We start from the raw sequence: 57,671 nt of genomic DNA on the forward strand, positions 1-57,671 counted from the left end.
TGATCTGTGAAAAAGCCAAGTTACAAAAAGGGGAATCGGTATTAGAAATTGGTTGTGGTTGGGGAAGTTTTGCTGAGCTTGCCGCAAAAGAGTATGGCGTTAATGTCACCGGCATCACCATTTCAAAAGAGCAAAAGAAACTCGCCGATGAGCGCTGCAAAGGACTGCCGGTCAAGATTGCTCTGCAAGATTACCGAAGCCTAGATGGGCAATACGACAAACTCGTGTCGATTGGCATGTTCGAACATGTTGGCCCTAAAAACTATGATACCTATATGCGAACGGCTCACAGGTTAATGAAAAACGATGGCATCTTCGTGTTACATACCATTGGCAACGCGAAAACCTCAGTGGGAACAGACCCATGGATAGATAAATACATTTTCCGTAATGGCGTCATTCCATCTCTTACCCAGATTAGCGAGGCGGTAGAACCTTATTTTGTGATTGAAGACGTGCATAACTTTGGCCCTGACTATGCAACCACGCTCATGGCATGGCACGATAATTTCGTTGCCGCATGGCCGAGCCTAAAGGAGCAATATAGTGAGCGTTTTTATCGCATGTGGGTGTATTACTTGATGGTCTGTGCCGGGGCATTTCGCAGCCGCTCACTACAACTTTATCAAGTGGTGCTAAGAAAGCGTGTCGACAGATTAGCTCGTTACCAAAGCGTGCGTTAACACGCTGTACAAGGCATCAAGAAAGGCCGTTCGGTGATGGCATTTCTTGATGCGATCTTCCCCCATGAGTCTGAGCGCTTACTCGCCCCTAACGACCCGCTGTTGCAGTGCTTCGTATAGATCGCTGTGTTTATCTGAGGCAATACAAAGGCTCAGCATGTCGTCGATAAAAAACGTCATAGCCCGCCGCTCTATTTGCTGGATGCCTTGCTGTTGCTCAGCGGATAAATTGGCGTATTTAGACGCAGCGCCAAAATCGCCAAATAAAATGTGTCCATCTGGGTTGATCAGCACATTGTGTGCGTATAAGTCACCGTGGGAAATCTCTTTGTCGATAAAGTGCTGCAGCACGGCGTCCATTTGCGCCACAATATAATGAATTTGTTGAATGGAAAAAGCCTGCCCTTGCGTGAAGGTATCTCGTGTACAGCTTGCTAAACTCGGCGGCTGACCAAGGTTTTGATAGTGTTCAGGAATCAACTCCATCAACAAAGCGGAACAATCAGCTTGGTCAATTTGCGCTAATGGCTTCACAATATTGTCATGGACCCCTATAGATAGACAGGCATCCAATTCATCCTCAGGATACCCATCGCTGGTTACCTCACCTTTAAATACCTTCACAGCAATGCTATCAGGAAATCCATAAGGGTTACGCTGCCAAGTCGCTTTAGAAATCACCCCAGATGCCCCCTGACCTAATACCTGATGCAAGATCAAATCTTCGGCAGCGACCGTTTTAAACTCTGGATGATAATGGCGATCCGCACAAAAAGGGTTGCCCGAAAACGCCAACCACGCCAATTTCGGCAAGCTTAATAAAGCGTCTGGAAAGGAGGACAGCTTATTCGCCGACAAGCGGATCAACTCTAGGTTCTGGCAATGTCTAATGGACTCTGGAATATCACGCAATTGGTTGCCCGCTAACGCCAACTTTTGCAAGCGTGGTAACAAGCCTATTTCCTCTGGCAAGGTTTCAATTTGGTTATCCGTCAAAATCAACCAGCGGGTAATGCGCGGCAAAGCCGCCCCGGAAACCTTACGAATCTGATTGCTCTTAAAGCCAATCATTTCGAGCTTAGGGCAAGAACCAAGCACTTCTGGCAACTCAGTAAATTGATTATTTGAGCAAAACAAGATCTTTAAATTACTCAATCTTGCCAGGTCATCAGGTAAGCTAGTGAGTGCATTATTCGATAAATCAAGAATCTCTAAGCTATCCGCCAATGAATAAATAGCCTCAGGAAATTCGCTGAGATTTTCCGCTAGCTGTAAGCGTTTAACGCCCTTTAATGCACCGCTATTAAGTTGTTGAAGTGTCTGCAAAACCATCTACCCAAAATAAAATTGCCACCATTATAGCGACAAAAAAGCCGAGCGACAGGCTCGGCTTTGATAACACAGAAGACGCCTTAATTATTCGGCTTTTTTGGCAATGCGATAGGCGTGCAACAAGGGCTCGGTGTAACCCGATGGTTGAGACTTCCCTTTAAAAACAAGATCACACGCAGCCTTAAAGGCAATGCCATCAAAACCTGGCGCCATGCGTTGATAAGCAGGGTCATCGGCATTTTGTTGGTCTACGATCGCGGCCATGCGCTTTAAAGCCTCCATCACTTGCTCTGGGCTACACACCCCATGTTCTAACCAGTTGGCCAGATGCTGCGACGAAATACGCAAGGTGGCGCGGTCTTCCATTAAGCCCACATTATTAATGTCGGGGACTTTAGAGCAGCCCACGCCTTGGTCTATCCAGCGAACCACATACCCTAATATCCCTTGAGCGTTGTTATCTAGCTCAAATTTGATCTGCTCTGCAGTGAGTGCGCTTGGGTCGTCCATTAAAGGAATCTGCAAAATATCATCAAGCTTGGCTCGTGCCCGCGAGGCCAATGTGTGTTGCTGAGCGCGCACATTTACTGTGTGATAGTGGGTACTATGAAGCGTCGCACCATTTGGCGATGGAACCCAAGCCGTGTTGGCGCCAGACAGTGGATGGGCGATTTTTTGCTCTAGCATCGCCGCCATTTCGTCTGGCATGGCCCACATGCCTTTGCCGATCTGCGCCTTGCCTGGCAAACCGCACTCAATGCCAATATCCACATTCCAATCCTCGTACGCTTGAATCCAAGCCTGCTGTTTCATGATGGATTTTGGTACGAACGCCCCCGCCAACATGGATGTGTGGATTTCATCGCCAGTGCGATCAAGGAAACCGGTATTAATAAACACCACTCGCTCACTGGCCGCGCGAATGCATTCTTTCAAATTCACCGTGGTGCGGCGCTCTTCGTCCATGATGCCGATTTTTAATGTGTTGCGTTTGAGCTGTAAGACTTCCTCTATACGAGCAAATAATTCAACCGCAAAAGCGACCTCTTCCGGGCCGTGCATTTTAGGCTTCACTATATTAACGCTGCCGGCACGACTGTTTTTGCGAGCGGTGGTGCCATTCAGGTCATGCATTGCAGCGTAAGCGCAGATAAAGCCATCCATAATGCCTTCAGGCACTTCATTGCCTTCTCTATCGACAATCGCTGAATTTGTCATTAAATGACCGACATTACGAATAAACAACAAACTACGACCAGGCAAGGTCAATGACTCACCAGAGGGGGTTAAATAACTGCGATCAGGGTTCATTATGCGAGTGACCGTTTGGCCACCTTTTTCAAATTGATCCTGTAAGGTGCCCTTCATTAAGCCCAACCAATTACGGTACACCTCAATTTTGTCTTCTGCGTCCACCGCCGCAATCGAGTCTTCGCAATCCATAATGGTGGTGATCGCCGCTTCAACCAATAAATCCTTCACACAGGCTTTATCGGTTTTGCCGACAGGCGAGCTTGCGTCGATCTGGATCTCTATATACAGACCATTGTTTTTTAATAAAATGGCCGTTGGCGCGGACTCGGTTCCGTTAAACCCTACGAACTTATCTGCTTCTACTAAGCCTACTCGTTCACCAGACGATAAAGTCACAACCAGCTCGGCGTTGTCTACTTGGTAGGCGGTTGCATCACGATGAGAGGCATCGATCAGCGGTGCTGCTTGGTCTAATAAATGACGCCCAAAAGCAATGACCTTGTCGCCACGAATGGGATTGTAAGCATTCGTTCTCTCGGCGCCATCACTCTCAGGAATGGCGTCCGTGCCATAAAGTGCATCGTATAAGCTTCCCCAACGAGCATTAGCGGCGTTTAATGCAAAGCGCGCATTTTTAAGCGGTACAACCAGTTGGGGACCTGCTTGTTCAGCCACCTCTTCGTCTACATTTTGTGTGCTGACCTTAAAGGCGGCCCCTTCTGGCAACAGATAGCCAATCTCTTTTAAAAAGGTTTTATACGCCGTGGCATTCTCAGCCGACCAGTTATGCGTTAAGTGCCATTCGTCTATCTGAGTTTGTAAGGTATCGCGCTTGGCCAATAAGGCTTTATTTTTAGGAGCAAGGTCATTTAACGTGGCTTCAAACCCTTCCCAAAAGGCGGTCGGACTGATGCCTGTGCCTGGGGCTATTTCTTCCTTCACCAAATGCCATAGACCTTGCGCTATGCTCAAACCACCTTGCTGGATTCGTGTCGACATACCTTTTTCCTTATTATTAAACCGCAGATGAATTATTTATATCACTTTAGCAAAGACTGAAACACTTGTAACAACCTCAAAAGTAAAAAAACTTTCCCCTCTTTGTTCATGCAGCGCTGTCATAAAGTATGAATAAACAGTCATATAACGCGCTCAATAACTCGATATTTTCCTATTTAAGCACCACAAAAACACCGTGAAACACATTAGAAAGCATTCAGTCGTCATTTTTTTTGCAAGGTTACAAGTGAACTAAAAACACTGGAAAACGTTATTTTTATTTAATTAAATCAACACTTTAAGTTTAACCCAATAATGAAACAAGCCCATTCTAGGTATTCCTAGCGTAAAAAAACATGACAAAAAAAACCGTTAATCGTCTTTGGTAACCAAACTGTCATAAACCTTGTGCAATATGTCTCTCCAGACAAGGGTGATCAGAAAAACATTCATTGTCTAGCACATAAAGATGAGAAGAGGTGAAGGACAATACTGTCTTACATCTCAGTTTAAAGAATGATAATTCACACTGAACACAAAGAGGATACACTCTCATGAAACGCATTTTTGCAAGCTTGGTTGTCTGCGCTGCAGCAAACGCTCTGACAGCAACATCAGCTTTCGCTGCCGATCACATCACTGGTGCTGGTGCAACTTTCCCATACCCTGTCTATTCTAAGTGGGCACAATCATACAACAAAGAAACTGGCGCTCAGCTTAACTACCAAGCAATTGGTTCTGGCGGCGGTATCAAGCAAATCACAGCAAAAACAGTCGACTTCGGTGCTTCTGACAAGCCATTGAAAGCAAGCGTGCTAAAAGAAAAAGGCATGATGCAGTTCCCTACTGTTATGGGCGGCATCGTTCCAATCATCAACGTTGTGGGCATTAAGCCGGGCGAAATGGTGCTTGATGGCACAACAATCGCCAACATCTTCTTAGGTAAAATCACTAAGTGGAACGACCCAGAAATCAAAGCGTTGAACCCAGGTGTTAACTTACCAAACAAAAAAATCTCTGTTGTTCACCGCGCTGACGGTTCTGGTACAACATTCAACTTCACTTACTATCTAGCGGACATTTCTGCAGATTGGAAAAACAAAGTAGGTGTGGATGCTTCTGTACAATGGCCTGTTGGTACTGGCGGTAAGGGTAACCAAGGTGTGGCAAACTACGTCTCTCAATTGAAAAACTCAATTGGCTACGTTGAGTACGCTTACGCGCTGCAAAACAACCTAACTTACTCAAAAATGAAGAACAAAGAAGGCAACATAGTATCGCCTACAATGGAATCTTTCCAAGCAGCGGCCGCTGGTGCTGACTGGAAACACGCTGAAGGCTTCTACCTGATTCTTGCTAACCAACCTGGTGCGAATAGCTGGCCGATGACGGCTGCTACCTTCATCCTTCTTCATAAAGAAGTAGAAGACGCAAAAGCGACTCAATCAGTACTTAAGTTCTTTGACTGGGCATACACAAACGGTGATGCTGCAGCAGAAGAGCTACACTACGTACCTTTCCCTGCCAATGTAAAAGCTCTTATCCATGACGCTTGGAAAACAGAGTTGAAAACAACTGGCGGAAAATCCGTATACATGGGCTCTTAAGCGAATGACTAAACCCAACATGACTCTCGTCGAAAACATCAACGCGAAAGCTCATGAAGAGGCCGCTGGATCATTCCAGCGGTCTCCTCGCTTCATGAATGGCGAAGGCTTTAACAGCACATTCAAATGGCTTTCTATCTGTTCAGCTATGTTCATCCTCGTTATTTTGGGTGGCTTCTTTGTCTCCTTAACCATAGGGGCATGGCCAGCCATCAGCAAATTTGGGCTTTCCTTTATTTGGACCTCTACTTGGAACCCAGTAACAGAACAGTTTGGCGCATTACCGGCCATCGCAGGCACACTTATTACGTCTGCTATTGCAATTGTGTTAGCGGTACCTCTTGCGTTTGCTATTGCCATTTACATTACTCAATTGGCACCACGCTGGTTACGCCATCCATTAGGCATTGCCATTGAACTACTGGCCGCAATTCCAAGTATTATTTACGGTATGTGGGGACTTTTCTTCTTCGCACCATTTTTCGCAGAATACATTCAAACGCCGATCATAGATGCGTTTGAAAATGTGCCTTTCCTGTCTACGGTTTTTGCAGGACCGGCAATTGGTATCGGCATGGCAACCGCCGGCATTGTGTTGGCTATTATGATTCTTCCTTTTATTGCCTCCGTGATGCGCGATGTGATTGATACAGTACCAAAACGCTTAAAAGAAAGTGGTTACGCCATTGGGGCAACAGAGTGGGAAGTAACCCGCGCGATCATTATTCCCCATTGTAAAACCGCCATGGCGGGTGCCGTTTTTCTAGGTCTAGGACGTGCCCTTGGTGAAACCATGGCAGTGACCTTTATTATTGGTAACGCGAACCGCATTACAGGCGCTATTTTTGCTCCTGGTAATACCATCGCCTCTACCATTGCCAATGAGTTCCAAGAAGCCTATACAGAAATACATTCTTCTGCATTGATTGCTCTTGGCTTATTGCTGTTCATTATTACCTTCATCGTGCTCGCCATTGCTCGCATGATGCTTAACCGAATCTCATCTTAGGAGTTGTTTGTGAACGCTGTCGTCCAACGTCGTCAACTTGCCAACGTTTTTGCTCGCATACTCATCGTTGCTGCAACCCTATTGGTTTTGGCTTTTTTAGTCTGGATTTGTGCGGTACTGCTCTACCAAGGGTTTTCCGCTTTCAAACCAACCTTGTTTACTGAAATGACACCGCCTCCGGGTGAGTCTGGTGGTTTAGCCAATGCAATCGCTGGTAGTTTCTTATTAGTCGCTGTGGCCATGCTGTTCGCCACCCCAGTCGGATTGCTCGCGGGCACCTACCTTAATGAGTACGGCAAAGGAACCTGGCTGGCGTCTACTGTGCGCTTTGTAAATGATGTATTACTGGCCAAGCCTTCTATTCTTGCGGGTCTTTTTATCTACGAGATTCTCGTCGTCCCTATGGGCGGATTTTCGGGTTGGGCAGGCTCAGCTGCGCTCGCTCTGATTGCGATCCCAGTGGTGGTACGTACCACAGAAGACATGCTAAATCTGGTACCAAACAGCATGCGCGAAGCCGCTTATGCATTGGGCGCAAGCCGCTCGAAAGTGATTATCACCGTTAGCTACCGTGCGGCTCGAGTGGGCATGACCACCGGCATTTTATTGTCCGTCGCTCGTATCGCGGGTGAAACGGCACCGTTACTCTTTACCTCATTGAACAACCAATTCTGGTCGACTGACATGTCTTCGTCGATGGCGAACCTACCTGTCATGATCTTCCAGTTTGCAATGAACCCTTATCCGGATTGGCAAGCCCTTGCGTGGGCCGGTGCATTATTAATCACCTTGACCATCCTTATACTTTCTATTATTTCGCGAGTGGTGCTACGCTCAGCGAATGCACAACATTAATTTTGGAAAAGCCAATGGAAATGACCATGACGCCAGCAGAACTTTTAAACATTGAGTCTAGCCAACCAGAGCTTACCAATGAAGTGGATATTTCGATCCGTGATTTGAACTTTTACTACGGTAATAATCACGCGCTGAAAAACATCAACCTTGAAATTGGCCGTAATGAAACCACTGCGATCATTGGGCCATCTGGTTGTGGTAAATCAACCCTACTGCGTATTCTGAACCGTATTTATACGCTTTACCCAGGCCAAGAAGCCAAAGGGGAAGTCGTGATTGATAACCAGAATATACTCGACCCAAAAGTGAATGTGTCTGCATTACGGGCTCGCGTGGGCATGGTGTTTCAATCACCAACCCCTTTCCCTATGTCGATCTATGACAACATTGCTTATGGTATTCGTCTTTATGAGAAACCATCGCGCCGTGAAATGGACGCTCGAGTCGAAAAGGCCTTGCGCAGTGCCGCACTGTGGGACGAAGTAAAAGACAAGCTACACCAAAGTGGACAAAGCCTGTCTGGCGGTCAGCAACAACGTCTTTGTATTGCCAGAACCATAGCCTTGGAACCTCAAGTACTGTTGCTTGATGAACCAACGTCTGCTCTTGACCCTGTTTCGACGTCTAAGATTGAAGATTTGTTGGACACACTGCGCGACGAGTACACTATCGTTATCGTGACGCACAACATGCAACAAGCGGCTCGCGTCTCTCAGAAGACTGTCTTTATGTACTTGGGTGAAGTGGTCGAAGTGGCCGAAACAGATGAAATGTTTTTGCGTCCTAAAGAAGAACGCACTAAGAATTACATTACCGGTCGTTTCGGTTAATAGAAAAGCACAAGGCGAACCAAAAGGTTCGCCTCTTTCGGCTTGGTCTAGCAGGTCGGACACAGCCTCAGTGATGACACTCAATGTCCTAGCGCAATCTCACACCAGCTCTGCAACAAACTCATGCCTTGAGCAATGCCCATTTCAGCAAAAAAACTCCCCATGACCAAAAGCAAAAGATTGGCACCAATGGTTAGCCAAAACACCACGCGAAAGCGCGTTTTTATGGTCTTATGACGAAAGTATTTTTGCCCGAATAAAGCGCCAGGCCAACCGCCTAAGAACGCCAACCAATGCAGCCTCGATTCCGGTATGCGGCGCTGTTGTTTCTTCGCCGCTCGCTTATCCCAGCCATAAAACGCAAACGCCAATAGGCTCATGATCAAGTACAGAAAGATCCCCACGATAGGCCAAGACAAAGCGCTTCACTCCTAATACTGCATGCTTAAAAAAAGTCGCGTTAGCTCGATGCGAAAGTTCGATGCGCAAGTTCAATGCGAAACTACAACGCCACGCCACGGCGCTTTCTCATCAGAACAACAAAACCAACACCGCCCACAAGGCCGGTCAAAATACCAATCGGCATGTCTTGAGGTGGCATAATGATACGAGCCACTATGTCGGCCACCACCAAGAAAATGGCACCCAGTAAAGCAGACAGAGGCAAGACTTTTCGATAGTCCCCGCCCATCAACAAGCGCACAATGTGAGGCACCATTAACCCGACAAAACCAATCACCCCAGAAAACGCCACCGCTGCACCCGTAAGCAGAGCACAGACGACAATCACGACTATACGAAAACGCTCGACCGGCACACCTAAGGTGCTGGCGGTTTCATCACCTAAGATCATGGCATTCAGATAACGCGCGTTATAAATCAAATAAGCACTGCCCAATACCAAGGCGCTAATCGGAAACCATAATTGTCCCCATTGAGCCAAACCTAAGCCACCCAGCATCCAGAAAATCACTGTGTGAGAGGCCCTATGATCGCCCATAAAGATGAACAGACTCCCAAGTGAGGTGAGAACAAATGCCACCGCCACACCGGCTAAAATCAAGCGTCCAGCACTGTGCGCCACAGCAAAATTGGCCACCAGCAACACCAAAAACATCGCCAGCAAAGCCCCAAGAAAAGCAAACACTGGAACCGTCACAGCCCCTAATACCATGCCAGTGTGCAGCAGCGCTATGATAGCGCCTAACGCCGCACCAGAAGAAATCCCCAGCAAGTGAGGGTCAGCAAGGGGATTACGGGTTACGGATTGCAAAGACGCGCCCACCAGCGCCAAAGACGCCCCAACGGTCGCGGCTAGAATAGTCCGTGGTAAACGAACGGCCCAAACGATGTTCTCACGGCCCATCGACCAATCCGGCAGAAACCAAGTAGGATGTAACCAGGCCAATGACAGCTTATTGGCGATCACTCCCCATACTGTCGATTGCTGAATAGACACTGACCCTACACCGATGGCGAGTCCCATCAAGCCCAGCAATAATATGACCAAGATCACGACCAACATAGGTAAGGGAACATACCCTGACAGCACAGTCGCGCTTCGCGACGCCCGATTCCCCCTTACTTTTGATGACACACCTTTACTCATGAAGCATCACGACGAAATGCCGTCGCCAATCGTTTGATGGCGTCAATATTACGTGGCCCCGGTGTCGCTTCAACGTATTGCAGAACGACAAAGTGTTTGTTCTTAATCGCCGGAATCGATTGCAGCGCTGGATTATGGGTCAGAAAATCAATCTTTTGCTGCGCCGTCACATCGCCGTAATTCACAATAACAATGATATCTGGCGATCTGTCTATCACAGATTCCCAACCCACTTGCGCCCAGCTTTTCTTCACATCGTCGGCGACGTTCACGCCTCCCGCGGCTTCAATGAGCGCCGTTGGCATACCATAACGACCTGCGGTAAAAGGCTGCTCTTCACCTGAGTCATAAACAAACACTTTAGGCGCGTGTTTTAGTGGCTTTAAACTCGCTTGAAACGCGGCTAACTCTTTTTGGTAACCCGACACCAAGGCTTTGGCTCGTGTTTCAACATTGAAAATGTTGCCTAAATTTAATAGGTCTGTATACAGATCGTCCATCGAGACTTTCGGCTTGTGCATGATATGAATACAGCTTTCAGTTAGCTCATACACGTTAATACCCAATGGCGCTAAGGTGGCTGGTGTCACGCCGCCACCGACTCGCATACCATAGTTCCAACCGGCAAAATAAAAGTCGGCATCGGCGCCTAACAGCACCTCTTTACTCGGGTACTTGGGCGACAATTCTGGCAGTTTACCAACCCCTTTTCTTAAGGTTGGATCAAGTGTTTTCCAGCCAGAAACCCCTGTGTATCCCACCATATGGTCACGTAATTTCAGCGCTAGCATCATCTCTGTGAGATTAACATCATTGGCTACCGCCGCTTGCGGTGCTCGCTCAAAGGTGACGCTTCTATTGCAGCTTTGCACCTGTACTGGGTAATGCGCCGCTTGGGCAATATTGACAAAAAATGCGCTGGCTAACGCCCCTGCCGTCAATATAAAAGGGCGTGCCTTAAATCGGGAAAATACAGTCATCATAAAATTAATCATTCAGGTAAAAAGAAAATCGTGGGCGCTGTGTAATGGGGTGTTTATCTATCACGGTTTCCACATCAAACACTTGTCTGATGCGACAAGAAGAAAAAACGTTATCCGGCGTATCAAACGCCTCTAAACGCCCTTCTTTCATCACCATCACTCGGTCTGCATACGCAGACGCCAGCGCCAAATCATGCAGCGATACGATCACAGTACAAGGCAAGGTCGCAATCAATGCCAGCACATCAAGCTGATGACGAATGTCTAAATGGTTCGTCGGCTCATCCAGCACCAATACATCGGGCTGTTGCACTAATGCCCGCGCAATGCGAACTCGCTGGCGCTCACCGCCAGATAAAGAACTAAAATCACGCTGGGCAAGGGGCAAAACATCCAGCCAATCTAAGGCACTTTCTATAAGCTGAATATCTTGATCCGAACGTCCCCATGAACGGCTATTGGGTGTCAGCCCGACTTCCACCATTTCAAATACGCTCAAACCAAAGTCTGCGCCTGAGTCTTGTAATACGGTGGCAATGCGTTTCGCGCTTTGTTTGGCGGGTAAACGCCAAATGTCTTCGCCATCTAATAAGACTCGACCCGTGGTGGGTTTATTCACCCGATACAAACAGCGCAATAAACTGGTTTTTCCCGAGCCGTTAGGACCAACGACCGCCACAAATTCTCCCGCATTGATCGTGGCATCGATGGGTTTGAGGACCGATTGCCCTGCAACAGGCGACCAAGAGACTTGCTCTAATTGAACCGTCGCAGGGCGGCTTGCTAAAAAATACGACGCTTCGGCCGGTTTCATTTCATCAGACACAACATAATCCAATCTGGTGGCAGCCTCGATCAACACGCCATACTAACAAGACGCGTTTCTGATCGACCGAGCACTTCATAAAAAACAGAGACTATACGGGGTGTAGAATAGAGGGACAAGTCATTCTGGTTGCGCGCTTTTCATCTTAACATGCCGTATTTCACAGCACGTTTTGGAATCGCCAGATCGTGTGCTTATTTTTTGGCGAAAAAGACCTCATGGCGAGCATTAGGTGCCAAAGATATATCCGCATGGGTAGGCTGTAAGCCAGAACAATGCCTTAACTCCGCCACCATTTTCCTATTAAAAGCATGAATATTCACATCCGCTAAATAGTCATTGACTGGCATCCAGCAGGCGTCCGCCACTTCTTCGGTGTCGGTAATGACAATGCGTTCATCGAGGGCGGTTAAGCGGCAAACAATATACAAATTAGACTTATCAAACTGCACTGGGTGGCGAGTTCTCAAACCTAACACCGCATCAAATGCGGTACTCACACCGGTTTCTTCTAATACCTCTCGAACCACAGCTTCTTCAATGTTTTCACCTTGCTCAATGTAGCCACCTGGCAACTTATAACCGCGATAATTAGACCAGTTATCACGCATCACCAGCAACTCATCTTTGGCGTTAATAACAATCGCCCCTGTGCCCAATGTGTGGGTTGGTGAGAAAGGCGCATAACTTGTCTCATCGATTCGGCAAATCATGGTTAATGATTCTTCGTTGCAGTTATGAAAGACAAAATCATGCTGAGCAAGAAACGGCACAAAAGCGCTTTGGACTCGGTCAAGCGTCACCCAAATAAGGCGAAAACTCCCTTCTTTTGCTTTTTCCAACAATGAAACTAAACCTTGCTCAAACGCATTTTGATCATTAGGCAAAGCCTTCGCGTCGATAATGATGCCACCAAAAGTATCCATTTGATGGGACAGAATGAACGACATAATGGGTCCTTAGAAAGGGAATAAAATAACACTCGTCATGGGCTATCAGTGATAACCTGTATTAACAAGAATGTGTGGGAAATCAGAAACAATGGAAAAGCTGCGTGTCCTTAAAAAAGAGGCAAGCGTGGTAAAATTCTCACGCCTACTACAGCCCCAAAGCTCTCTTCAAACACATCTACGGAGGAATCTTAAGCATAGATGAAAAGAAGGCTTTTTCCAGTTTTAGGCGCGCGCACTTCATCAGCACGCCTAAATAACTCAACCATAAGCCACGCGTATTGAGCTAAAACTCACTCAACACCATTAACTCAACGCAGCCAAGGCCAGCGCTCACCAGACTATGCTGGGCGCTCATCGTATTGTGGAACATCGTCGGCAATCGTATCCCATTCGGCTTTCGATGCCGCAAAAATATGCATCGCAGGACGCCTTTCTATCTGAGTATCTAATGTGCCAATGCGCAATCGTAATAACTCAGGCTGACTAGGGCGACGACTATAAAGTGGTGACGCACATCGAGTACAAAAAGTCCGAAACACGCCTGGCGTAGATTCGTATTCCCCTACCAAGGACTCGCCTTCTAGAAACACAAAGGCCTCAGTTGGAATCGCCGCATTGGTGGCAAACGCAGTGCCATTCGCTTTACGACATTTTTGACAATGGCATTGCATAATAGCCCCCAGTTCACTACGAACTTCGTACTGAATACCATGACACAAACAACTACCTTTCAATACCGTGCTCATCGCGTCTCCTCCTAGTCTTAATCGATTATTTTATTTGTTAAGTGCATAAATAAGCTGACAACCATGACGAACTTCTAGCCCTTCACGATCCGCTTTCCGAAGGCCTTTGACAACCAAACTGTATGAGTTATCAATCATACGTTCAATTTCTCCCATCGGTAAAGAGCCATCTAACAGCACGGTATTCCAATGACGTTTATTCATATGGTAGCCCGCACTGACAGCACTAAAAATATCCCTTAGTTGGCGCGCTTCTTCAGGGTCGCATTTTAAATTAATCGCGCTTTGTCCTTGGCGCACCATGCACAGAGCAAACATCTTCTGCTGCACTTTAACCACCATGGCGTCTGGCCCAAAGGGATACTCTTCCACCGCTTCAGGCTTAGACAATAAATAGCGTTTTATCGCCGCATCAAGCATCAGAGCCTCTATTTGAAAATGACCATAAGCGGTGATGCTACCTTGTTTTTAGCGGGAGTTAAAAACAAAAATGCCTTTGCACTGAGTAAGTGCAAAGGCATGCTAGACAAGACAACTAGGCGTAAAACGCGCCGATAAAAAGCCGTTTAGCCATTTACAACACGTTTAAGCTCTTGCTGACTAGCCAGGTATTCGTCGTACGTGCCTTGGAAATCAATGACTTCTTGGCCTTTAATTTCAATAACGCGATTCGCTAATGAAGACACAAACGCACGGTCATGGCTGACGAAAATCAGGGTGCCGTCAAAATCCATCAAAGCGTTGTTCAACGCTTCAATTGCTTCCATGTCCATGTGGTTCGTAGGCTCGTCCATGACCAATACGTTCAGGTCCATCATCATCAACTTACCAAACAAGAGACGGTTTTTCTCACCACCAGAACAGACTTTTACTTTTTTATTAAAGTCATCAGCGGTGAACAACAAACGGCCTAACATGGCACGGACTTTCAAGTCATCGTGTTTTGCTGTACGCCATTTAGACATCCAATCAAACAAGGTCAAATCGCAATTAAAGTCTTCCGTGCTGTCTTGTGGGCAATAGCCGATGACCGCATTTTCAGCCCATTTAATTTCGCCTTTTTTCGCTTCTAATTCACGCATCAAACAACGTAAGAAGGTGGTTTTTCCGGCGCCGTTTTCACCAATAATCGCCAACTTAGAGCCCGCGTCTAGGATGATATTACCGCCAGTAAACAACATATCGTCTTCGAAACCGTGACCTAGATCTTCCAATATTAGCGCTTGGCGATGCAATTTTTTATCTTGCTTAAGCGTAATAGACGGTGTCATACGACTAGACTGTTTTACTTCAGACAATTCAATTTTATCGAGTTTCTTAGCCCGTGAACTTGCCTGTTTTGCTTTTGAAGCATTCGCAGAAAAGCGGTTAACGAAGGCCTGAAGGTCATCCATTTCGGCACTTTTCTTGGCGTTCTCTGTCAGTAATTGCTCACGAATCAAAGACGAAGCTTCCATGAAGTACTCATAGTTACCTGGGTAAATACGCAATTCACCAAAGTCGATGTCTGCCATGTGCGTACACACAGAGTTCAAAAAGTGACGGTCATGGGAAATAATAATCATGGTGCATTTGCGCTGATTCAAGACACCAGCCAACCAGTTGATGGTATGAATGTCCAAGTTGTTGGTTGGTTCGTCTAATAACAAAATATCAGGGTTAGCGAACAAGGCTTGCGCCAATAACACTCGCAATTTCCAACCTGGGGCAACCTGACTCATCAAACCAAAGTGGTAAGATTCTTCAATACCGGCTTCCAAAAGAATGTCGCCTGCACGGCTTTCGGCACTGTAGCCATCCATTTCAGCAAACTCTGCTTCAAGCTCACCGGCACGCATGCCATCTTCTTCGCTCATTTCTAATTTTGCGTAGATAGCATCACGTTCTTGTTTTACTTTCCACAGCGCGGTATCTCCCATGATCACGGCATCAACGACTGAATATTCTTCAAACGCAAATTGATCCTGACTCAAGGTACCGACTTTTTCACCCGGTGTAATAGAAACGTTGCCTGACGTTGGGGTCAGCGCACCACTTAAAATTTTCATAAAAGTGGATTTACCGCAACCATTCGCGCCGATCAAACCATAGCGGTTGCCGTTGCCGAATTTTGCAGAAATGTTTTCAAACAATGGCGTTGCGCCAAATTGCATGGTGATATTAGCCGTGGAAATCAAAAAGAATACCCTGAGAAAGAAGGAGAAGAATTCACTTATTGGTGCCAGCCCAAAAGCCGTACAAAAGATAAGCACAAAGGCGGCGAATATAGAGATTTATAGCGCTAAAGTCGAGGTTTAGATGGATTATTTGCAGATAAAGTCAGTGGTTCCCCAAACAATGACGATTCCCCCTGGACTCAAAAATAAAAATAGAGCGCCAGCAAAAACAAAAATAGAGCACAAGATAAATAAACAGGACTCGCTTAGTTACCTATGGCTCTATTTTATTGTGTTTATCAGATTAGGATGCGTGGCGACAACCACTGTCATTTTTGTACATCAACCCATGCATCCCAGCCTTTCCATTCATACTCATCGCTTTCTGCCGCGCTAACAACAAGGCGCTTAACCAAAGGACTGTTGCTGAATTTATTCATCAAGTAACTCATCGTGCTTTTCCTATGTGTGTTTTCAATAGCTAAATTTTATCAACATTCGTATTTTTGATAAAATTACCTTTTACTAACGTCATCATAGACCCATACTATTTCCATCTGATGACAGATCAGCATGGGCTTGAGTAGAACGCCCTTGAGTGGCCTTTTCTTGCTCAGGATCAGGTTTGGGTTCTACAAAGGCAAAGAAACCTGATTTGCATAACCCAATAAAATCAGCGCTGGCCATATTTAATAGGGTTTTCCGTTGTCCATCGGCGACGGAACACTGGGTCGTTAAGCCTAAAATAAAACTCGCCGCCAAGCCTTCAGGGCGAGTGGCCATAGCAAGTACAGATTGACGAAAACGGGTTCTTGATTGCGCCGCCCTCGTTTCTAGTGTCTGTGTTTTTAAAAACAACTGCTCACGCTGTCGACGCATTCTGCCTAGACCAAACATAGTGCCTCCTCGTGGTTAAGACTTCTCGCTTTCGGATGCCGGCTGATTCGTTGGAATAAGTGCATCCAGAGTGCGCGTGAAATCCATGTTTTTTAATGTGATTCGCGCCACATACAATAATCCAGCGGCACTCAACAAGGTCATGCCAGTGGCCGCCAGCAAGATCCCAACCAATGAAAAGCCATAACTCCACGCCAATGCCGCGGCGCTGGCGATCAGCAACAGCCAAGCGGTAATCAATAAGAAAACAATGCCACCAATGAGCGCCAATAATTGAGCACTGGATGTCACCCAAATTTTGGCCTCAAGCGCCCCTAACCCAAGCACGCTTTTTAACCATTGCTTATGGGTTAAAGCCACATCGGCAAAATCGGGCTCTTGTGATGTTTTCATCAGACACTCACCTCTGCTCGCTGATCAAGGGAAAACAACCGCTCGCCTTACTTACGTTTGCACAACAGACCTGCTGCCACTGCGCCAGCAAGAAAGGCAATACCAACCGTTTTTACCGGATGCTCTTTGGCGTAATTGCCAACGACGTTAGTGACTTTTTCCGATTGTTGTTTGGCGGTGTCGGCCATTTTATGCGCTTGCTCGCTGATTTGATGCGCCACTTCTTCGATTCGTTCTTCACTTTTGGCCGCCGCTGCGGACGCACCATCCACACCGTTATGAGCGGCTTCGGCGGCTTGATCTACTTTGTCATGCGCTTTGGATTGAGTCGTACTTTTTGCTGTAGCCATGATTCTTCTCCATTACTTTTGAATGTAGTTATTACATAGCTAACATCGTGCCAACTTATAAGTTATTGATATTTAAGGATTTATAAAAAATTCATCTCAAGTAAAAAACAACAAGAGAAACTTACTACACACTGGCTTGTAAAAACTTCACGACCAATACCGCAGCAAATATGCACATCGACAAACATCACCTATTCGACCAACGTGCTAAGTCGAAGCGGCTCGCACGAGAAAAGGTCTAGCCAGCGAAAAACACAACAGCGCCCAAAAGAAGCCAGCACAGAGACCGGCTACAACATCGCTAGGCCAATGCACCCCCAAGTAGACTCGACTCAAGGACACGCCGAGCGGGATCACCAACGCCATAACCAATAACCAACGAGCCGCCAAGCGCTGAGCACACTGCCAGCCAAGTACCAAGGCACTCGATAGAAAAAACAGCGCCGACGACATCGCATGCCCAGAAGGAAAACTGCTGGTATAAACCTTGGTGGCATGGGGCACCAGCTCTGGACGCGGACGAGAAAATCCCCATTTCAGCAAGAATGAAAACGCCATACCAAGAAAAATCACGCTAAGGAAATACACCGCCAAATAGCCTTTTCCAGTTAAGCGTAAGTAACCTGCTAACATCAGACTAAAGCAGCCCAGCAACCAATTACTGCCCAGCGCCGTCATGTCTCTCATCCATTCCCCGACCCATAAAGGCCCCCAGCCTTGACGAACGTCTGCGTTGTCTCGCAAAGCAAGCAACAAGCTTTTATCAATTTGCGCGACCACGGGCGTATGAATCAACGCGGCCAAGAGCACAAAACAGAAAAAAAGTACGATCAATAAAACGCCGCTCGACCGAGTTGCTTTGTTTCCTAAAAAGAGATCCTTATTCATAAACACCTTCGCGTTAAAAAAACGGGCTATCATTTTCATTCGTTATCGAGGAAACCAAAAGGATAAAATAAGTATTTACAGGTTTTTGCGCGATTTCGAGCCTCATTGAAAGCTGTTTACATAACCTAACAAAAGCAGGCTGTAGTACAATCTTGATCGATTTTTATCCCTCCTATTTCTTATTGCAGCCGCTCTGCCATAAGAAATACACCTTAATAGCGGTACTGCCAAAACTCATTTGGAGCATTAATGAGAGTTGATATTGAAACGCAAGACATTGATTTAGAGGCGATACCTCGTTTCCAATTAGCGTCCACTTATAAGCGGCAACTGCAATACGGCATCATTGGCTTCACACTACTCACGGTCTTACTGCTCTTTATCTGGCTCGTTATTGCTATTTTTGCGCCTCTCTCTATTTGGCTCCCCTTGCAGCTCAATATTGCTGCCATCCTGCTTGTGTTAGTGGCGGCTTTTCAGTCCGCATGGCGAATTTCTTTGTGGCGAGAACAGGCACTGGCTCAACAGGGTGCGCCTCACTCCTCCGACCCCCAGTCAGAAGCGATTGAAAAAGACATAGAGCAGGATACTAGCAATGTCGTGCAGACTTTTTTTCACTCGTTTGCCCAGCAATGGATTAAGCCAATCCAGTCAGCAATAAGCGTTAATGCGATCTGGATTATTGGCTTAACGCTGTTTGCTTTTCTATTAATCGCCACCGGCTGGAACCTGTCTTTGCCTGCGCAGGCATTAGGAAAATCGGCTTATTTGTTTGCTGGGATAACGCTATTATTGGCGTTTGCCCTGCTGGTGCTCGAACGTTATTTATCCAGCCACCAAGACAAATGGCCAGAGGCCAGTCACCTAGCCATGTTAGTCAGGGTGGCCATCGTCACCTTAATCCTGTCTGCTGTGTGTCTAAGTTACGCTTCAGCGGATCGTGTTTGGCCATTACGTATGGCGGTGTTATCCGGCTTATTACCCACGGTAGTCGCACTAGAGCTGATCGTCAGAGCGTTACTTTCTGCTTTTACACCACAAAGACAGAGCCTTGAGCCTACTTTTTTTGCCAACAGTTTTATGGCGGAACTCTTTCGCTGGCCGCCAAAACCGATTCAACTGATGCAAGAAGGCTTATTCCAACGTTTTGGTATCGACCTTCGACAAGTGTGGGCCTTTTCATTCATCAAACGCGCTTCCTTGCCGGTGCTTGCCTTGATCGTATTTTGTGCTTGGCTATTAACCGGCGTGCATGAGATTCCAATGAATGGCCGAGGCATCTATGAAAAATTCGGCAAACCCGTAAGCATATTAAAATCAGGGTTGCACACCACATTACCATGGCCATTTGGGCGTTTAGTGCCCGTTGAAAACGGCGTGATTCATGAACTTACCGCTAGCAGTAACAACAACCAGCTAGCGCCATTAACACCGGCAGAAGGGCCAGCGCCTGAAACCGCCAACCGACTTTGGGACGCCACCCACCGCAGCGAGAAGTCTCAAATTATTGCCAGTAGTAACGACGGTAAACAAAACTTTCAAATCGTCGATATGGATGTGCGCTTTATCTATCGCATTGGATTAACAGACCAGGACGCCCTCAATGCCATCTACAAGAGTGCGGACCTCCCCACCTTGATCCGTCGCACAGCAAACCGCATCTTGGTACACGACTTTGCAGGTAGAACCTTGGACGATTTATTAAGCGAGCAACGCAACACACTCTCAAACGATGTGGGCCAAGCGGTACAACACGATTTAGACCAACTGCATAGCGGCGTAGAGCTGCTGGCCACCGCCATCGAGGCAATCCATCCGCCAGCCAAAGCCGCAAACGCCTATCACAAGGTGCAATCGTCGCAAATTGAAGTACAAGCCTTGATCGCACGAGAAAAAGGCAAAGCCGCTGCCGCCCTCAATAAGGCTCACCAGCAAGCCAGTTTGATAGACGATCAAGCCCAAGCCAATGCTCATCAAACGATGAGTAAAGCGCAAGCCGACAAGATTCTGTTTGATGCGGATCATTCTGCCTCCAAGGTTGCCGGTCAAACCTTCCTTCGCGAACAGTATTATCAGCAATTAACCCAAGGTATGAGCCAAGCCAATAGCTTGATCATTGACCATCGTATTCATGGGAATAAATCCCCAACGCTGGACTTTAGACGCTTCACCGCGCCTATCGCCCCAGTTTCAAACACCAACACCACTCACTAGGAGAGCGCCCATGAGCACGTCACACAACCCTACTCATCATGCCCATGACGAAACCGATCACGCGCCTCATTCAGATGATGATCACCATCACAGCCCCACTCCGCCAAGCGCCTCAAAAGGGGCATGGCGTCGCATAAGTTTCGCCTTGCTGCTTGTCGCGTTCGCCATCGCGGCGGCTTGCTTGGTTCAAGTGCGCTCTGGTGAAGCGGAAGTTATTACACGCTTTGGCAACCCTGTCAGAGTCTTACTAGAACCTGGACTCGCTTGGCATTTGCCTGCGCCTTTCGAGCTGTCTACTCCGGTTGATTTACGCTTACGAACCACTTCCAGCGGCTTGCAAGACGTAGGCACAAAAGACGGTCTACGTATTATTGTGCAAGCTTATGTGGTGTGGCAGGTTAAATCTGATAAAGACGATGTGCAGCGCTTTATGCGCGCCGTTCAAAACCAACCAGACGAAGCCGCTCGCCAACTACGAACCTTTGTGGGCTCCGCTTTAGAAGCCACCGCCAGCGGCTATAACTTGTCCAGCTTGGTCAACACAGACGCCAGTAAAGTACAAATCCCTCTTTTTGAAGCCAAACTTCGAGAACAAATTAGCCAATCCCTTTTGGACACTTACGGTGTTCGCGTGGTGCAAGTTGGCATTGAGCGATTAACCCTACCCGTGGTCACGCTGTCGGCCACCGTAGATCGAATGCGTGCTGAACGGGAAACCATAGCGACACAACGCACTGCAGAAGGCAAACGACAAGCCGCTCAAATCACCTCAGAAGCACAAAAAGAAGCGCGTATTATTACCGCCGATGCGACAGTCAAAGCCGCTAACATTGAAGCAAAATCCTTAGTCGAAGCCGCCAGCATTTATGGTAAAGCCCACGCCGAAGCACCACAGCTCTACGATATGTTGCGCTCCCTCGATACCCTAAGTGGCATTATCAATAAGAATACGCATTTGGTTCTTAGAACCGACGCGGCACCATTTAGCGCACTGATCGATGGGCCCAACACCTTTCTTTCGCCTAATACGCCCAACAGCCAAGAGGCGAAAAAACCATGATCTCTGGCAAAAGCGTCACTCAGGAAAGACCGCTAAATCAACCAAAAGGTCACTGGTTTCAGGCTGGTCGATTGGCTTTTTTGGCACTCTATCTGCTGACCTTTATAACCGCATTTACTTGGCTCGTTAGCAATGTTCGGGAAATCGGTCCTGACAGTCGCGCCGTGGTATTGAGTTTTGGTGCCATTGATAGAGTACAAGACTCAGGCCTGCTATTGGCGTGGCCGCAACCGTTTGAAAAAGTAGTGATTCTGCCAGCCGCCGATCGCGTTATTGATCGTACGGTCCAAGCTTTAATTCGACCTGAAGTCGCTAACTACACTGGGCTTAATTCTGGCATGGCCAGCGACGCAAACGCAGGCGTGGGCTACCTATTAACCGGCGACGCCGGTGTCGTGCAATTAGGCGTTCATCTATATTATAAGGTCACCGACCCTTACGCTTATGTACTGCAAGGAAAGCATGTGTCTTTTGCCTTGGATCGCTTGGTTGAACGCAGCGCGGTATTGGTGTCAGCGTCGCGTGACTTAGACACTATTTTGGTGGCCCGCCCTGAACTGGTCGGCGCCAGTACCGAAGCCGCGATTAAGCGGGAAAAACTGCGCGCAGACCTAGTACAAAGCATCAACCAAGGGTTGGCCGCACTAGCAAAAGAACACGCGAGTCTCGGCATTCGAATCGCTCGTGTCGACCTTCAACCAAGCTTGCCGGTGGAAACTGTGGACGCCTTTAATGCCGTCCTAACCGCTAGCCAATTGGCCAAACAAACCGTGGCTGAAGCGAACAATAAAGCCGCCACAACACGACAAAAAGCCAATCAAGAAGCCGACCGCTTGATACAACAAGCCAATGCAAATGCCAGCGAACGCGTCGCAAAGGCTCACACCGACACCGCCACCATCAGTCGCCTTGCTCAGCTCCAGCAAAATAATACAGACCCAGGCCTGCTGTGGCGCTTGTATCGCCAACGTATTCACACCTTGCTGTCACAAGCCGGTTCTGTCACCACGGTAGACCCTAGTGACGATGGCAAAATTATTCTACAAGGCAAACAACCATGACTCAGTCGTCTCATTCACATCACGGCCATGATCACGCTCATGACCATGGGCACATCCATTTTGCCAGTGGCTCCTTGAGTCGTCGCGAAAAAAAAGCCGCCGCTAAACAACTGACTCTGGCGATGGTTGCTCTGGGGTTATTGGCCTTGGGGTTGGTTTGGCATTGGCTATTTCCTTCTCAGCAAAGCGTCAGTCAGCTGCTGCTTGGCTTAGCCTCTGTGTTGGTCGCTTTTCCCGTCTTACGTTCTGGCTGGCATAGCCTAAAACACCCGAGTTTGCATGGCATTACCGATCAATTAATTGCCCTTGCCATGTTAGGTGCATGGGCCACGGCAGATTTAACAACCGCGGCTTTGTTGCCTATTATCATGATTTTTGGCCATATTCTAGAAGAGCGCAGCGTGATCGGCTCCCAAGAAGCAATCGACGCATTGAGCCAACTCACACACAGCAACGCTCGTAAAATCAACCCAGATGGCAGCATCAGTGATGTTGGTAATCAACAGCTACAAACCGGGGATCTGGTTGAAGTTCGTGCAGGCGATCGCATTCCTGCCGATGGCAAGATCATAGCGGGCATGGCCAGTTTGGACACGGCCCCTATTACCGGAGAGTCGGTACCACAAGAAGCCAAAACCGGCGATGATGTGTTTGGTGGTGCCATTAATCTAGACGGTCTACTGCGCATTCGTGTCACCCGTACCGGCGACGAATCCACCTTGGGCAAGGTGATCGCCCTGATGCAAAAAGCCGAGCAAGCAAAGCCGCCGATTACTCGTTTGCTTGAGCGTTACGCAGGGCAATACATGCTGTTGGTGCTCATGGTGGCGGCCATTACTTGGTTTGTGACTTACGACGCTCAAGCTATGTTGGCGGTGTTGGTGGCGGCGTGCCCTTGTGCCCTTGTTTTGTCTGCGCCAGCGGCTTCCATCGCCGGTATCGCGGTGGCAGCTCGTCACGGCATATTGATTCGAAGCTCGGCTTTTTTAGAAGAATTTACCGAGCTGAGTTCCTTAGTCATCGACAAAACAGGGACATTGACCTTTGGCGCCTTAAGTTTAGAGTCCCTACAACCGGTGGCGAACTCTCCGCTTTCAGAGACTCAGTTAGTCACTTTAGGGGCCAGTTTAGGGGCGTCCAGTAGTCACCCGGTTAGTCGGGCCTTGAGCAGCCTGATTGAGCATCAAGACTATCAATCCTTGCAAAACGTGCGTGAACACCAGGGATTAGGCGTGGTAGCAGAGACGGAACAAGGCGAAGCGGCATTAGGTCGACCTGAACTCTTTACTCAGCTGGGTATAGTGTTCCCCCCTGTTCCTGACCATGACGGTCCAATGGCGGGCTTGTCTCTCAAGGGGCAGTTTATTTGCTGGTTTTTGCTCGCCGATAAAGTGCGCCCAGAAGCCTCGCAAGCGCTGGCGGATTTAAAAGCTTTGGGGGTAGGACGACAACTTTTGCTCACCGGCGACCGTCAATCGGTAGCCAACAAGCTGGCGGCCGAAGTGGGCATTAGTGACATTGTTGCGCAAGCATTGCCTGAAGATAAATTACACAGGGTAAGAGATGAAATTCAGTCTGGCTTTAAACCCTTAGTCGTAGGCGATGGCATTAACGATTCTTTAGCGCTAAAGGCCGGTGTCGTGGGGGTTGCTATGGGCGCTGGTGGGGCAGATATCGCACTGGCTTCAGCCGATATCGTATTGATTGGCAGTGATTTAAGACGCTTAGGAACCTGTGTGCGATTAAGCCGACGCTGCCGTCGCACGCTGCACATGAATGTCATCATTGGTCTTAGTTGGACAGTGGCGATTATGGCCGCGGCGGCCTTTGGCGCATTAGGCGCAGCCGGTGCATTAATCGCTGCGCTACTGCATAACCTCAGTACCTTACTGGTATTGGTTAACACCGGACGGCTGTTGCGCTTTGAAGAAGTACTAAAAGACCCAACCAAGCCCGATGCGCCATAACGCTCGATGACCTCTTATCAAACCTTGCGGCGACTGACATACAGCGCCGCATGTTCTAACAAGTAATCTCCCTGCAACGTCATACGAACATCAGCCCCCTTCACACTGTGAGCCGGTTTAGCGTATACCCAAACTCGCTGAGTGAGGCCATTGTCTAGATTCACCACATCTATCTCAACGCGTCGATAACCGTCTGGTTCAGTTATCCGCTCCAGCGCATCCATTTCGGCCAGTGCGTCATCATCCACACTAAAAACCTGACCGAGCACTGGGTGTCCTTCGCCGGCGTCTAACAGCAACCAAGGGGAATAGCGCTCGCCAACCAACAAGAGCGGATAAGACACTGTGGTGCTAAAGACGCCCGGAATACGCTCGCCTTGGTTGCGTTCAAAATTAGGAAAACCTTCTTTTAAGGTGCCAAAAACAAACACACACGGCATCACACATTCCTTATACAATGACTCTCTCTAGGGGGCATCACGATCCGCTGGAGTGCCTGTAAAAGCAGAAATCAACGCATGTGGATCGCTTTTTTCAGTTTGTTCTACGCAGGCTTGCGCCCACCAAACAAGCTGGCTAAAAGTACGGTTAATATAGCTTCCCCAGCGGTTATGATCTTGATTCACTTGGGTTGTGCCATCCTCTTCAAATACCTCTTGGGCATGGGGAATATGCACCATGGAGGACACAGGTAAACAGCCTAATTCACTTAAAAAGACACGCATACCAACAGCCGCACGCATGCCGCCCCATTGCCCAGAAGAATAAGTCACGATCGCACTCGGTTTATAAGAGAACAAAGAGCTGCCAAAATGATTCAATAAATTCGCCAGCGCAGGACTGATACTGTGGTTGTACTCAGGGCTCAGCATAATGTAGCCATCGGCGGCACGAATTTTATCCGCTAACAAATCTAAGTCTTGTGGCACGGTGCGCTTGGAATAGGAAAAGTGCGGCTTAAACACAGCACCTAATTCGTATTCCAGCGGATCAATCAATTCAATCTCATGCTCTGGGTAACAAGTCGAAAAGAAAGACAAACACGCCTTACTGACTCTTTCTCCTAGTCGCGCTGGGCGTGGCGGTGTACTGGTTCTTACTGATCCAAGGAAGATCAAAAACTTCATTACTCTCTCCTTCCAACAAATATGACGACTGAACCGAACAAAGCGGCTTAGGTGTAATGCTTTTCTTGATCGATACGCCCTGCTTTCATGGTGACCCCATGGTCACACATGTAATCAATCACGTCAGGATCATGACTCACCATGATCATAGTCAAATCACGACGGGCCTTTAAGTCATTTAATAAATTCAATATTTCAGCCTGAACCGACATGTCTAACGCCGACGTCGGTTCATCCAGTAATAACAACTTGGGTTCAAGCAACAAGGCGCGAACAATGGCCACCCGTTGACGCTGACCACCGGACAATTGATGTGGGTAACGGTCAATCATATTTTCCGTTAACCCCACCTGCTTAAAGCCCTCGCTAATGCGCTCATCAATGTCTGGCAAACCGAGCAACTTCAGCGGCTCCGCAAGCGTTCGACGCAAGCGGTGCTTGGGGTGTAACGAGGCGTAAGGATCTTGAAACACCATTTGCACTCGACGACGTAAATCGCCAGTGAAAACCTTACCAGATTCCAGTGTCTGACCAAACAGGCTAATGTCGCCTTCCCAGTGCGGATTTAACCCTGCAAGCACCCATAAAAGCGACGATTTGCCACACCCCGACGGACCAACCAAACCGAAGCATTCTCCAGCTTCGACGGTTAAATCTATGTCGTGTACCACAGTATTGCGCTGCAAGCCTTGGGCATGACTCACACTGACGTTTTTAAGCTCTAGCACGTTCAATTCAATGTCTCCAAGTGCTCGCGATCTAAGGTGGGCAGAGGCTGGCCACGCTTAGTAATGTTGGGCCGGCACGACCATAAGGTTTGCGTGTAAGGGTGGGTCGCATTTGGCAAGTCTTCTGCGGGTAAATGATCGATCAAGCGCCCCTGATACATCACCATTACGCGCTCACAATAATCGGCGACTTGCTGAAGATCATGACTGATCAACAAAAGCCCCATATTGCGCTCTTCTACTAGAGAATGGATCAAATCCAAGACCTGATCTCGAACCGCATGATCTAGGGCTGATGTGGGCTCATCAGCAATCAATAATTGCGGATCATTGATCAGCGCCATTGCCAACATGACCCTTTGCCCCATGCCACCAGACAATTGATGTGGGTACATTTTTCTTAGCTCAGCAGGGTTAGGAAGCCCCACCGCATCGAGCATGTGTTCGACTTTTTCTGTCCTGGCTTTACGGGACATGGATTGATGCAATAGTAAGGGCTCGGCCACTTGACGACCGATGTTTTGAGTCGGATTCAGCGCGTACTTAGGGTCTTGCAATACCATGGAGACTTGATGACCACGCAGCCGGTTCCATTGTCGTTGGTCGTAGTTTAATACCGGATGCTCAAGCAGCTGAAAGCGCTCTGCGTCTACCACTAACGAATCCGCTAGCAAGCCCATTAATGAGCGAGCAGTAAGCGACTTACCAGAACCAGATTCGCCGACCAAGGCAACGCGTTCGCGCCCCATGGAAAAATCAATTCCTTTGACCAGCTGAGTGCCGTCGTTAAGGCCAATATGCAAGCCGCGCACGTCCACTAATGTCGTTTTATTTGTCATGACGAGGGTCCATTTTATCTCTCAGCCCATCTCCGAGCAGATTAAAAGCAAGACTGGCTAATAAAATAGCCACACCCGGTACCGCCGCGACCCACCATTGATCGAAGATCACTCGGCTACCACTGGCCACCATAGAGCCCCATTCCGCCGCAGGTGGCTGAATGCCCATGCCTAAGAAACCAAGCCCTGCAGCGGACAGAATGATGCCCCCTAGATTTAGCGCCGCGCGAACAATTGCGCTGGGTAAAATCAATGGCAAGATGTGCCCAAAGATCAAACGCCAGCCACTGATGCCCTGCATTTTTGCCGCTGACAGATAATCACTACGACGAATCGATAAGGTTTCCGTTCGCGCTTGACGCGCAAAAGACGGCCAGCTGGTAAAGGCCAACGCCAATGCGCCATTCATCAAACCAGGGCCTAAAATTGACACCAATGCCAAGGCAATAACCAAGCTTGGCAAGGACATTACAATGTCCGTTAAGCGCATTAAAATACGCTCTACCCAGCCGCCAAAATAGCCCGCACAAATCCCTACCGTTAAACCAATTGGCACGGTTAATACAATAACCAAGCTGACTAATAGCAAAGTAGGACGAGCACCATGCAGCACTCGTGAGAAAAGGTCGCGACCAAAGCGATCGGTACCAAACCAATGCTGCGCATTGGGTGCCAATAACCGATCTTGGATATTTTGCACATTGGGATCAAAGGTCGATAATTGCGGAGCAAGCAAAGCCAATACCACCAGCAAAATCACCAACGCCAAACCAATATTTAAGGTACTAAACAGACTTAGCCATCGAAAAGCACCATGTTTTTTTAAAGTCATCATCGTGTTCTTGGGTCCACCCATTTAGTCAGTATGTCGGCAAGCGCATTAAGCAACACAAAACAGGTGCCGATTAATAAGGTCGCTCCTAATACAGCCGCCGTATCCGATGCGAACAATGCGCTGGTCAAATAGCGCCCTAAACCAGGCCAAGCAAACACGGTTTCCGTTAACACCGCCCCTTCTAATAATCCGGTGTAAGACAAGGCCAATATGGTAATCAAGGTGCCTAATACATTAGGGAACACATGCACTAATAAGATACGCAAACGACTGGCGCCTTTAGCTTGTGCCAGAATCACGTATTCTTTATTACTTTCTTCCAACATCACCGCTCGTAACAGGCGAGTAATAGACGCCATCGACAGTAACGCCAAGACCGCAACGGGTAACCAGAGGTGAGCGATGGCATTTTTTATAATATTAATGTCACCGCTACGAAAAGCATCCAACAGCACAAAACCACTGTCTTGCGTCATGGTATAGGTGTAAATATCATCCAGTCGGCCAGGCCCTGCGGACCAATGTAGCGTCGCATAAAAGAGCAATAGCCCAAGCAAACCAAGCCAGAAAACCGGTACAGAATAACCTAACAGAGAAATAAACCTTGCCAGCTGATCTAACCAACTGCCCGGCTTATAGACCGCTAAGATGGCAAATAAAATGCCAAAAAAGGCACCAAAAAACATCGCACAAGTGGCCAGTTCAATGGTCGCAGGAAAAGTACGCATAAGGTCATTAAGCACAGGTTGCTGGCTTAACTGAGACATGCCTAGATCACCATGAGTCAAACGGCCTAAATAATGCAGAAACTGCATCGGCAAAGGCTCATCTAACCCCAATTCGTGTCGTGCTTGCTGATAAGTTTCCTCACTCGCATGATCACCCACTAACTGCAATGCGGGGTCGATTGGCGCAGCGCGAGACAGCAAAAAGGTAAACACCAATAAGCCGAATAAGGTCAGCGCTAACGAAATAAGGCCGCTCGCCAAATGTTGGCTGCGGCCTATCCAAAGCCGACGCATTGCGCCGGCTGATTTATCAATATTACTCATTATTTAGAAACGTTTTGATAGTAAACCATGTCTGGCGTAATGCCTTGGACATAACCTTTTAGATTATCTCGAATAGCAACCAACTTTTTATTTTGCAAACCAATCACGAACGGTGCACTTTCACGCACCTGACGCTGCAACTCTTGGTACATTTTTGTACGCTTAACAGGGTCAGTTTCGGCGCGGGCTGCAATGGTCATTTTGCTTAGCTCTGGAATCTGCCAATTGGCACGCCATGCTATGGTTTTTGAGCCATTTTCCGGGTTGTAAGCAAACGAGGAGGCATTGGTATTAGGGTCAAAATAGTCCGGTCCCCAAGACGATACATTGGCTTCGTAGTTATGTTCTTTTACGTCATTAGACACTTGGCTACTGATACCAGGAATCAGTTCCACTCGGATACCCGCTTTCGCAAAGCTGGCTTGTAATGCTTGAGCAACATCCAAATATGGCGGTTGGTTAGAGACCACCAATTTGAAGTGTGGGTCTTTGATTCCAGCGTCTTTTAAGATCTGTTTCGCTTTTTCTGGATCGTAATGGTATGGCTGATCCGTCAAAGCGCCGTTGAAGCCTTGCGGAAGGAAAGACTGCTGAACTTGAAATTGACCACGCATCAAGTCTACGGCAATGCCTTTGTAATCAAATGCCCAATGCGCCGCTTCCCAAAACTTCGGATTGCCCAAATCTGGGTTATTCTTCGCTTTGGTATTAAACATGATGTAATAAAGTGATGCATAAGGTAACGCTAAGGCTTTCACCCCAGGCTTTCCTTGTAGCGACTCAAATTGATCAGAACCTAGGTTACGTGCAATGTCCGCATCACCTTGCTCTATCAATAGTTGACGGGTTGCCGCATCAGGGACGTTTTTCATCAAAATCATCTGCATTTTTGGTGCGCCGGCAGGCGATGTTTTGTTTGCCGTCAGAACCAATGCTTCATGAGGCGTGTATTTCATAATTTGAAATGGACCACTGCCAGCCGAATGATTGTTTAGCCAAGCGTGACCAAAATCGCCATTCTTGACATGCATCTCAACGGCTTTTTCATCCACGATAGAAGACGCTGGAGCCGACAATAAACTTAAAACAAACGAAGGACCCACATTAACGTCCCAAGTGATTTTTACCTTATTAGCGTCCACTTTTTGTAGGTGGCTATCCACATTGTCTTTATCCCAACCTAATTGGGTCAAAATAAAAGACGGCGCTAAATTCAATTTTACCACTCGGCTTAATGAGAAAAGCACGTCTTCTGGTCGAATAGGATTACCACTCGCAAACTGAGCATTATCCCGCAGTGTCAGTGTTAAACTACGCGGCGTCGATACCCAACTGGTTGCCAATGTTGGTTTTAATTCTGTTGGGTTTTCAGGGTCTGACTGAACCAGTCGCTGATAGATATTGGTAAAGGTTTGTACTGAGGTTAATTCAAATCCTTGTGCTGGGTCCAAACTGGTCACATCGTCGAGCGATTGAGCAACAACCAACGCGTTTGGTGGCGTTGCAGCCATGGCCGCGATGCTCCCTGTAAGCAGTATGCCTGTGGCAATCCATTTTTTAATCATCTGGTATTTTCCTAACTAAATAGTCAATTTTATGTAAGTGTAAGTGACCTAGCTTATTTGGGAAAGAGCCCACCTCGCTTTGGCTTTTATATGCACATTCTATCTATTTTTCTTAATTTATTTAACTTAATCGAATAAGAGAAAGGTTATATTTGCCCTTTTTAACCATTAGCTAACAGCTTGGTTAAGGTGTGGGCAGAAATGGCTTGGCAACCTGTCGCATTTTGCCCACACCAAAGAGACGCAAAATTTGTGCCGCCTTGCAGGGAGTCTAATGCTTTTAGCTGTGTCATTTCGATTGACGCATGAGGAAACGCTGGGGCAGAGGGTGACATATACGCCAGCTCTTCCATCACACGATTCACCACAGAACGAGCAGGTCGACCGGTAAACACATTCGTCAAGGCTGTGTGCTGCGCCGCATCACTTTGCAGCGCCTCTCGGTGAGAAGATGAAATCCGAGACTCATCACACAACAAATATGTCGTGCCTATTTGCACCGCTGCCGCACCCAGCGCCAGCAAAGCCTGTATCTCTTTATGATGGGCTATCCCTCCTGCACCAATTACAGGCACTTTTAGCACTTGAATAAGTTGTGAAACCAGAGAAAACAGCCCTACCTGAGTGGTAATGTCATCAGATAAAAACATACCGCGATGGCCACCTGCTTCTACCCCTTGTGCAATGATGGCATCCACACCTTGCGACTCTAACCAGAGCGCTTCTTCTAAGGTCGTCGCGGATGACAGAACCTTACTGCCCCAAGACTTCACCCGCTGCACTAATTCTGGATCAGGCAGGCCAAAATGAAAGCTGACCACAGGAGGCGAAAACGGCTCAATGGCATCGGCGATGGCGTGATTAAAAGGCGTTCGGTTGGCGCTATTAGGCAGACTTTTTGGTGTCGCTCCAAACGCCGCAAAATAGGGCATTAATTTGCTCTGCCAAACCTGATGTTCTGCTTCGTTATACTCGATCGGTTGATGGCAAAAGAAATTCAAATTGTAGGGTTTGTCTGTGCCCGCTTTGATCAACTTAATTTCACTGACCATGTCCGCCACACTAAGCATGGCACAAGGCAAAGACCCTAAGCCACCCGCGTTAGACACGGCTATTGCCATATCGCTTCCTTGGGCTCCAGCCATAGGCGCCTGAATAATTGGGTGCTCACAGCCGAGTAAGCGCTTACCTTCCAGGTTGATCATACTTTCTATTCCTTATTCTTCAGGCGTTCATTGGTAAATTTATTTCACGTTCGGCAAATGACGTTGGATAGCGCTTGGCAACGCACACAACAATTGAGCTCTCATAAAATGCCATTTCGCCGACAACAATAATAATCCGCCACCGATCAGCACCCCAGTCAAAGCAAAGCTGTAGCCAATGCCACCATAACTCTCAATGATGGCCGACACCGCATACAGCACATAAATCAACGAAGACACCATAAAGGCCCGACGATCTACCGCAATCGAAATAGACGTCATCAGCAGATACAAAAAGACCACAACAAGCATGCTGAGCAGGCTCTCATTGCCATTCAAAATGCCTAAATTTGAGAAAATAGGATGAATGATCAAGGGCGCCGACAGCAAATGAAGCCAGAAGGCGACGTCTGAACGACGAGTGATACGCTGTGTATCACTCGCATCCCAATACATCGCTAACAGAAACGCGGCAACGCCACACAAAAACAGCACCATCATCAAACCCGATTTGGCCGCAGGAAACATCACCAAAACAAGCGAGAGAACAGAGACAAAAAGCGCACCGGTTCCAACCGCAACCGTAATAGGAACCCTAAAACGTCGCCAATGAAGGTAAGCCGACATTGTGGTCACCGCCGCGGCAAAAAGCGATGCCGCCTGCACAGAGAAAGAAGGGATCGAAGAGGAAATTGAAAACACACACCAAAAGACACCTCCCATAAAAGAGAGGAGCAAAACAATCGCTGGCAGGGCCATTTTACGCTTACGAACAAAAAACTCAGCCAGCCCCCAAGATAAGGCCGCGAAGACCAGCATAGCAAGCGTGTTGCTGCTAGGCCTAACCACCCAAACAGATGAAAACAATAACAAGCTACACGCAATCACCACGAAGATATCATTGAAACCACCCACTAATCGGAAGTTTTCTTCATCGACGGCGGCGGTTTGCTTTTCTTCTGCTAATAACGAGCGAAATTCAGTGACTGCGGTGTCAGTAAACACACCTTTCTCTACGGCATAATTTAAATCTTCATCCGTGTACATACTGCAGTTAACCTTTTCTCATTAAGTAGGCCGCCATTATTGCGCTTTTCAGGCACCGGAAGAAGCACTTTTACTTGACCGAGATAAAGAGACAGTTAGAAGGAAAGAACGTAAAGGAAGAGGAAAAGCAGGAAGAGTGAAAAAGAGCAGACGGTGATCACCAATCTGCTCGGTATAACGCGGTTTATAATCTGTCTGAAATATTACGCACTAGGTCCGCACCAGGTAACTGGCTCGCGATGCCACATAACCATAGATACGTTCTATGTAATGGATAACCGCGGAAGATCCAACGTTTTCGAAGTTGATTAAAGTTCTTAAAAAACGCTTTTTTATGGCCTGTAACAGGTTGTTCACAAACAGAGTTCCAACCTTTGTAGACCCCAGACAGGTCTGCTCCACGCATATAACGTTGCAGCCATTTAGGGAACCGAGCGAACGTCATCGCGGACTGAAAATCAATAAAATAGGGTTTACCGTCTTCCCCTAAAATTACATTTCCTAGATTGCGTAAATCTAGGTGAACAAGACCACGGCGGTGCATTTCCGACACCATGTGTTCAAGTTGATTAAAGAAGGATTTAGGCACTGTTTCACCTTGCTTACTTAGCGTACGCAGTGGCACCCCTTCGATAAAAGCATACGCGATGCCAATAGAAGACAAGCGGTGGAACTCATCGCTCACACCATTCATGCCTTGCAGACGCGCTAGCGCCTTATATTCTTGATTAATAAACAAACGAGCAAATGTCTTACGAACTATCCAGGGACTGTGTTGAAAGTCTTTGATGACTAAATCAGTCTGATCGTCTTTATAACGATACACGATAGCATTAGCAAAGCGGCCTTTATGGAGGACGATTAAATTGTCAGTATGAAAGTCTCGCTCTGGAAAACATTCACTTAATTGTGAAATCAGTACTTGCTCGTTCATAATCAAAATCTACGTAAGTAATTGCCTAGACAACAATGTTAACAAACGTAATGATCATCCAGTAGAGAGCAGAGAAAAAGTCACTCTTTGTTACGAATTTATTTCAAATTGTTCAAAAATCTTAGCAGAAGCGTGCTTAATTGGTCTCTCTCTTGGTGAGAAAAACCACTTAAGGCCTTCTCAAACACACGGTTTACCTTGGGCTGAATATTCGGGATAAAGGCATCACCTTTGGCGCTTAAGCTCAAATACATTGAGCGCTTGTCTGTCTCAGACGGGCGTTTATCCAATAACCCCTTGCCTTCAAGCCGACACAATAAGCGGCTCATCGCCCCTCGATCGTAATCCATTTCAGTGCACAAACTCGCTAGCGTACTTTGGCCATTGTAAGCCAGAATCATCACAACCCGATATTGAGCTGCGGTTAACTCCAATGCTGACAGCTCAGCGTCGATCGACGACACAATGTGCGTTTTAATCGCTGAAATTAACAAGCCAAAGTCCGCGATTGACTGCAGCTTTTCCAGCTTATTCACCTGCAAAGCAAATGGCTTTAACATAATCCCCCATCCTATTTAATAACGCGCTACGGCCTTCTGTTAATAAGCCCCAATGAGCACATAATAAAAGACAGAAAGCGAAAAAAATATTAACTAGCAAAGATGAATTACATCAACAAGATAGCTTGCCTCTTGAGTTGAAAACAGTGAGTAAATACAAAGGACACACTACATAAGGTTACTGACAGCCCTAACAAACTTGGTTAAGATTAGAACAATCCCATTCATTGTTGTTTTACGAAAGGCGACTCTCAACCCAAGGCTGTCTCTATGCAAATTACCAATTCGCCATTCAACTATGCTCAAGCAGGCCTTAAAAACAGCCAAACAGGGTTGAACGAAGCAAGTCAAAAAGTCGCAGAAGCCGCCACTCAAACAGCCGATAGCAATCAATCCAATCGCTCAGGCAGTCAAATACAAGATGGGGTAATACAGGCAAAAGAAAGCGAGCTGAACGCAAAAGCGAACGCTCGTGTTATCAATAGCGCAGATCAGGCTATTGGTTCATTGATTGATATTCGAGTCTAAAACGGCCTTAAAGCGCCAACAATTCTGTCATCTCTGACGCCAATAAAGGGCGTACAAGGCGCCCTACTTCTTCACCATTTTTTAAATAGATCAAGGTCGGCCAAAGCGTAACACCAAAGGCTCGCCCTAATTTTTTTCCCTTCCCATCAAACACCTTGATATGCCATAGCGAGCGCGTTGACAGCTCATCAGCAACGATCGGAGCAGACGCCTGACAATGCCCACACCAGGGCGCACCAAACTCAAGGATGACATCACCTGCTAAAAGCTTAATGTCTTCAACGGTTGGGGCTTGCTCAGAATAGTCTGGGTTAAACCCCATAGTAGCGGCATTTATCTTAGTCATTATTACTCCCTGCGTTAAACAGCCCCGTAAGCGCCATACCAAAGAATGGCAAAAAAGTGACATGCGGTTCCCGATAAGACAAACAAATGCCAAATCAGATGCCCATATCGCAAACGCGCATCAAACGCATAAAAGACTACGCCTAGCGTATAGAGCAGGCCACCTAACACCAAAAGCATCAGACCTTGTGGCGCCATAAGCTCAACTAAGGGCTTGATCGCAATGATAATAAGCCAGCCCAGCAAAACATATAAGGCGGTTGAGACAAGCGGATGTTTGGCTTTGCCAAAAGCTTTTAGCAAGACTCCTACCGCTGCCAGCCCCCAAACAGAGGCTAAAATAGACCAGCCCCAAGCACCTCGTAGCACCCCTAGCATAAACGGCGTGTAGGTACCGGCAATCAAAAAATACACAGCGGAATGGTCAATAACTCGAAATAGGTTTTTCGCTGGTCCCGCAGGCGCAGCATGGTACAAAGTAGAAGAGAGGTAGAGCAAAATCATGGTAGCGGAAAAGACGCTGACGCCAACCAAAAAACTGGTGTCGGCGTCGTTAATGGCGCTGATAATTAAAAATGGTGTACCGATGAGCGCGGCCAGTAAACCGAGCCCATGGCTGATACTGTTGGCAACTTCTTCCCCGAGCGATTGTTCTCTTTTCGCGGGCGCTAATACATCTTCCATTTCTTTTTCTCCATCCATCATCAAACCCAGTATTGGGTTTTAACCAAATCGATAAACGGTCAAGCGTTAAGGCCTAGATTGTCTCTTGGCCTTAACGTAAAGCATGATGCTTATGATCTAGTGTTGCAACATTGAGATTGGTTGCCTTTCTAGTCGATTGTAGAGGCGTGAACTTCCATTTGTTCCGCTAATAGAAAATCCTTTTCAGAGAGCCCTTCAACATCTTCTGTGGTTAACTGTATATGCACTTCATTGTAGTTATTAGACCATTCTGGGTGATGATCCATTCTTTCTGAAATCAAAGCGCATTGCGTCATAAACCCAAAAGCTTGCTGAAAGTTTCTAAAGGTAAAGCTAGAAGACAACTTACCATTTTTAATTGCCCAATGGCCTTGCGTAGACTTATTAAGCTCGCTGAGTGACCATTCTATTTCTTCTTGTGAGAGTGCTTTTAATGACATAAATACCTCCAAAGGCTGTTCTTATCTGTGCACCTTCATCCCTGATATTATTTTATTCCCCATGTATAAATGAAGTATTGGAGTATAAAAGTGCGAATGCAATCGCATGGAATAAAGATCACTCTAGTTGCCGTTTTTTTGCCTCTTAGGAGGCTATATGATGAATCAATCACCTTGCGTAAAATATCTCTCTAAAGCCTTAATCTCCCTGTTTTTATTCTTATGCTACGAACCTATTATGCTTTGAATGCTCTTGCAATAGAGACAGTCGCCTTTGCATTTTTAATCTTATTTAAGATCAATTCTGGTGCGCTATCCGCAGCCTGTTTTGCTGCAAATAGGGCCGCAGATTCCGCCACACCGTAGACCCCCACCGTGTTGAAAACATACTCAGAATGGGTGCTTAATAAACTTGCCATTGGGGTGAGTTGCTCTGCACTGAAGGTCTGAAATGACCAAGCATACTTTTCCGCTAAAGCGATTAGATTCTCTTCATCGGCTTTTATATCTATGCTGCTCAAAGAATGAATATCCTTCGGTGTTAATCCTTTTTGAGACAGCCCTTCCAACATGAGGCGTTCTAAAAACGCCAGTGGACAACCTCGCTCACACCCCATACCTAAGGTATAAACAGGATTCAGATACGCCTTGGCAGTCGTTGCCACCAATTGAGCCCCAAGACTATTTGCGACTTGAGCCCCCCATTCATTCGCCCCGCCTTCATGGCCTGATAAAAGAGGAATAACAAATTTCCCCAGCTCATCTAAGACCAACACCGGAGGGTCTTGGTATTTATCTTCTATAACGGGCGCCAAGGTCCGCATAACAATGCCTGTGGCACAAATAAACACCAAGTGATCGCCTTGCTGGAACGCTGAGCGCACCTTTTGAGCAAACGGCTTGGGCTTATAATCCAATACCGCCTCAGGCCACTGACGTAATATGCGCCTAGCAAGCTGCTCACCCGCTGGCGTCAGGGCAACAATGCGAATCAACGTGTACCTCGCTCGCTCTTAGTCACGACAAACAAGGAGAAATACGGCCCTGCTTTGTCTTCCAATGTGGATACGTCTTGCACTATGCGCTCATTATCACGGCCAATGTACTCTAGATATTTTGCGTCTTGCAGGCGGTTCGTCTTCCGTAGAGCGGTCAGTATACGAGGTCTAGCACGGCCCGCTTTCATAATAACAACACTGTCGTGTTGCTCTAACGCGGTATCAATTTGCAATGCAGAGTGACGCCCACTCACGACAGCAAACGACTCTTTTAATACCGTTAATGGGTGATTCAAGGCCGAAGATGCCGCATTAATAGAAGAGACTCCAGGCACTACCTGACAAGAGAACTGCCCCTCTAAACGTTCTAATAAATACGCAAAAGAGCCAAAAAACAGTGGGTCCCCTTCACACAAAAACACCACATCACGTCCGTTTTCTAGCTCATCGGCTATCGCCTGTGCTCCGCCATCATAGGCCTTATTGGCTTCTTCACGATCGGTTGACATGGGCATCACAATCGCGATTTCATTTTGTTGATGGGTAACACCTGAAAAGGCTTCACAGGCAATGTTTTTGGCTTGTGAATTGCCTTCGCCATTGGCCAGATAACTCACCACACTGGCACCTTGAATTAAACGTAGTGCCTTTAAAGTAATCAATTCAGGATCACCTGGGCCGACTCCAACCCCAATAAAGCGCCCTTTTGTTTGTTCGTTTGTTATCATCTCGACAGCCTTCATTACTCGGTGTCCTTTTGTGTATTAATAGCCATTGACGTCTTAATAAATAAAGACAAGGTCACTGGCAGATTAGGGCGATACAGCCGCTGACCGGCTAAACGATCTTGTTTGGATACAGCCAACTGCAAACTGTGTTCTTCGGCGTCTTGCAAGCGCGCACGCTGATTGGCAAATTGCATGACCTGAAACTTGCTGTCTTCTGTCACCGCGCTCACCATTAAATGGCCACCAAGAGGCAAACATGACCATACTTGCGCCATCAGGTCATTCAAAGCGCCATCACTGCCACCAATAAAAACTTTATCGGGTAAGGGCAAATCGGCCAATGCTTCAGGTGCACGCCCTGCCACAATGGATAAATTACGGGTAACGCCAAAACGATCTTGATTGGCTTCTAGGCAGGCTAAGCGTTGTGGATGATGCTCAATGGCAATGATGTGGCTTTGCTGATGCCAATAGGCAAGCTCCACACTCACACCACCACAGCCAGCACCAATGTCCCAGACTGTATCACCTGCTTGAAGCCCCAAATAAGAGAGGATAACCAGCCTAACTTCGCGCTTGGTGATCATCCCTTTGCCGTCGCCTTTATCGGTAACAAAGGCGTGATCAGGAATCCCCGGTGCGCTCGGATACAGACTTCCTTGACCGCCACTCGGCCTGCCTGTTTTCACGACAATGACGTTTAACGGGTCAAATGTCAGTGCCGTTTGCTCGCACAAGGTTGTGGCTGAGAACTGACGTACCTGCTCATGCTGATACCCCAAAGCTTCACAAACGGTGATCTCACTGTGAGCTAAGCCGGCCGCTAGGCACTCTTGTGCAATGTGTTTTGGCTGACTGTACTGATCTGTCAGTAACACTAGGGTTTTATTGCACTGCAATGAAGAACGTAGATTCGATAAGGGTCGGCCATGCAAACTCACCACCTGCACATCTTGCAATGACAACCCCAGACGATGACACGCCATTTGAATACTGGACACATTAGGGTAAAAAACCAATTTATGAGCAGAACCGACGCCGCCAAAAGTACGCTTAAGCCAAGCTCCTACCCCATAAAATAGAGGATCTCCAGAAGCCAACACCACCACTTGTGCTGCGCCTTCTTGTTGCCATTGCTCGAATTTAACCGCCAATTGAGACAGCTTAGGCAGCTTTTCAACCTGGGCTTGATGTGCAAAGTCCACCAGGGTGTCATGCTGCCGAGGCGAGCCTACGACTATGTCATGTTCGGTTAAGTTTGATAATACGGCTTGTGCTGGCGCCGCTAAATTCGCACATTCCGCCACCCCTAACCCAATCACATGAATTTGCATCAATAATACTCACCCAAGTTACAACGCAGTAAGGCATTGCAGCTGGCAGAAGTCACCGCACTGCCTCCCATACGGCCGAGTAATGTAATGCATTCTACGCCTAGTGTTTGGTGCGCATCCCAAAGCGCTTGCTTGGATTCTGCCGCGCCGACAAAGCCCACCGGCATACCAATAATCAAAGCCGGTTTGGGCGCACCTTGCTCAATCATTTCCAATAGGCGAAACAAGGCGGTTGGTGCGTTACCAATCAAAACGACGCTGCCTTCTAATGAATCCATCCACAGGCTTAATGCCGCCATAGAACGCGTTTCACTTCGATTTTTCGCCAACATGGCAACCGTAGGATCGTTTAAAAAACACAGGGGTTCACGCTCAATCATGCGCTTAGTCACACCCTGCTTGACCATTTCCACATCGCATAAAATCGCACCATTATTCGCCAACGCCTCGCGCCCAGCCTGCGTTGCGTTCGCACTAAAGCGCACGCTGCTCGCCACATCAGGCAACCCCAAACTGTGTACGATGCGCATCACCACTTGTTGTTGATCTTGAGTCAGCGCAGAAAGGTCGGTTAGCGCACGAATCTGACGAAAACTGTCTTGTTCAATCGCCTGTGGGTTTTGCTCGTAGCGTTGCGGCTCTGACATAGAATGACTCTTTTGGCTAATATTATCGTTGGTTGAATTTGTCACTGTTGGCTGTCTTTTTGATCATGAATGGAGGGACTACAGACGCTTAAGCAGGCCTCTAGGCAAGTATCTGTGTCATTAAACTCTTTGTCCGCGGCAGGCAATCTAGGTCGCTCTTGAAGCAACACATCTATCCCTAATTCCCGCGCGGCTTCTAGTTTAGCGTACGTGGCGTCACCCCCACTGTTTTTACTAACAATGACATCTACTTGGTAATCAACAAGCAGCTTTCGCTCTTCCTCTAAAGCAAAAGGGCCAATGGCTTTGATCCACTGAACGCCTTCTGGCAGGGGGAATTTTGCGGCCACAGCCGTGCGCCAAATAACGGACGCTACAGTATCATTTTTGAGAATCGTTCTCAACAAAGATTCGGGCATTTGCCCTGCACTGAGCAATGGAGTACGACACCCTTTGAGCATTGAAACTAACGCGGAATCATCTTGATAATAACGCCAGCGGTCACCCGCTTTAGGTTGCCAAGCGGGGCGATGAAAACGCCAGCAAGGAATGCCAACTTCACGGGCAGCGACCACCGCTTTACTGCTCATGGTGTGGGCATAAGGATGGGTCACATCCAAAACCAGGGTAATCTGATTGGCTCTTAGGTATGCGGCTAAACCACCAAACTGAGTAAAACCACCAACCACCAGCTCACAATCCACTTTTGGCACTCGCACCAACCCAGCCAAGCTGTACACCACTCGAACGCCCGCTTGATGAAGGGTGTCCGCCAGACGACGCCCATCTGCGGTGCCTCCTAGTAATAAAATTTTCATTTCATCCTTCCTCGCGAATCTGCATCTGTGGCATGACCGACAAACTGACCACGACGATCAATTGCCCAGACTTCCAGTGCTATGTGCGACGGTATATAGGAACGCGCAAAATGTAATGCCTGAGCACAAATCGCGTCGGCGAGTGGAAGGCCCGCTTGCTGAGCAAATTTCAATGCTTCTACACTGGTGTTCGCCTGGGCCATTTTTTCAGTCAGCTCAACCTCAGCCCCTAAGCGGGTCGCTAAGCTTGCCAATGCCGGTAAATCAATGCTCGATACTCGACTGTTTAGATCCATATGCTGTTGAGCCAATTTGCTGATTTTTCCAAAACCGCCACACAAGCTTAATGTCGTTAATTTGGCGCCACTGTGCTGCTCCACTTTTCTAACGTGCTTAAGCACAGCTCCGACAAAGTCCCCCATTTCGATCAACGCCATATCATCGAGTTGATAATGTTTTTTTATCGCGTCTTCACTGCTATTGCCTGTGGTGGCTGCAATGTGAGTAATGCCATTGGCGCGCGCCACATCGATGCCTTGGTGGATAGACGCAATATAAGCGGCGCAAGAAAACGGCCGAACTATGCCTGTGGTACCAAGAATTGAAATCCCGCCCATAATACCAAGACGCGGGTTCATGGTTTTTTCTGCAATCTGAGCCCCATTGATCACCCCAACAGAGACATCAAAGCCCCCTTGGTAATGATAGGTTTGAGCAAAACCTTCAAGGTGCTCTGTCATCATTTTTCGCGGCACAGGGTTGATTGCAGGCTCACCCACGTCAAGCAATAAGCCGGTACGAGTTACAATACCAACCCCTTCAGCGGCGTAGAAATGCACGCCTTGCTGCGCGCTTAGCGCCAGTTCGACAAAAATCGTCGCCCCATGAGTCGCATCAGGATCATCGCCTGCGTCCTTTATGGTCGACGTGCGAGCGCTTGATTCGCTCACCTTATACGCTTCAATCGTCAGATCGACCTGCTTCCCTTTTGGCAAGGTCACACTAACCGTTTTATCTTGGCGTTGCGCAAAAAGTGCTTGCGCCGCCGCCACACAACACGCCGTCGCACAGGTGCCTGTGGTCAGACCGGTGCGCAATGGCGTTGGCTTTTCTGCACTTTCAGGCCACATATTATGCGCTCTCACCCAAACGGTTTACGCCTAAAAAAAGAGCCGCTGTCGCCTCTAAGTTTGACGGGAAAAACAAATGCAAATAACTGGCGGTTAGCCCCTGCTGCTGGTAAATGGCCTCCCCTGGGGCTGGATGACGCTGACGGCGGCCATAACCAACTGGCTCTGGCGTGTTCGCGCTGCGTGATCTGTGATGAGCATGGCCACGAATGTCCCCTTGCGGCACCACGGCCGTTTGCATACCTTGACAACCACGCTTACCGCGCATGGCTCCTTGGCCGGGTAAAATGCCCAACATTGGGTAACAATGACCTTCTAAATCTGTCAGCTCTTCTAAGCTATACAACATGCCTCCACACTCAGCGAGAAGGGGTTTGCCAGTCGCAAAAAACGCCTGTATCGCAAGTCGCATATGCGTATTTTCAGACAAGGTTTTGGCGTGCAATTCTGGGTATCCACCTGGTAACCAAAGCGCGTCAGCGGCTGGCAAGTGCGAGTCTTTTAACGGAGAGAAAAAGACAATAGTCGCGCCCAAGCTTTTTAGTGCATTCAGGTTGGCATCATAAATAAAACTAAAAGCGGCATCTTTCGCCACGGCGATGGTTTTACCTTGCAAATGACGCTTAGCCGGTACTTCTGCGTGATCGCGCTCTGCCGGTAGAAAAGCCACCGGTTCCGGCAGGGTTAATAAACCGTCATCATTTGATTGTTGCAACCAGTCAACCGCTGCTTCAAAACGAAGCTCAAGTTCGTCCGCGACTTCTTCTGCTTGTACCAACCCCAAATGGCGCTCTGGCAGTGTCACTTCTTCATCGCGCTTCAATGTCGCCAGCAATGGCAAAGACGCCGGCAGCGCGTCGCGAATTAACTCAGCATGGCGTTCACTTCCACAACGGTTCGCAATCAAGCCAACCACGGTGACATCCGCTCGAAAATTCGCCAACCCTGTCGCCAAGGCCGCGGCCGTTTGCGCCATCCCCTTCACATCCATCACAATGGCCATCGGAATACCAAAACGTGCCGCAAGATCCGCACTGGATGGCTCGCCATCAAACATCCCCATGGCGCCTTCAACAAGAATCAGGTCCGCAACTTTTGCTGCTTGATACAAACGATCCTGACAGTAATCATCACCTGCCATCCAGATGTCTAACTGCTCAACCGGTTGTTGGGAGGCTTGGGCGAGTATTTGTGGGTCTAAATAATCAGGCCCAGTTTTAAACACCCTGACCACCTTTCCTTGTTTGGTAAAGTAACAAGCCAAGGCCGCCGTAATCGTTGTTTTACCTTGATTCGACGCCGGAGCAGTAAGAAAAATAGCAGGGCAATAAATGGTTTCTTGACTCATTGTTTTGTCTCTAAAAGCGAATTTAATAATAGGTAATCGGCGCCAAGCTGTTGCGCGATTTCAGCCCCTCGACCACGTTTCACCTGGGTGTTTTCAGTATCGATCAAGACACAATGGCCTAATAATGCTTTGTTGCTGCCCGCTGAAAAGTCCGTCACATCCGCTTGTGTACGACCGTCCGTTACAATGTACGTTTGGCTAATTAACCCAGAGGTTGCCTTATGCTGCTGGGTTAAATATTGGCTGACCTTCTCGATGGCAAGACGAAACGGCGTGCCACCTCCAGCCCCTAATTGATTCAACCTCTCTAGAATTTCCTTGGGGGCGCGGACTTTCGGCAAAACAGCCGACACGGCGTCTTGACCAAAGCCTAAAATAGCCATTTGTTCACGGGCCAGATAGGCTCGATTGGCGATGTCTAGAATCACCCCTTTGGCTTTCGCAAAGACACCTTGCGCCAAGGTCGAGGCCGATGTATCTAACAGCACCACATGCAACACAGGCAGACCAGTATGGCGTTTCTTAGGCAATAATTGACTTGGTGGCCAGCTTTGCGGGTGACTGATAATGCTTCTAAACCAATCGATTCCCTCCCCCGCCACAGACCCATCAAGACAATACCCACTCGCGGCCTTACCTCGTTGCTTTCCCGGCGCCACCTCTCGTAAATTTTTCGATGAGGTCTTTGTTTTTTCAGGAGACTGCAGCGTCGGTAATCCAATACGCTCACTTGCGGCTTGTCGTTCTGGCTGCATACTGCCCCATTCCCCCTGTTGAGCAGGGTCTGGTGAAGCGGAGTCTGTATTATCAGGCAATGAGCTCGGTGGACGCCTTGATGGTGGCGTAGAAGGCGGCGTTGAATTGGGCGTCGTTGGGGGCTTAGGCGACTCGGCTTGGCGGCGATGGCTCAACACAAGTTCTTCTACCGCCTGAACATCACCTATCGACACCATGTCAGCACCACGCCACGCGGCATGCGCCATTGCAGCCCTTACCCAGACAATATCCGCTCGCACACCGTCTACCTGAGCGTCCTGGCAGCGACTGGCAATGTCCATACGCAACGCGTCTGTGCAGCGTACTTTAGGTAAGCCATTGCGGGCGATTTGAATGCTGTTTTTTAAGTTACGCTGTTTGTATTTGAACGCCTCACAAAATGCCTTCGGATCCTGATCGTATTCATCTCGTAAGCGAACAATTTGTACCCGCTCTTCCAAACTGTAGTGGTTATCCAGAGCGACCATCAAGCCGAAGCGGTCTTGCAATTGAGGACGCAATTCCCCTTCGTCTGGGTTCATGGTTCCCACCAATAAAAAGCGCGCTTCATGCTCATGACTGACGCCATCACGCTCAACTCGGTTAACCCCACTGGCAGAGACATCCAGCAGTTGATCCACCAAATGGTCACTCAGTAAGTTCACTTCATCCACATACAAAACACCGCCGTGGGCTCGGCTTAATAAACCAGGCTTAAAGACAACTTCTTTGTCTTGCAGTACTTGCTCTAAATCTAAAGCGCCTAACAAACGGTCTTCACTCGTACCGAGCGGCAAGGTGGCAAATGGCACCAGCTCATCCCCTTGCAGCGCCGGCATGATGCCAGACAAACCACGAGCCAAAGTGGATTTCGCAGAGCCACGTGGACCACTAATCAAGACACCACCGATTTTCGGATTAATCGCCGATAAAATAAGCGCCAATTTTAAAGACTCTTGCCCAGCTACGGCGGTAAAAGGAAAGTTGCTATGGGCTAGGCTACTCATGGTGTTACCTGTCGTTGATTAGGGTCAAAGGGAAACTAGAAAACCGCCTATTGTAGGCGGTTTTGCTATGTCTTGTCTCGCTTGAACCTTATCCGTGGCCTTGCGTTATGTCAAACTCAAAGCGCGGCACTAAACATGAATCAAAAACATATTAAAGCTGCGATGAATCCCCGCCAGAAAGAAGAACGTCTGGATGAAAATCTACAATCAGTTGCTCGACTAACTCCAAGTCAAAAGTATCGAGCGCTTGTGTGATATCCCGCCGTTGTGAAGCAGGCAGTTGCTCACTAAGTCGCTGTACTACTTCGTTGGTCTTATTGATATCCCCACTTTTCGCAGCCCGATAGATTTCCTGCCAGTCTTGATCCGCCATCACCGCTTGTTGGCACTCGGCTGTTTTCGACAAAGAAGACGCTAATGCGGCCTCTTTATGGTCATCAAATATGGGCACAAATCGGACATCCATATGGGACACCAACGCCTCATACACTTCTTCCACTTTATATGGCTTGGCTATTACCTGCCAAAAACCGTCTTTTTTCAACTCGGCTAATTCGTGAGTCATGGTGGAAGCCGTCACCGCGATGACAGGAATCTTGTTATCTGGGTCCAAATCTTGAATCGCCTTCAATAGATCTCGGCCACTTTTGTTTGGCATACGGATGTCGGTCATTACCATTTCAGGGCGATATTTCTTAAAGCGTTCAATGGCGATTTCTCCGTCTTCTGCCTCAATAATTTGGCAACCCGCCTTCTCCAGTAAAGACACTAAAATATCCCTAGACCAGTCATCGTCTTCGGCCACCAGCACACTAATAGGGTGACTTAGGCGACTATGGGAACCGGCTTCAAAAGCAGAGTATTCAAGGGTCACTTCTTCTGTCATGTCTGAAATCGGCATCATCACAGTAACACGGGTTCCACCAGAAGGAGGGCTCTGAATAGCAAGCGATCCGCCCATTAACTTTACGAGGGTATGAGACAACGCCAACCCAAGGCCTGTACCACCTTCGCGCTGACCTGCCTCCCCCTGAACAAATGGCGTAAATAGGCTGTCCATTTGCGTATTATCAATTCCTGGGCCTGTGTCTGAGATAACTAACTCAAGTAAATCGTCTTCATAATGGCTCGTTACTGTCACGGAACCTGTCGCAGTAAATTTCACGGCATTGCCGACCAAATTAGTCAGTACTTGATGAAATTTAACAGGGTCAATCCACACCAATAATTCAGCCGGCATGTCTAGATCGGCACTAAGCTGCAAGCCTTTTTTTTGTGCCTGCCCTTGAAGCAACTTAACCACCTGCAGTATTTCTTTTCGCAAACTGACTTTCTGGCAGTGCAACACCATGCGGCCGGATTCGATTCGGGCAATGTCTAAAATGTCGTTGATCAAGGCCAGTAAACGTTCACCGGCTCCTTCAATGGCTTGAAAGCGCGTCTTTGCGACACCAGTTAGGGTCATGTCTTCTCGGATCAGTTGTGCGTAGCCAATAATGGCATTCAGCGGGGTGCGGATTTCGTGACTCATATTTGCCAAGAAGTTACTTTTCGCCTGGCTGGCTTGCTCTGCGGCCTGTTTTGCATTCTCCAATTGAGCGGAGACGTTCTTTTGGTCACTGATGTCGCTCATGATATCGCCAAAAGAAATAGCGTCGCCTTCGTCGTTGCGTAAAATAAAGTAGGTTTCATAGGTTTCAAACACCCGCCCATCCATACTCTGCGCTTGCAGTTCCCCCTCCCAGACGCCGTGCTCTTTGACATAAGGAATCACGGTGTTGGTTAAAAATTGCTGACTTTTAGACGGATAAAATGCGAGGTAGTTGAGATCTTTAAGCGGCACATCGTCACTAACGCAAAGCAAATCACGCATTTTTTTGTTCAGATAAGACATGTCCCCGTTTAACGTTGCCATACCAAACCCTTGGGCAGAGTTATCCGCAAAGCTTTTAAAAAGCTTTAGCTCACTGATGAGTGAGTTGCGCTCTGTAATGTCTCTTGCGATCCCCAATACGCCTTTAAAATTCAATGAAGGCTCTTCGATTGGCACACGATAGACTTCAAACAAGCGTTGACCGCTGCCGTCTGCGGCTGTCCCCCAACAATGCTCATGTAGGGTTTCTCCACGCTGCAAAGCCTGATTGTCTCGGTCTTGATAATATTGGCCATTGCCATCGAGGTTAAGCTCTTGATCGGTTTTTCCTTTTACCTGATCGCGCTGTAAATTATTAAACGTCGAGAAAGCATCATTACAGTCTAAGTAATGACCATCCTGATCTTTTGACCACACAGGGTCGGGGATATTATTCAGTAAGGATGAGAGAATTAATTCGCGCCGGCGGGCATTCTCACGAGCCGAAATCAATTCTTTTTCTGTGGCAACAAGGTGATTAACTTGCTCCAAGGTGCCAACAATGCACTGCACGCGCCGACGGCTGTCCCAGCGAGTCACGCTGCCACGCATTTCAAGCCACTGGCTCTCACCGTTTATATCGTCGACACGAAAACGCAGTGACTGAGGCGTTGTTTGGTTTATCTGTTGCGTCAAAATGGCCGCCGACCATTCATCAAAGTCGGGGCGATCTTCTTTCTTGAGGTAGGCGAGCCAGTCTTGAATATTGTTTGGCACGTTTTCTTCCCAAAAACCAAATTGGGCAAAAAACTCAGAGGAAATATAAAACTTTTTACTTTGTGGAAACCATTCCCAGACACCCGCTTTGGTGGCCAAAATGGCTTTAGAATAGCGTCGTTGCAAATGCTTAAAGCGAATAAGAAACACCAGCTGAAAAATCACCAGAAGCGCAGCGGTTCCGATAAACAAAAAGATCAATATACTAACAATGGTCGAGGTTCCAGACGGCATAATCGGATTCCTTAGCGATTCGAACGCAGGGAGGCGCAACACGCCTCCTCCTGTGCTTCTCTTCTTAGAGAAACACGTCCCTTTGGAAACACAGTGTTAAGGGGGCGTATCTTGGTTTACAGTTTTTCAGGTTTATGAAAGTGGTAACCTTGTCCCCACTCCACCCCTAATGCCTGTAACTGCAAAACAATGTCTTGGTTTTCAACAAACTCAGCGACCACAGGTTTATCAAGCATTTTGGCCAGCTTGACAATGGAGTCCACCATACCGTGGTGTATTGCGTTCACGTGCATGTCTTTGACAAACAACCCATCAATTTTGATCAAGTCGAAGGGCAAATCCATCAAGTAGGCATACGAAGAAAAGCCCGTTCCAAAATCATCCAGCGCAATACTGCAGCCGCACTCATGCAATAGAGACATAAAGTGACGCGTATCTACAAAGTTATTCAGCGCTTCAGTTTCTGTGATTTCAAAACAAAACTTCTGGCCATCAAGCTGGTATTTTTCCAGTTGTGCGACAATAAAATCTGCAAAATCCGCTTCACGAACCGACAACGCAGACACATTCAGAGCCACCTGGCTGACTTCTTCCCATAGGTGCGGCCTTTCTGCCAGCTGTTGCATGGTATGGCTGATGACCCAACGGTCTATTTTGGAGATGATGCCAAAGCGCTCCGCTGCGCGAATAAAGTCATTCGGATAAAGCAGTTTCCCCGTTTTCTCGTCTCTCAAACGAACTAGAATTTCAATTTTTTTGCCAAGCGTCCTTGTTTCTGTCAGTGGAAACAGCTGCTGAAAATGCACCTCAAACAGATCTTTCTCAAGGCCATCAATAATACGCAGCCCCCAATTCAAATTGCCTCTACGCTCTTCATAAGCAAGGGCGTCTGCGTTCTCCACAATGCGTGAATAAATACCGCTTTTCTTGCAGGAGTAACTCACTTCGTCCGCCAACATGATCACTTGCTCAAAAGACACCATATCGACGGTAATGGGGATCGCAATTTTCGTCAGGGATGTTCTAAATTGACGACCATCCCAAACAAAAACAAAGTCTTCAATACGCTGATTCATGATACGGAAGAGCGACTCAACGGCTTCGGCGCCTCCTCGCCCAACGGCGATGGCAAATTTATCGCCACTCAAACGCGTACAAAAATCTCGCTGGGGAGAGCATAAGTCATTAATAACAGTGGCAAGTTGATGCAACAATTCATCGCCTGCTATACAGCCACAGGCATCATTAATCAGATGGAACTCATTAATGTCGATTAACACAAAGTAAGGAACGTGGGCGTTCGTTTTGGACTGAACACCGGAAATAAGGTGGGTAATATGCTCGTCTAATGCGTCGCGATTATAAAGCTGAGTGACAAAGTCATGCTGGGCAAGATAGTTCAAGCGGTCTTGCATATAGCGCCGCTCATTCACTTCTTTGCGTAAATGACGATTGGCTAGATTTAAGTCGGCGGTGCGATCCCGAACCTTTTCTTCCAACATAAGGTTCAAGTCTTTTAGCTCATTCGTCAAATTGAAACGCTCCAACTGATGAGCAACACGCGAGCGTACTTCTTCAACACGAATAGGCTTCGTTATGTAATCGTTTCCTCCCGCATCGAAGCCACGACTAATATCGTCTACTAAGGCGGTAACAAACACCACAGGGAGATCTTTAAACTTGGCATTGGCTCTTATTTGGCGGCAGGTTTCAAAACCATCAATCCCACCCATCATAACGTCTAAAAGGACAAGGCAAGGCTCAGTTCGCTCCAACAAAGCCAATGCACGCTCTCCTGAATTGGCCACGACAACCTGGCAGTCTAATGCCGAGATAACGTCATTTAATACCCGCAAATTCTCAGGTACGTCATCGACAATCAATACTGTGGGTATTTGCTTCATGCTCCGTTATGCCTTCCTTAATTGGTTCAAATAGAGTGCCACACCTGTTACAAAATCACCAATGTGTGTTTTTTAAACAACATCTTAGAGTCTACCCTTGTTTTACTATGAATTTCTATCCTACTTTAGCCTCTATCTTCAATCTCATCAGAATACATCACCAAAACCTTGACCTTGGACTAACATCCAAGGTTTATACTTGTCTTAACTATCATTCAAGAGAGAAAAGCATGTACCGTATTGGCGAGCTGGCAAACGACTTCAAGGTAAAAAGTGATACGCTCAGATTTTATGAAAAGCATGGCCTATTAACGCCATCAAAGCGTTCTGATTCAGGCTATCGGCTGTATACCGAGCAAGACAAAAAAACATTGTCTTTTATCCTTCGCGCCAAAACCGTTGGCTTTAGCTTAGCGGATATCCATGAGCTGCTTTCTATCGAGGTCGATAAAGACAACAACGCCTGTGCCGATGTCAAAATAGTGGTCGATGCTAAACTTGAAGAAGTTGAAAGAAAAATCGCCGAACTTAACCACTTCCAACAATCATTAAAACAGCTGTCTGATGCCTGCTGTGGCGGCCCTGGAAGCGCGGCTCAGTGCACCATACTCGAAGCACTGGAATCTGATGTTCATAACGTTCAACCAGAACATCATCACTGTCTAAAGGAGTGAATACCATGGCCTTCTTAACTCATTTTGCGGAACTTTTTTTGGAATCTGCTCCCTGGCTACTCCTAGGGTTCATCTTGGCCGGCCTGCTCAAGGTGTTTGTTCCAATGAGCTGGATGAACAAGCAACTCGGTGGACACGGCCTAAAATCCGTCGTTAAAGCCGCCGTCTTTGGCGCACCATTGCCACTGTGCTCTTGTGGTGTTATTCCCGCCGCGGTGGGCTTACGCCGTGCGGGCGCTTCCAAAGCATCTACCACGTCTTTTTTGGTGTCCACGCCTGAAACTGGGGTCGACTCCATTACCGTATCCTACGTTTTACTAGGGCCTTTTATGGCCATTATTCGCCCTATCGCCGCCGTTTTTAGTGCCATTCTGGCAGGGTTATTGGTGGGCCGAGATGACGATGATGGCGTCCCTAACACAAAGTCGGCAACGCAAGTGAATGCCAAGGAAACGAGCTCGTGCTGTGCTACCAGCACACCCGCAGAGCCATCGTGCTGCGGCACAACCAGCACAGCTGAAGCGTCCTGCTGCTCAACAAATGATGCGCCAGTAAAGTCTGCAAGCATCACGGCTAAAATTCGCTCAAGCCTCCACTATGCTGCCACAGAGCTATTAGACGATACCGCCCTTTGGTTATTGGTTGGTTTGGGGTTTGCGGCCCTAGTGCAAACCTACATTCCTGATGACTTTCTAGCGTCATGGGGGAATGGCTTATTGGCCATGCTTGTTATGGTGCTGATATCCATCCCCATGTATATCTGTGCGACCGCATCGACCCCCATCGCAGCGGGTCTTTTATTAGCCGGTGTGGCACCAGGACCCGTCCTCGTTTTTATGATGGCAGGGCCTGCTACCAACATTGCCACCTTAGGTGTTGTCGCAAAAGAGTTAGGCAAGAAAGCCTTAGTAGGGTATTTAACAGGGGTATTAGGCGGTGGGTTATTGTTCGGTTTTTTAGTCGATTTTCTGGTGACTAAATTTGATATTTCAGTGGTGCCTCAAATTGGTCCTGAGCTCACGCTATTGCCTAGTTGGGTTACCCTATCAACCGGCGTCATTCTTGCGTTTCTCATGGTTGTTTCATTAACGAAGCAGATGATGATGAAAATGAACAAAGGCCATTCTCATCAGCATTCACATTAATCAATATGAAGTAAGCCAACGCACATGAGTCAGTACTTAGCGTCAATCTTTAAGCCAATAAGACGGCCTCTTATTGGCTTGTTTGCCTCTACCAACTGGTGAACCACCAATTAAGCCGCTTTGATTTCTTTGGCGTGCGCCCATTTGGGTGGTCGATGGTAGCGCCCTACCACTGAACTTAAAAAAGCAAAGGCAAGCAAAGAGTAGCCTATGCTTTCCGCTTTTAATGTCACTATCGCCACCGCAAAAACCAATAAGTCAGCCACTAGTGTGGTCTTGCTGGCATGAATCCCATAGCGTCGCTCTAAATACACAGAGAGAATATTCAATCCACCTAAAGAGGCGTTATGTCGGAATAAAATAATAAGCCCAAAACCCACCAATAATCCCCCTAAGGTACCCGATAAAATAGGGTTCATATCAATCGAAACAAAGTGTTTCATTAACTCAGAGAAAATCGACAACAAGCTAATACTGATAAAGGTGTTAACGGTAAAGTCTCGACCTAAAGTACGCCAAGCAAGCAGATAAAAAGGGATGTTGAGCAAAAAGAATAACTGCCCAAAAGAAAGGTCGGTTAGCTGTCTCAGTATCATACCGATTCCAGCAGTGCCACTAATCAGTAGACCGGCTGAGTTCAGAATGTGTATGCCTAAAGCAACCAATACACAGCCTTCAAAAATAGAAAGCCAACGGTGTGTTACGTTCATAATAAGTCCTCAATGCCCGCATTAACTTTTGATTAATGACGGAATAGCTGTCGTTCGCTTCTTGTGGAAGCGGTTAACGCAGATTAAATAGTAACCCAGCGTTTCTGCAACGTATGCATAACACATACCAAATTTGATGGACTGTATTATCCATAAACTGGGGTGTTTATCATCCGCTGTGCTCGCTTTATGACTTTTTACCTTTTACACGCTCACTATCAGTGCATTTCAGACAATAAAAAACCTCGTAATGACCGAGCACTACGAGGTTTTAGACTCACCTATCTTGGTTTTTCTTAGCGAGATTTAACCTTGGATTTACGACGTTTAGCGGGAACTGCAGCAGCGTTTGTTGGCGCGCCCCCTGCTCGAGAGGACGCACTGCCTCCCGCTTTACCAGACTTTTTACGCGCTTTATCCGCCGCCGCATTCTTCGCCATTGTTGGACGATTCGAGGTATGAGAAGCCCCGGTCTGCTGCCCTGCTTTTGGCTTCACTGGACGACGCGACACTTGTTTGTCTTTGTCTTCCGATGGCACCAACTTATTGTCGCCATTACCGATCAAATCTGCGCGTCCCATTTTGATCAAGGTATTACGCAAATCTTTCCAGTTGTTCTGGTCGTGGTAGCGTAAAAAGCCTTTTTGTACGGTGCGCTGTTTATAGTCTTTCGGCGTATAAACGTCTTCACTCTTATAAGTCACCGGTTTCAATGGGTTCTTACCAGAATGGTACATGGCCGTCGCCAACGACATAGGTGAAGGGTAAAAGGTTTGTACCTGATCCGGTTTGAAATCATTGGTTTTCAACCACAAAGCCAAATTCATCATGTCTTCATCTGAACTGCCCGGGTGAGCCGCAATAAAGTACGGAATCAAATGCTGTTTTTTGCCCGCTTCTTTAGAGTATTTATCAAACATCCGCTTGAAACGCTCGTAGGTGCCCATGCCCGGCTTCATCATTTTAGACAAGGTGTCTTTTTCAGAGTGCTCTGGGGCAATTTTTAACAAACCACCAACGTGATGCGTCACCAACTCACGTACGTACTCAGGGTCTTCAACCGCTAGGTCATAGCGTAGACCTGAGGCAATAGAAACGGTATGAATCCCTTCTACGGCACGCGTTTTACGATATAGCTGGGTGGTTGGGCTATGGTCTGTATTTAAGTTAGAGCAAATCGTAGGATACACACAGGATAACTTACGACAAGAAGCCTGAACCTCATCGTCGTTACAGTTCAGAGTGTACATATTCGAGGTAGGACCACCTAAGTCAGAAATATGACCGGTAAAGCCTGGCACCTTAGCTTTGATTTCTTCTATCTCATTTAAGATAGATTCATGGGAACGACTCTGAATAACCCGCCCTTCGTGCTCGGTAATCGAACAAAAAGTACAGCCACCAAAACAGCCTCGCATAATATTAATCGACGTTTTGATCATGTCGTAGGCAGGAATACGCGCTTTTTTGTATTTTGGATGTGGCACACGCGCATAAGGCAGATCAAAGACACCATCCATTTCCGGTGTTTCCAATGGAATTGGTGGCGGATTAACCCAAATCTCTTTTTTACCATGTTTTTGAATCAAAGCTCGCGCATTATGCGGGTTAGATTCCAGGTGCAAAATACGTGAAGTATGCGCATACAAAACAGGGTCTTTAGAGACCTTTTCAAACGAAGGCAAGCGAATATAAGTGGTTTCAGGGTCCAGTTTCTCACCGCGACGTAATGGCGCAGGAATCACTCGAATAGGCATGACATCAGAGTCTTCTTCGCCCTCTTTTGTCTGGCATTTGCCTTCAGGAATGTATTCGTAAGGGCTGTATATTTGGTCGACCTTGCCAGGCCAATCTACTCGGGTTGAGTCAATTTCTGTGTAACCACCTGGCGGTGCATCTCGAACAATGGTGGTGCCACGAATATTGGTTAATTCTTTGATCGTTTTACCCATCGCGATTTGATGAGTAACTTCCAGCATGGCGCGTTCCGCATTACCATAAAGTAAAATATCGGCGGTGGAGTCTATCAAAACCGAACGTCGAACTTCATCGCTCCAATAGTCATACTGAGCAATACGACGCAAACTCGCTTCAATACCACCGACCATCACAGGCACGTCATGGAAGGCTTCTTTACAACGTTGAGAATAAACAATGACAGCGCGATCTGGACGTTTGCCCCCCACACCATAAGGTGTGTAAGCGTCGTCGTTACGCACTTTAAGGTCTGCGGTATAACGGTTAATCAAGGAATCCATGTTCCCCGCCGTTACCCCAAAATACAAATTAGGACGGCCCAAGCGCATGAAATCATTGGCATTACGCCAATCTGGTTGATCAATAATGCCGACACGATAGCCTTTAGACTCTAATAAACGCCCCAACACGGCCATACCAAAACTTGGGTGATCCACATAGGCATCCCCAGTGACAATAATCACATCACAGCTGTCCCAGCCAAGCTGGTCCATTTCTTCTCGGGTGGTCGGCAAAAAAGGGGAAACACCGTAACATTCAGCCCAATACGTTGGATATGAGAATAGATCGGTGGCGGTTTTATGTCGTTTTATCATTGGCAGCTCTTGGTATCGACGTAACCACGATGACATCACGAAATGTGCGTTACGAAGATACATAGGTTATCGGGGGAATTTTCCGGCATTATCCCAGAAAAGACCTCCGGTATACAGAGCCAATATGTAAAGCTGATCAGAAGAGCTTAAGCAGGGACGATATGCCAAACACTCTCTTCAAAGAAACTGTGCCCTTGATCTTTGTATTGCGCATTGGTTTGCACAAGATCTTCAGAGGCAATTTTTTGAATTTTATCGCCCCACATCTGGTTAATTTCTTCATGCGTAACAGAAAATGGCGGCCCCTGTTTATCACCATCATAGCGCAGTGAAATCAGTAATACGAAGGCCGACGGCGCAAGTAATGAAAGCGCATGAGAAACGTATTCAGCTCGTCGATTCGATGGCATAGCCACCATAGCCGCGCGGTCATAACAGGCGTCAAAACCTGTTTCTTTAAAGGTGAAAAAATCCCCTTCAACGATTCTTAAAGAAAGCCCTTCCACCGTATGGATTTTCAGGTCACCTTCTTCATGAGTGTTATACACTAAATCGTTGTCACCAAGAAATTGCACCACAGCCAAAGAAGAGAGTTCAACCCCAGTCACTTGATAGCCCTGCTCTGCTAGCCAAATCATGTCGTTTGATTTGCCACACAAAGGAACCAACACATGACTGCCTTTTGGCAAGTCAGGCCAATAGCCAACCAGTCGAGGATTCACACCTTCTTTATGAAAGCCAATTCGTCCCGATTTCCAACGGTCCAACCAAAATTCGTTTGTTATTACACCGGTTTCATTAAGCATCATTTTATCTCTATCCTAGGCGACTCTAAGTCTCTTGCCGCCGATCATTATATCTTCGACAATAGGTTAAAATGGGTAAACCTATCTAATCCTAACAAATAATATTGATTCAGATCTCTATTTTTACACCCTAAATACGACACTTTTTATACGGAAACATTATGTCTTTAGAAAACGCACCTACACACATAAAACTGGCCATTGATTTAATTGCTTTACTTGAAGACAACAAGATAGACAATCAAGTCGCGATTGACGCTTTAACGCTTGCCTTGAACGATTTTAAAGCAAAACAAAAGCACGCCAACAACGCACTCAGTGCGGCGGAAAAGACGGCTCCTCAACCTTAAAGAAGTCCATCACTCGCTCTTTTGGTACGTCTGAAATACGTCCATATTGCCATTTTGGTTGCTTGTCTTTATCAACCAATAAGGCTCGCACACCTTCTTTAAAATCCCCTTGAGCACAGCAGGCAACAGACAACTGAAGCTCGCGCATAAAAACGGATTCTAAACTTTTGCCGTGAGCCCAATCCAATTGCGCCAATATCAAATGGGCGGATAAGGGGCTGCCATTCAAAAAGTTTTCTTTCGCTTTTATCATTGCCGGACATTCTGGTGAATAGGACAACATAGCAGCATAAACGTTCTCAATGTCCCCTGACATTAATGTCATTACCGTCGGTTGCAGTGCCGTTAGCTCAGGTTTGAGCAAGGGTAACTCATCGGATTGGGCGCGAGTGAACAACGCCTGTTCAATAATAGACGTGACCTTTTTGGGGTCCAATTCCACCATGCTGGCGTTAGCAAACGACGCGATCAAAGCATCGCGATCTTCTGCCATAATGTAATGCGTTGCCAAACCGAGCTCACACGCATCCGTGGCAGAGACCTGATACCCGGTTAGCGCCATAAAACGCGCTATTTCCTTGCTTTCCAGCTGATTTAAGAAGTAACTGGCCCCTACGTCAGGGTACAAACCAATGCTAATTTCAGGCATGGCTAACTTGCTGGATGGTGTTACCACACGATAACGAGAGGCCATCATTAGCCCCATACCACCGCCCATCACATACCCACTTCCCCAACAAATAATAGGTTTAGGAAAACGGTGCAGTAAATAATCAAGGGCGTACTCTTCTTCAAAGTAACGGTGGGCAAAATGCGTATCTTCAGACGTGACAAGACTGCGATAAACATCAACCACATTACCACCGGCACAAAAGGCTTTATCACCTGCGCCTTCTAACCAAATAGCGACGACCGTCTGATCCATTCGCCAACTCTCTAGCTGGCTAAGCATCTGCTCTATCATCTCCATGCTCAGAGCATTCAATGCAGAAGGATGATTAAGTCGGATTACACCTAACTTATAACGCTCAGCAAAAGGCTGAACCTCAAACACAACAGGATTGGTCACAAAGCACTCCTTTTTATTTTTATCGGCTTTAATACAGAAACTACCCCATGCGTTATTCTCAAGCAATCTATCAATCGTCCATTACGACAAAAGTCTTACGGGTAAAAAACCAAGATACAAAGCGAAAAAAGCGACAGCCTCAAACAAAAAAACCCCTTCATCTAAATGAAGAGGTTTTCAAAACACCATACAATAATCTGAGATTATTTTTTAGGCGCGTACGGGT

The 57,671-nt window shown here is 47.4% G+C and carries 57 protein-coding genes (2 of these 57 cut by a window edge); 13 read left to right on the forward strand and 44 right to left on the reverse strand.

Going from position 1 to position 57,671, the window contains the following annotated elements; all coding sequences use genetic code 11:
• Nucleotides 1-683 carry the 3' portion of a cyclopropane fatty acyl phospholipid synthase gene (gene cfa / locus ACIGBN_RS05750; RefSeq protein ID WP_396664177.1) on the forward strand. 532 nt of this gene lie to the left of the window's left edge, so the window shows 683 of its 1,215 coding nt (coding positions 533-1,215); its start codon lies beyond the left edge, outside the window; the stop codon is at nucleotides 681-683.
• Nucleotides 684-761: 78 nt separating this feature from the next.
• On the opposite strand, the gene ACIGBN_RS05755 is transcribed toward cfa, so the two are convergent.
• The gene (locus tag ACIGBN_RS05755) at nucleotides 762-2,009 is read right to left on the reverse strand and encodes a leucine-rich repeat domain-containing protein (RefSeq protein ID WP_396664179.1); all 1,248 of its coding nucleotides are present in this window, start codon (nucleotides 2,007-2,009) and stop codon (nucleotides 762-764) included.
• Nucleotides 2,010-2,099: 90 nt separating this feature from the next.
• Nucleotides 2,100-4,268: a malate synthase G gene (locus tag ACIGBN_RS05760; protein ID WP_396664181.1), complete on the reverse strand. Its 2,169-nt coding sequence runs from the start codon at nucleotides 4,266-4,268 to the stop codon at nucleotides 2,100-2,102.
• Between the two features lie 554 nt (nucleotides 4,269-4,822).
• Between ACIGBN_RS05760 and pstS the strand changes: the two genes are divergently transcribed.
• From pstS to pstB, 4 genes are read left to right on the forward strand one after another with little or no spacing between them, the layout of a single operon-like run.
• Complete coding sequence (pstS, locus tag ACIGBN_RS05765; protein ID WP_133002850.1) at nucleotides 4,823-5,875, forward strand: phosphate ABC transporter substrate-binding protein PstS; 1,053 nt, start codon at nucleotides 4,823-4,825, stop codon at nucleotides 5,873-5,875.
• Nucleotides 5,876-5,879: 4 nt separating this feature from the next.
• A complete protein-coding gene (gene pstC, locus ACIGBN_RS05770) occupies nucleotides 5,880-6,884 on the forward strand; it encodes a phosphate ABC transporter permease subunit PstC (protein ID WP_133002849.1) in 1,005 nt (334 codons plus the stop codon).
• 9 nt (nucleotides 6,885-6,893) lie between these two features.
• A complete protein-coding gene (pstA, locus tag ACIGBN_RS05775; RefSeq protein WP_133002848.1) occupies nucleotides 6,894-7,739 on the forward strand; it encodes a phosphate ABC transporter permease PstA in 846 nt (281 codons plus the stop codon).
• Between the two features lie 20 nt (nucleotides 7,740-7,759).
• Nucleotides 7,760-8,572 carry a phosphate ABC transporter ATP-binding protein PstB gene (pstB, locus tag ACIGBN_RS05780; RefSeq protein WP_207923370.1) on the forward strand — a complete coding sequence of 271 codons (813 nt, stop codon included), beginning with the start codon at nucleotides 7,760-7,762 and terminating at the stop codon, nucleotides 8,570-8,572.
• Between the two features lie 80 nt (nucleotides 8,573-8,652).
• Here the strand turns inward: pstB and ACIGBN_RS05785 are convergent, their stop codons facing one another.
• The 13 genes from ACIGBN_RS05785 to ACIGBN_RS05845 form a co-directional block, all read right to left on the reverse strand.
• Nucleotides 8,653-8,991 carry a DUF1294 domain-containing protein gene (locus tag ACIGBN_RS05785; protein ID WP_396664184.1) on the reverse strand — a complete coding sequence of 113 codons (339 nt, stop codon included), beginning with the start codon at nucleotides 8,989-8,991 and terminating at the stop codon, nucleotides 8,653-8,655.
• Nucleotides 8,992-9,074: 83 nt separating this feature from the next.
• The gene (locus ACIGBN_RS05790) at nucleotides 9,075-10,181 is read right to left on the reverse strand and encodes an iron ABC transporter permease (RefSeq protein ID WP_133002847.1); all 1,107 of its coding nucleotides are present in this window, start codon (nucleotides 10,179-10,181) and stop codon (nucleotides 9,075-9,077) included.
• Complete coding sequence (locus ACIGBN_RS05795; protein ID WP_396664186.1) at nucleotides 10,178-11,164, reverse strand: ABC transporter substrate-binding protein; 987 nt, start codon at nucleotides 11,162-11,164, stop codon at nucleotides 10,178-10,180. The genes ACIGBN_RS05790 and ACIGBN_RS05795 overlap by 4 nt, the downstream gene beginning before the upstream one ends.
• A 4-nt stretch (nucleotides 11,165-11,168) precedes the next feature.
• Nucleotides 11,169-11,990 (reverse strand): ABC transporter ATP-binding protein, encoded by an 822-nt coding sequence (locus ACIGBN_RS05800; protein WP_243711986.1) that lies wholly within the window; start codon nucleotides 11,988-11,990, stop codon nucleotides 11,169-11,171.
• Nucleotides 11,991-12,184: 194 nt separating this feature from the next.
• Nucleotides 12,185-12,940 (reverse strand): NUDIX domain-containing protein, encoded by a 756-nt coding sequence (locus tag ACIGBN_RS05805; RefSeq protein ID WP_133002846.1) that lies wholly within the window; start codon nucleotides 12,938-12,940, stop codon nucleotides 12,185-12,187.
• A 341-nt stretch (nucleotides 12,941-13,281) separates the two neighbouring features.
• Nucleotides 13,282-13,689, reverse strand: a complete 408-nt coding sequence (locus ACIGBN_RS05810; protein WP_133002845.1) for a GFA family protein — start codon at nucleotides 13,687-13,689, stop codon at nucleotides 13,282-13,284.
• A 30-nt stretch (nucleotides 13,690-13,719) separates the two neighbouring features.
• Nucleotides 13,720-14,109 (reverse strand): MmcQ/YjbR family DNA-binding protein, encoded by a 390-nt coding sequence (locus ACIGBN_RS05815; RefSeq protein WP_396664189.1) that lies wholly within the window; start codon nucleotides 14,107-14,109, stop codon nucleotides 13,720-13,722.
• Nucleotides 14,110-14,255: 146 nt separating this feature from the next.
• Nucleotides 14,256-15,866 carry an ABC-F family ATPase gene (locus ACIGBN_RS05820; RefSeq protein ID WP_133002843.1) on the reverse strand — a complete coding sequence of 537 codons (1,611 nt, stop codon included), beginning with the start codon at nucleotides 15,864-15,866 and terminating at the stop codon, nucleotides 14,256-14,258.
• A 308-nt stretch (nucleotides 15,867-16,174) separates the two neighbouring features.
• A complete protein-coding gene (locus ACIGBN_RS05825) occupies nucleotides 16,175-16,297 on the reverse strand; it encodes a hypothetical protein (RefSeq protein WP_279433434.1) in 123 nt (40 codons plus the stop codon).
• Nucleotides 16,298-16,379: 82 nt separating this feature from the next.
• Nucleotides 16,380-16,742 (reverse strand): hypothetical protein, encoded by a 363-nt coding sequence (locus ACIGBN_RS05830; RefSeq protein ID WP_396664192.1) that lies wholly within the window; start codon nucleotides 16,740-16,742, stop codon nucleotides 16,380-16,382.
• A gap of 15 nt (nucleotides 16,743-16,757) precedes the next feature.
• Entirely contained in the window at nucleotides 16,758-17,135 is a 378-nt protein-coding gene (locus tag ACIGBN_RS05835; protein WP_133002841.1) for a hypothetical protein, read from the reverse strand.
• Between the two features lie 47 nt (nucleotides 17,136-17,182).
• Entirely contained in the window at nucleotides 17,183-17,485 is a 303-nt protein-coding gene (locus tag ACIGBN_RS05840) for a DUF883 domain-containing protein (protein ID WP_133002840.1), read from the reverse strand.
• 207 nt (nucleotides 17,486-17,692) lie between these two features.
• Nucleotides 17,693-18,373 (reverse strand): phosphatase PAP2 family protein, encoded by a 681-nt coding sequence (locus ACIGBN_RS05845; protein ID WP_396664195.1) that lies wholly within the window; start codon nucleotides 18,371-18,373, stop codon nucleotides 17,693-17,695.
• Nucleotides 18,374-18,622: 249 nt separating this feature from the next.
• Between ACIGBN_RS05845 and hflK (ACIGBN_RS05850) the strand changes: the two genes are divergently transcribed.
• From hflK (ACIGBN_RS05850) to ACIGBN_RS05865, 4 genes are read left to right on the forward strand one after another with little or no spacing between them, the layout of a single operon-like run.
• Nucleotides 18,623-20,587 carry a protease modulator HflK gene (hflK, locus tag ACIGBN_RS05850; RefSeq protein ID WP_396664197.1) on the forward strand — a complete coding sequence of 655 codons (1,965 nt, stop codon included), beginning with the start codon at nucleotides 18,623-18,625 and terminating at the stop codon, nucleotides 20,585-20,587.
• A 10-nt stretch (nucleotides 20,588-20,597) separates the two neighbouring features.
• Complete coding sequence (hflC, locus tag ACIGBN_RS05855) at nucleotides 20,598-21,647, forward strand: protease modulator HflC (RefSeq protein ID WP_396664199.1); 1,050 nt, start codon at nucleotides 20,598-20,600, stop codon at nucleotides 21,645-21,647.
• On the forward strand, nucleotides 21,644-22,708 hold the full coding sequence (gene hflK, locus ACIGBN_RS05860; RefSeq protein WP_396664201.1) for a protease modulator HflK: 1,065 nt from the start codon (nucleotides 21,644-21,646) through the stop codon (nucleotides 22,706-22,708). Before hflC ends, hflK (ACIGBN_RS05860) begins: the two co-directional genes overlap by 4 nt.
• The gene (locus tag ACIGBN_RS05865; protein ID WP_396664203.1) at nucleotides 22,705-24,675 is read left to right on the forward strand and encodes a heavy metal translocating P-type ATPase; all 1,971 of its coding nucleotides are present in this window, start codon (nucleotides 22,705-22,707) and stop codon (nucleotides 24,673-24,675) included. The genes hflK (ACIGBN_RS05860) and ACIGBN_RS05865 overlap by 4 nt, the downstream gene beginning before the upstream one ends.
• Nucleotides 24,676-24,692: 17 nt before the next feature.
• Here the strand turns inward: ACIGBN_RS05865 and ACIGBN_RS05870 are convergent, their stop codons facing one another.
• From ACIGBN_RS05870 to ACIGBN_RS05920, 11 genes are all read right to left on the reverse strand, one after another.
• The gene (locus ACIGBN_RS05870) at nucleotides 24,693-25,115 is read right to left on the reverse strand and encodes a gamma-glutamylcyclotransferase family protein (RefSeq protein ID WP_396664205.1); all 423 of its coding nucleotides are present in this window, start codon (nucleotides 25,113-25,115) and stop codon (nucleotides 24,693-24,695) included.
• 27 nt (nucleotides 25,116-25,142) lie between these two features.
• Nucleotides 25,143-25,802, reverse strand: a complete 660-nt coding sequence (locus tag ACIGBN_RS05875; RefSeq protein ID WP_133002834.1) for an NADPH-dependent FMN reductase — start codon at nucleotides 25,800-25,802, stop codon at nucleotides 25,143-25,145.
• Nucleotides 25,803-25,849: 47 nt separating this feature from the next.
• The gene (locus ACIGBN_RS05880; RefSeq protein WP_133003328.1) at nucleotides 25,850-26,530 is read right to left on the reverse strand and encodes an ABC transporter ATP-binding protein; all 681 of its coding nucleotides are present in this window, start codon (nucleotides 26,528-26,530) and stop codon (nucleotides 25,850-25,852) included.
• Between the two features lie 2 nt (nucleotides 26,531-26,532).
• The gene (locus ACIGBN_RS05885; RefSeq protein WP_133002833.1) at nucleotides 26,533-27,369 is read right to left on the reverse strand and encodes an ABC transporter ATP-binding protein; all 837 of its coding nucleotides are present in this window, start codon (nucleotides 27,367-27,369) and stop codon (nucleotides 26,533-26,535) included.
• Nucleotides 27,359-28,204 carry an ABC transporter permease gene (locus ACIGBN_RS05890; RefSeq protein WP_133002832.1) on the reverse strand — a complete coding sequence of 282 codons (846 nt, stop codon included), beginning with the start codon at nucleotides 28,202-28,204 and terminating at the stop codon, nucleotides 27,359-27,361. Before ACIGBN_RS05890 ends, ACIGBN_RS05885 begins: the two co-directional genes overlap by 11 nt.
• Nucleotides 28,201-29,256, reverse strand: coding sequence for an ABC transporter permease (locus ACIGBN_RS05895; RefSeq protein ID WP_133002831.1), 1,056 nt, complete (start codon nucleotides 29,254-29,256; stop codon nucleotides 28,201-28,203). The genes ACIGBN_RS05890 and ACIGBN_RS05895 overlap by 4 nt, the downstream gene beginning before the upstream one ends.
• Nucleotides 29,256-30,821, reverse strand: coding sequence for an ABC transporter substrate-binding protein (locus tag ACIGBN_RS05900; RefSeq protein ID WP_133002830.1), 1,566 nt, complete (start codon nucleotides 30,819-30,821; stop codon nucleotides 29,256-29,258). The genes ACIGBN_RS05895 and ACIGBN_RS05900 overlap by 1 nt, the downstream gene beginning before the upstream one ends.
• 161 nt (nucleotides 30,822-30,982) lie before the next feature.
• A complete protein-coding gene (locus ACIGBN_RS05905; RefSeq protein WP_396664209.1) occupies nucleotides 30,983-32,026 on the reverse strand; it encodes an NAD(P)H-dependent flavin oxidoreductase in 1,044 nt (347 codons plus the stop codon).
• Nucleotides 32,027-32,065: 39 nt separating this feature from the next.
• Nucleotides 32,066-33,073: a hypothetical protein gene (locus tag ACIGBN_RS05910; protein WP_396664211.1), complete on the reverse strand. Its 1,008-nt coding sequence runs from the start codon at nucleotides 33,071-33,073 to the stop codon at nucleotides 32,066-32,068.
• Between the two features lie 184 nt (nucleotides 33,074-33,257).
• Complete coding sequence (locus ACIGBN_RS05915; RefSeq protein WP_133002827.1) at nucleotides 33,258-34,007, reverse strand: RIO1 family regulatory kinase/ATPase; 750 nt, start codon at nucleotides 34,005-34,007, stop codon at nucleotides 33,258-33,260.
• A gap of 98 nt (nucleotides 34,008-34,105) precedes the next feature.
• Nucleotides 34,106-34,567 carry a MarR family winged helix-turn-helix transcriptional regulator gene (locus tag ACIGBN_RS05920; protein ID WP_396664213.1) on the reverse strand — a complete coding sequence of 154 codons (462 nt, stop codon included), beginning with the start codon at nucleotides 34,565-34,567 and terminating at the stop codon, nucleotides 34,106-34,108.
• A 270-nt stretch (nucleotides 34,568-34,837) separates the two neighbouring features.
• On the opposite strand from ACIGBN_RS05920, the gene ACIGBN_RS05925 reads away from it, so the two are divergent.
• Nucleotides 34,838-35,095, forward strand: a complete 258-nt coding sequence (locus tag ACIGBN_RS05925) for a hypothetical protein (RefSeq protein WP_133002825.1) — start codon at nucleotides 34,838-34,840, stop codon at nucleotides 35,093-35,095.
• 7 nt (nucleotides 35,096-35,102) lie between these two features.
• Here the strand turns inward: ACIGBN_RS05925 and ACIGBN_RS05930 are convergent, their stop codons facing one another.
• The 13 genes from ACIGBN_RS05930 to ACIGBN_RS05990 form a co-directional block, all read right to left on the reverse strand.
• Nucleotides 35,103-35,441 carry a thioredoxin family protein gene (locus tag ACIGBN_RS05930; RefSeq protein WP_396664215.1) on the reverse strand — a complete coding sequence of 113 codons (339 nt, stop codon included), beginning with the start codon at nucleotides 35,439-35,441 and terminating at the stop codon, nucleotides 35,103-35,105.
• A 14-nt stretch (nucleotides 35,442-35,455) separates the two neighbouring features.
• The gene (locus ACIGBN_RS05935; RefSeq protein ID WP_133002823.1) at nucleotides 35,456-36,124 is read right to left on the reverse strand and encodes a hemolysin III family protein; all 669 of its coding nucleotides are present in this window, start codon (nucleotides 36,122-36,124) and stop codon (nucleotides 35,456-35,458) included.
• 149 nt (nucleotides 36,125-36,273) lie between these two features.
• Nucleotides 36,274-36,585 carry a 4a-hydroxytetrahydrobiopterin dehydratase gene (locus tag ACIGBN_RS05940; protein WP_396664217.1) on the reverse strand — a complete coding sequence of 104 codons (312 nt, stop codon included), beginning with the start codon at nucleotides 36,583-36,585 and terminating at the stop codon, nucleotides 36,274-36,276.
• 236 nt (nucleotides 36,586-36,821) lie between these two features.
• The gene (locus ACIGBN_RS05945; RefSeq protein WP_133002821.1) at nucleotides 36,822-37,580 is read right to left on the reverse strand and encodes a cobalamin biosynthesis protein; all 759 of its coding nucleotides are present in this window, start codon (nucleotides 37,578-37,580) and stop codon (nucleotides 36,822-36,824) included.
• Nucleotides 37,577-38,311 carry a precorrin-2 C(20)-methyltransferase gene (gene cobI, locus ACIGBN_RS05950; RefSeq protein ID WP_133002820.1) on the reverse strand — a complete coding sequence of 245 codons (735 nt, stop codon included), beginning with the start codon at nucleotides 38,309-38,311 and terminating at the stop codon, nucleotides 37,577-37,579. Before cobI ends, ACIGBN_RS05945 begins: the two co-directional genes overlap by 4 nt.
• A 14-nt stretch (nucleotides 38,312-38,325) precedes the next feature.
• Complete coding sequence (gene cbiE / locus ACIGBN_RS05955) at nucleotides 38,326-39,645, reverse strand: precorrin-6y C5,15-methyltransferase (decarboxylating) subunit CbiE (RefSeq protein WP_133002819.1); 1,320 nt, start codon at nucleotides 39,643-39,645, stop codon at nucleotides 38,326-38,328.
• On the reverse strand, nucleotides 39,645-40,292 hold the full coding sequence (locus ACIGBN_RS05960) for a precorrin-8X methylmutase (protein WP_396664220.1): 648 nt from the start codon (nucleotides 40,290-40,292) through the stop codon (nucleotides 39,645-39,647). The genes cbiE and ACIGBN_RS05960 overlap by 1 nt, the downstream gene beginning before the upstream one ends.
• Nucleotides 40,293-40,333: 41 nt before the next feature.
• Entirely contained in the window at nucleotides 40,334-41,110 is a 777-nt protein-coding gene (locus ACIGBN_RS05965) for a precorrin-6A/cobalt-precorrin-6A reductase (RefSeq protein WP_396664222.1), read from the reverse strand.
• A complete protein-coding gene (locus ACIGBN_RS05970) occupies nucleotides 41,107-42,240 on the reverse strand; it encodes a cobalt-precorrin-5B (C(1))-methyltransferase (protein WP_133002816.1) in 1,134 nt (377 codons plus the stop codon). The genes ACIGBN_RS05965 and ACIGBN_RS05970 overlap by 4 nt, the downstream gene beginning before the upstream one ends.
• A 1-nt stretch (nucleotide 42,241) precedes the next feature.
• Entirely contained in the window at nucleotides 42,242-43,588 is a 1,347-nt protein-coding gene (locus ACIGBN_RS05975) for a cobyrinate a,c-diamide synthase (RefSeq protein ID WP_396664225.1), read from the reverse strand.
• Nucleotides 43,585-45,351 (reverse strand): ATP-binding protein, encoded by a 1,767-nt coding sequence (locus ACIGBN_RS05980; protein ID WP_396664227.1) that lies wholly within the window; start codon nucleotides 45,349-45,351, stop codon nucleotides 43,585-43,587. The genes ACIGBN_RS05975 and ACIGBN_RS05980 overlap by 4 nt, the downstream gene beginning before the upstream one ends.
• A gap of 151 nt (nucleotides 45,352-45,502) precedes the next feature.
• Entirely contained in the window at nucleotides 45,503-48,214 is a 2,712-nt protein-coding gene (locus tag ACIGBN_RS05985; protein WP_396664229.1) for an ATP-binding protein, read from the reverse strand.
• A 116-nt stretch (nucleotides 48,215-48,330) separates the two neighbouring features.
• Entirely contained in the window at nucleotides 48,331-50,118 is a 1,788-nt protein-coding gene (locus ACIGBN_RS05990) for an EAL domain-containing protein (protein ID WP_396664231.1), read from the reverse strand.
• A gap of 230 nt (nucleotides 50,119-50,348) precedes the next feature.
• On the opposite strand from ACIGBN_RS05990, the gene zntR reads away from it, so the two are divergent.
• Both zntR and ACIGBN_RS06000 read left to right on the forward strand, forming a co-directional pair.
• Nucleotides 50,349-50,792, forward strand: a complete 444-nt coding sequence (gene zntR, locus ACIGBN_RS05995) for a Zn(2+)-responsive transcriptional regulator (protein ID WP_133002811.1) — start codon at nucleotides 50,349-50,351, stop codon at nucleotides 50,790-50,792.
• Between the two features lie 5 nt (nucleotides 50,793-50,797).
• Nucleotides 50,798-51,937 (forward strand): SO_0444 family Cu/Zn efflux transporter, encoded by a 1,140-nt coding sequence (locus ACIGBN_RS06000; RefSeq protein ID WP_396664234.1) that lies wholly within the window; start codon nucleotides 50,798-50,800, stop codon nucleotides 51,935-51,937.
• Nucleotides 51,938-52,047: 110 nt separating this feature from the next.
• Here the strand turns inward: ACIGBN_RS06000 and ACIGBN_RS06005 are convergent, their stop codons facing one another.
• The 3 genes from ACIGBN_RS06005 to ACIGBN_RS06015 all read right to left on the reverse strand — a co-directional run bounded on the left by ACIGBN_RS06005 (nucleotide 52,048) and on the right by ACIGBN_RS06015 (nucleotide 56,029).
• Nucleotides 52,048-52,647 (reverse strand): YitT family protein, encoded by a 600-nt coding sequence (locus ACIGBN_RS06005; RefSeq protein WP_396664236.1) that lies wholly within the window; start codon nucleotides 52,645-52,647, stop codon nucleotides 52,048-52,050.
• Nucleotides 52,648-52,943: 296 nt separating this feature from the next.
• Nucleotides 52,944-55,220 carry a YgiQ family radical SAM protein gene (locus ACIGBN_RS06010; RefSeq protein WP_396664238.1) on the reverse strand — a complete coding sequence of 759 codons (2,277 nt, stop codon included), beginning with the start codon at nucleotides 55,218-55,220 and terminating at the stop codon, nucleotides 52,944-52,946.
• Between the two features lie 146 nt (nucleotides 55,221-55,366).
• Nucleotides 55,367-56,029: a thiopurine S-methyltransferase gene (locus ACIGBN_RS06015; protein WP_396664240.1), complete on the reverse strand. Its 663-nt coding sequence runs from the start codon at nucleotides 56,027-56,029 to the stop codon at nucleotides 55,367-55,369.
• Nucleotides 56,030-56,187: 158 nt separating this feature from the next.
• On the opposite strand from ACIGBN_RS06015, the gene ACIGBN_RS06020 reads away from it, so the two are divergent.
• On the forward strand, nucleotides 56,188-56,376 hold the full coding sequence (locus tag ACIGBN_RS06020; RefSeq protein WP_396664242.1) for a DUF2496 domain-containing protein: 189 nt from the start codon (nucleotides 56,188-56,190) through the stop codon (nucleotides 56,374-56,376).
• Here ACIGBN_RS06020 and ACIGBN_RS06025 read toward each other — a convergent pair.
• Nucleotides 56,342-57,445, reverse strand: coding sequence for an enoyl-CoA hydratase/isomerase family protein (locus ACIGBN_RS06025; RefSeq protein ID WP_396664244.1), 1,104 nt, complete (start codon nucleotides 57,443-57,445; stop codon nucleotides 56,342-56,344). The genes ACIGBN_RS06020 and ACIGBN_RS06025 overlap by 35 nt on opposite strands.
• A 203-nt stretch (nucleotides 57,446-57,648) precedes the next feature.
• Nucleotides 57,649-57,671 carry the 3' end of a ribosome biogenesis GTPase Der gene (gene der, locus ACIGBN_RS06030; protein ID WP_133002805.1) on the reverse strand. It continues 1,315 nt past the right edge of the window, so 23 of the gene's 1,338 nt are visible here — the last part of the coding sequence; the start codon falls outside the window, past its right edge; the stop codon is at nucleotides 57,649-57,651.

Origin of the sequence: Marinomonas sp. NPDC078689 (assembly GCF_044542435.1) — a bacterium.
Lineage (GTDB): Bacteria > Pseudomonadota > Gammaproteobacteria > Pseudomonadales > Marinomonadaceae > Marinomonas > Marinomonas arenicola.

Bases quoted from the DNA above. Each gene is read 5' to 3' on its own strand.
- zntR (WP_133002811.1), top strand. From the start codon at position 50,349: ATGTACCGTATTGGCGAGCTGGCAAACGACTTCAAGGTAAAAAGTGAT.
- ACIGBN_RS06015 (WP_396664240.1), bottom strand. From the start codon at position 56,029: ATGATGCTTAATGAAACCGGTGTAATAACAAACGAATTTTGGTTGGAC.
- ACIGBN_RS05915 (WP_133002827.1), bottom strand. From the start codon at position 34,007: ATGAACGAGCAAGTACTGATTTCACAATTAAGTGAATGTTTTCCAGAG.
- ACIGBN_RS05865 (WP_396664203.1), top strand. From the start codon at position 22,705: ATGACTCAGTCGTCTCATTCACATCACGGCCATGATCACGCTCATGAC.
- ACIGBN_RS05930 (WP_396664215.1), bottom strand. From the start codon at position 35,441: ATGACTAAGATAAATGCCGCTACTATGGGGTTTAACCCAGACTATTCT.
- ACIGBN_RS05900 (WP_133002830.1), bottom strand. From the start codon at position 30,821: ATGATTAAAAAATGGATTGCCACAGGCATACTGCTTACAGGGAGCATC.
- ACIGBN_RS05985 (WP_396664229.1), bottom strand. From the start codon at position 48,214: ATGCCGTCTGGAACCTCGACCATTGTTAGTATATTGATCTTTTTGTTT.
- cobI (WP_133002820.1), bottom strand. From the start codon at position 38,311: ATGATAACAAACGAACAAACAAAAGGGCGCTTTATTGGGGTTGGAGTC.
- cbiE (WP_133002819.1), bottom strand. From the start codon at position 39,645: ATGCAAATTCATGTGATTGGGTTAGGGGTGGCGGAATGTGCGAATTTA.
- ACIGBN_RS05975 (WP_396664225.1), bottom strand. From the start codon at position 43,588: ATGAGTCAAGAAACCATTTATTGCCCTGCTATTTTTCTTACTGCTCCG.
- ACIGBN_RS05965 (WP_396664222.1), bottom strand. From the start codon at position 41,110: ATGAAAATTTTATTACTAGGAGGCACCGCAGATGGGCGTCGTCTGGCG.
- ACIGBN_RS06020 (WP_396664242.1), top strand. From the start codon at position 56,188: ATGTCTTTAGAAAACGCACCTACACACATAAAACTGGCCATTGATTTA.
- ACIGBN_RS05910 (WP_396664211.1), bottom strand. From the start codon at position 33,073: ATGTACACGGATGAAGATTTAAATTATGCCGTAGAGAAAGGTGTGTTT.
- hflK (WP_396664201.1), top strand. From the start codon at position 21,644: ATGATCTCTGGCAAAAGCGTCACTCAGGAAAGACCGCTAAATCAACCA.
- ACIGBN_RS05905 (WP_396664209.1), bottom strand. From the start codon at position 32,026: ATGATCAACCTGGAAGGTAAGCGCTTACTCGGCTGTGAGCACCCAATT.
- hflK (WP_396664197.1), top strand. From the start codon at position 18,623: ATGAGAGTTGATATTGAAACGCAAGACATTGATTTAGAGGCGATACCT.
- ACIGBN_RS05760 (WP_396664181.1), bottom strand. From the start codon at position 4,268: ATGTCGACACGAATCCAGCAAGGTGGTTTGAGCATAGCGCAAGGTCTA.
- ACIGBN_RS05920 (WP_396664213.1), bottom strand. From the start codon at position 34,567: ATGTTAAAGCCATTTGCTTTGCAGGTGAATAAGCTGGAAAAGCTGCAG.
- ACIGBN_RS05815 (WP_396664189.1), bottom strand. From the start codon at position 14,109: ATGCTTGATGCGGCGATAAAACGCTATTTATTGTCTAAGCCTGAAGCG.
- ACIGBN_RS05990 (WP_396664231.1), bottom strand. From the start codon at position 50,118: ATGAAGCAAATACCCACAGTATTGATTGTCGATGACGTACCTGAGAAT.
- ACIGBN_RS05805 (WP_133002846.1), bottom strand. From the start codon at position 12,940: ATGTCGTTCATTCTGTCCCATCAAATGGATACTTTTGGTGGCATCATT.
- ACIGBN_RS05825 (WP_279433434.1), bottom strand. From the start codon at position 16,297: ATGAGTTACTTGATGAATAAATTCAGCAACAGTCCTTTGGTTAAGCGC.
- ACIGBN_RS05885 (WP_133002833.1), bottom strand. From the start codon at position 27,369: ATGACAAATAAAACGACATTAGTGGACGTGCGCGGCTTGCATATTGGC.
- hflC (WP_396664199.1), top strand. From the start codon at position 20,598: ATGAGCACGTCACACAACCCTACTCATCATGCCCATGACGAAACCGAT.
- ACIGBN_RS05845 (WP_396664195.1), bottom strand. From the start codon at position 18,373: ATGAATAAGGATCTCTTTTTAGGAAACAAAGCAACTCGGTCGAGCGGC.
- ACIGBN_RS05970 (WP_133002816.1), bottom strand. From the start codon at position 42,240: ATGTGGCCTGAAAGTGCAGAAAAGCCAACGCCATTGCGCACCGGTCTG.
- ACIGBN_RS05790 (WP_133002847.1), bottom strand. From the start codon at position 10,181: ATGAGTAAAGGTGTGTCATCAAAAGTAAGGGGGAATCGGGCGTCGCGA.
- ACIGBN_RS05795 (WP_396664186.1), bottom strand. From the start codon at position 11,164: ATGATGACTGTATTTTCCCGATTTAAGGCACGCCCTTTTATATTGACG.
- ACIGBN_RS06005 (WP_396664236.1), bottom strand. From the start codon at position 52,647: ATGAACGTAACACACCGTTGGCTTTCTATTTTTGAAGGCTGTGTATTG.
- ACIGBN_RS05960 (WP_396664220.1), bottom strand. From the start codon at position 40,292: ATGTCAGAGCCGCAACGCTACGAGCAAAACCCACAGGCGATTGAACAA.
- ACIGBN_RS05810 (WP_133002845.1), bottom strand. From the start codon at position 13,689: ATGAGCACGGTATTGAAAGGTAGTTGTTTGTGTCATGGTATTCAGTAC.
- ACIGBN_RS05840 (WP_133002840.1), bottom strand. From the start codon at position 17,485: ATGGCTACAGCAAAAAGTACGACTCAATCCAAAGCGCATGACAAAGTA.
- ACIGBN_RS05895 (WP_133002831.1), bottom strand. From the start codon at position 29,256: ATGAGTAATATTGATAAATCAGCCGGCGCAATGCGTCGGCTTTGGATA.
- ACIGBN_RS05835 (WP_133002841.1), bottom strand. From the start codon at position 17,135: ATGAAAACATCACAAGAGCCCGATTTTGCCGATGTGGCTTTAACCCAT.
- ACIGBN_RS05830 (WP_396664192.1), bottom strand. From the start codon at position 16,742: ATGTTTGGTCTAGGCAGAATGCGTCGACAGCGTGAGCAGTTGTTTTTA.
- pstS (WP_133002850.1), top strand. From the start codon at position 4,823: ATGAAACGCATTTTTGCAAGCTTGGTTGTCTGCGCTGCAGCAAACGCT.
- ACIGBN_RS05940 (WP_396664217.1), bottom strand. From the start codon at position 36,585: ATGTCATTAAAAGCACTCTCACAAGAAGAAATAGAATGGTCACTCAGC.
- ACIGBN_RS06000 (WP_396664234.1), top strand. From the start codon at position 50,798: ATGGCCTTCTTAACTCATTTTGCGGAACTTTTTTTGGAATCTGCTCCC.
- pstB (WP_207923370.1), top strand. From the start codon at position 7,760: ATGACCATGACGCCAGCAGAACTTTTAAACATTGAGTCTAGCCAACCA.
- ACIGBN_RS05870 (WP_396664205.1), bottom strand. From the start codon at position 25,115: ATGCCGTGTGTGTTTGTTTTTGGCACCTTAAAAGAAGGTTTTCCTAAT.
- ACIGBN_RS06010 (WP_396664238.1), bottom strand. From the start codon at position 55,220: ATGATAAAACGACATAAAACCGCCACCGATCTATTCTCATATCCAACG.
- ACIGBN_RS05935 (WP_133002823.1), bottom strand. From the start codon at position 36,124: ATGGAAGATGTATTAGCGCCCGCGAAAAGAGAACAATCGCTCGGGGAA.
- pstC (WP_133002849.1), top strand. From the start codon at position 5,880: ATGACTAAACCCAACATGACTCTCGTCGAAAACATCAACGCGAAAGCT.
- ACIGBN_RS05980 (WP_396664227.1), bottom strand. From the start codon at position 45,351: ATGAGTAGCCTAGCCCATAGCAACTTTCCTTTTACCGCCGTAGCTGGG.
- ACIGBN_RS05890 (WP_133002832.1), bottom strand. From the start codon at position 28,204: ATGATGACTTTAAAAAAACATGGTGCTTTTCGATGGCTAAGTCTGTTT.
- ACIGBN_RS05925 (WP_133002825.1), top strand. From the start codon at position 34,838: ATGCAAATTACCAATTCGCCATTCAACTATGCTCAAGCAGGCCTTAAA.
- ACIGBN_RS05875 (WP_133002834.1), bottom strand. From the start codon at position 25,802: ATGAAGTTTTTGATCTTCCTTGGATCAGTAAGAACCAGTACACCGCCA.